This is a genomic window from Streptomyces natalensis ATCC 27448 (assembly GCF_000935125.1).
Lineage (GTDB): Bacteria > Actinomycetota > Actinomycetes > Streptomycetales > Streptomycetaceae > Streptomyces > Streptomyces natalensis.
The window spans coordinates 1-57,671 of sequence record NZ_JRKI01000056.1 but is presented as its reverse complement, the minus strand read 5'-3'; the positions used below and the strand labels follow the sequence as shown (position 1 = coordinate 57,671).

At 69.9% G+C, this 57,671-nt stretch carries 34 protein-coding genes and 1 pseudogene (1 of these 35 running past the window's edge); 13 read left to right on the top strand and 22 right to left on the bottom strand.

All coding sequences use genetic code 11. The features are described 5' to 3' along the window. The 3 genes in view from kdpA to kdpC are tightly spaced (at most 20 nt apart) and all read left to right on the top strand, a layout consistent with a single transcriptional unit that may run on beyond the window. Positions 1-1,114, top strand: the 3' portion of a protein-coding gene (gene kdpA, locus SNA_RS30095; protein WP_030062968.1) for a potassium-transporting ATPase subunit KdpA. 563 nt of this gene lie to the left of the window's left edge; 1,114 of the gene's 1,677 nt are visible here — the last part of the coding sequence; its start codon lies off the left edge, out of view; the stop codon is at positions 1,112-1,114. Continuing rightward, positions 1,111-3,255: a potassium-transporting ATPase subunit KdpB gene (gene kdpB / locus SNA_RS30090; protein ID WP_078970306.1), complete on the top strand. Its 2,145-nt coding sequence runs from the start codon at positions 1,111-1,113 to the stop codon at positions 3,253-3,255. The genes kdpA and kdpB overlap by 4 nt, the downstream gene beginning before the upstream one ends. A gap of 20 nt (positions 3,256-3,275) precedes the next feature. Then, entirely contained in the window at positions 3,276-3,938 is a 663-nt protein-coding gene (gene kdpC / locus SNA_RS30085) for a potassium-transporting ATPase subunit KdpC (RefSeq protein ID WP_030062966.1), read from the top strand. Positions 3,939-4,030: 92 nt separating this feature from the next. Here the strand turns inward: kdpC and SNA_RS30080 are convergent, their stop codons facing one another. Then, entirely contained in the window at positions 4,031-4,564 is a 534-nt protein-coding gene (locus tag SNA_RS30080; protein ID WP_030062965.1) for a GNAT family N-acetyltransferase, read from the bottom strand. A 240-nt stretch (positions 4,565-4,804) separates the two neighbouring features. Between SNA_RS30080 and SNA_RS30075 the strand changes: the two genes are divergently transcribed. The 4 genes from SNA_RS30075 to SNA_RS30060 all read left to right on the top strand — a co-directional run bounded on the left by SNA_RS30075 (position 4,805) and on the right by SNA_RS30060 (position 9,723). Further along, positions 4,805-7,357, top strand: coding sequence for a sensor histidine kinase (locus SNA_RS30075; protein WP_044367740.1), 2,553 nt, complete (start codon positions 4,805-4,807; stop codon positions 7,355-7,357). 118 nt (positions 7,358-7,475) lie between these two features. Beyond that, positions 7,476-8,159: a response regulator gene (locus tag SNA_RS30070; protein ID WP_030062964.1), complete on the top strand. Its 684-nt coding sequence runs from the start codon at positions 7,476-7,478 to the stop codon at positions 8,157-8,159. Between the two features lie 274 nt (positions 8,160-8,433). Continuing rightward, a complete protein-coding gene (locus tag SNA_RS30065; protein WP_078970305.1) occupies positions 8,434-8,832 on the top strand; it encodes an OB-fold nucleic acid binding domain-containing protein in 399 nt (132 codons plus the stop codon). Positions 8,833-8,835: 3 nt separating this feature from the next. Further along, positions 8,836-9,723 carry a DUF3159 domain-containing protein gene (locus SNA_RS30060; protein ID WP_030062962.1) on the top strand — a complete coding sequence of 296 codons (888 nt, stop codon included), beginning with the start codon at positions 8,836-8,838 and terminating at the stop codon, positions 9,721-9,723. A 78-nt stretch (positions 9,724-9,801) separates the two neighbouring features. Here SNA_RS30060 and SNA_RS30055 read toward each other — a convergent pair whose 3' ends face one another. Next, positions 9,802-10,473 (bottom strand): potassium channel family protein, encoded by a 672-nt coding sequence (locus SNA_RS30055; RefSeq protein WP_030062961.1) that lies wholly within the window; start codon positions 10,471-10,473, stop codon positions 9,802-9,804. Then, positions 10,470-11,138 (bottom strand): potassium channel family protein, encoded by a 669-nt coding sequence (locus SNA_RS30050; RefSeq protein WP_044367738.1) that lies wholly within the window; start codon positions 11,136-11,138, stop codon positions 10,470-10,472. The genes SNA_RS30055 and SNA_RS30050 overlap by 4 nt, the downstream gene beginning before the upstream one ends. Positions 11,139-11,491: 353 nt before the next feature. On the opposite strand from SNA_RS30050, the gene SNA_RS30045 reads away from it, so the two are divergent. From SNA_RS30045 to SNA_RS30035, 3 genes are all read left to right on the top strand, one after another. Further along, positions 11,492-13,495: an NAD-binding protein gene (locus SNA_RS30045; protein WP_037788376.1), complete on the top strand. Its 2,004-nt coding sequence runs from the start codon at positions 11,492-11,494 to the stop codon at positions 13,493-13,495. A gap of 190 nt (positions 13,496-13,685) precedes the next feature. Further along, positions 13,686-15,761 (top strand): APC family permease, encoded by a 2,076-nt coding sequence (locus tag SNA_RS30040; RefSeq protein ID WP_030062959.1) that lies wholly within the window; start codon positions 13,686-13,688, stop codon positions 15,759-15,761. 161 nt (positions 15,762-15,922) lie between these two features. Continuing rightward, positions 15,923-17,251 carry a class I SAM-dependent RNA methyltransferase gene (locus SNA_RS30035; protein ID WP_030062958.1) on the top strand — a complete coding sequence of 443 codons (1,329 nt, stop codon included), beginning with the start codon at positions 15,923-15,925 and terminating at the stop codon, positions 17,249-17,251. A gap of 461 nt (positions 17,252-17,712) precedes the next feature. Here the strand turns inward: SNA_RS30035 and SNA_RS30030 are convergent, their stop codons facing one another. The 6 genes and pseudogenes from SNA_RS30030 to SNA_RS30010 all read right to left on the bottom strand — a co-directional run bounded on the left by SNA_RS30030 (position 17,713) and on the right by SNA_RS30010 (position 36,935). Then, the gene (locus tag SNA_RS30030; RefSeq protein WP_030062957.1) at positions 17,713-20,046 is read right to left on the bottom strand and encodes a UvrD-helicase domain-containing protein; all 2,334 of its coding nucleotides are present in this window, start codon (positions 20,044-20,046) and stop codon (positions 17,713-17,715) included. Beyond that, positions 20,043-24,008, bottom strand: a complete 3,966-nt coding sequence (locus SNA_RS45390; protein ID WP_420823525.1) for a DUF1998 domain-containing protein — start codon at positions 24,006-24,008, stop codon at positions 20,043-20,045. Before SNA_RS45390 ends, SNA_RS30030 begins: the two co-directional genes overlap by 4 nt. Positions 24,009-25,946: 1,938 nt before the next feature. After that, positions 25,947-26,627 (bottom strand): annotated as a pseudogene (locus tag SNA_RS45385) (DEAD/DEAH box helicase); the annotation flags it as partial. A 125-nt stretch (positions 26,628-26,752) separates the two neighbouring features. Continuing rightward, entirely contained in the window at positions 26,753-32,242 is a 5,490-nt protein-coding gene (locus SNA_RS30020) for a hypothetical protein (RefSeq protein ID WP_044367735.1), read from the bottom strand. Continuing rightward, positions 32,239-35,415: a DEAD/DEAH box helicase gene (locus tag SNA_RS30015; protein ID WP_052809019.1), complete on the bottom strand. Its 3,177-nt coding sequence runs from the start codon at positions 35,413-35,415 to the stop codon at positions 32,239-32,241. The genes SNA_RS30020 and SNA_RS30015 overlap by 4 nt, the downstream gene beginning before the upstream one ends. A gap of 164 nt (positions 35,416-35,579) precedes the next feature. After that, positions 35,580-36,935 (bottom strand): serine/threonine-protein kinase, encoded by a 1,356-nt coding sequence (locus SNA_RS30010; RefSeq protein WP_241779908.1) that lies wholly within the window; start codon positions 36,933-36,935, stop codon positions 35,580-35,582. 629 nt (positions 36,936-37,564) lie between these two features. On the opposite strand from SNA_RS30010, the gene SNA_RS30005 reads away from it, so the two are divergent. Next, positions 37,565-37,774 carry a respiratory nitrate reductase subunit gamma gene (locus SNA_RS30005; protein ID WP_030062954.1) on the top strand — a complete coding sequence of 70 codons (210 nt, stop codon included), beginning with the start codon at positions 37,565-37,567 and terminating at the stop codon, positions 37,772-37,774. Here SNA_RS30005 and SNA_RS30000 read toward each other — a convergent pair. Beyond that, positions 37,752-38,369, bottom strand: a complete 618-nt coding sequence (locus SNA_RS30000; RefSeq protein ID WP_030062953.1) for a CBS domain-containing protein — start codon at positions 38,367-38,369, stop codon at positions 37,752-37,754. The genes SNA_RS30005 and SNA_RS30000 overlap by 23 nt on opposite strands. A gap of 164 nt (positions 38,370-38,533) precedes the next feature. Between SNA_RS30000 and SNA_RS29995 the strand changes: the two genes are divergently transcribed. After that, positions 38,534-39,103: a MarR family winged helix-turn-helix transcriptional regulator gene (locus tag SNA_RS29995; RefSeq protein WP_104532111.1), complete on the top strand. Its 570-nt coding sequence runs from the start codon at positions 38,534-38,536 to the stop codon at positions 39,101-39,103. A 3-nt stretch (positions 39,104-39,106) separates the two neighbouring features. Here SNA_RS29995 and SNA_RS29990 read toward each other — a convergent pair whose 3' ends face one another. The 3 genes from SNA_RS29990 to SNA_RS29980 form a co-directional block, all read right to left on the bottom strand. After that, entirely contained in the window at positions 39,107-41,035 is a 1,929-nt protein-coding gene (locus SNA_RS29990; RefSeq protein ID WP_044367732.1) for an LppU/SCO3897 family protein, read from the bottom strand. Continuing rightward, a complete protein-coding gene (locus tag SNA_RS29985; RefSeq protein WP_157880148.1) occupies positions 41,032-41,955 on the bottom strand; it encodes a protein phosphatase 2C domain-containing protein in 924 nt (307 codons plus the stop codon). The genes SNA_RS29990 and SNA_RS29985 overlap by 4 nt, the downstream gene beginning before the upstream one ends. Positions 41,956-42,023: 68 nt before the next feature. Then, complete coding sequence (locus SNA_RS29980; protein WP_030062950.1) at positions 42,024-42,704, bottom strand: vWA domain-containing protein; 681 nt, start codon at positions 42,702-42,704, stop codon at positions 42,024-42,026. A gap of 686 nt (positions 42,705-43,390) precedes the next feature. Here SNA_RS29980 and SNA_RS44490 point away from each other — a divergent pair. Further along, positions 43,391-45,361: a DNA/RNA non-specific endonuclease gene (locus tag SNA_RS44490; protein WP_241779907.1), complete on the top strand. Its 1,971-nt coding sequence runs from the start codon at positions 43,391-43,393 to the stop codon at positions 45,359-45,361. Between the two features lie 187 nt (positions 45,362-45,548). Here SNA_RS44490 and SNA_RS29970 read toward each other — a convergent pair whose 3' ends face one another. From SNA_RS29970 to SNA_RS29930, 9 genes are all read right to left on the bottom strand, one after another. Further along, entirely contained in the window at positions 45,549-45,755 is a 207-nt protein-coding gene (locus SNA_RS29970; RefSeq protein WP_030062948.1) for a ferredoxin, read from the bottom strand. Next, complete coding sequence (locus tag SNA_RS29965; protein WP_030062947.1) at positions 45,752-47,014, bottom strand: cytochrome P450; 1,263 nt, start codon at positions 47,012-47,014, stop codon at positions 45,752-45,754. The genes SNA_RS29970 and SNA_RS29965 overlap by 4 nt, the downstream gene beginning before the upstream one ends. A gap of 58 nt (positions 47,015-47,072) precedes the next feature. Next, the gene (locus SNA_RS29960; RefSeq protein WP_030062946.1) at positions 47,073-47,864 is read right to left on the bottom strand and encodes an ABC transporter permease; all 792 of its coding nucleotides are present in this window, start codon (positions 47,862-47,864) and stop codon (positions 47,073-47,075) included. Further along, positions 47,861-48,949 carry an ATP-binding cassette domain-containing protein gene (locus SNA_RS29955; protein ID WP_241779906.1) on the bottom strand — a complete coding sequence of 363 codons (1,089 nt, stop codon included), beginning with the start codon at positions 48,947-48,949 and terminating at the stop codon, positions 47,861-47,863. Before SNA_RS29955 ends, SNA_RS29960 begins: the two co-directional genes overlap by 4 nt. A gap of 152 nt (positions 48,950-49,101) precedes the next feature. After that, positions 49,102-49,638, bottom strand: coding sequence for a hypothetical protein (locus SNA_RS29950; RefSeq protein WP_030062944.1), 537 nt, complete (start codon positions 49,636-49,638; stop codon positions 49,102-49,104). A gap of 374 nt (positions 49,639-50,012) precedes the next feature. Continuing rightward, the gene (locus SNA_RS29945) at positions 50,013-51,683 is read right to left on the bottom strand and encodes a flavin monoamine oxidase family protein (protein ID WP_044367730.1); all 1,671 of its coding nucleotides are present in this window, start codon (positions 51,681-51,683) and stop codon (positions 50,013-50,015) included. Continuing rightward, positions 51,680-53,569 (bottom strand): alpha-keto acid decarboxylase family protein, encoded by a 1,890-nt coding sequence (locus tag SNA_RS29940; protein WP_030062940.1) that lies wholly within the window; start codon positions 53,567-53,569, stop codon positions 51,680-51,682. The genes SNA_RS29945 and SNA_RS29940 overlap by 4 nt, the downstream gene beginning before the upstream one ends. Next, positions 53,566-55,680: a flavin monoamine oxidase family protein gene (locus tag SNA_RS29935; protein WP_044367728.1), complete on the bottom strand. Its 2,115-nt coding sequence runs from the start codon at positions 55,678-55,680 to the stop codon at positions 53,566-53,568. The genes SNA_RS29940 and SNA_RS29935 overlap by 4 nt, the downstream gene beginning before the upstream one ends. A gap of 6 nt (positions 55,681-55,686) precedes the next feature. Next, positions 55,687-57,165 (bottom strand): Dyp-type peroxidase, encoded by a 1,479-nt coding sequence (locus SNA_RS29930; protein WP_198535161.1) that lies wholly within the window; start codon positions 57,163-57,165, stop codon positions 55,687-55,689. Between the last annotated feature and the right edge of the window lie 506 nt (positions 57,166-57,671).

The following is a 57,671-nucleotide window of genomic DNA, read 5'->3' as shown; positions in this document are numbered from 1 at the left end:
GGTCGCCTGCGGCGCGGTGCAGAACTTCTCCGGCATCCACGAGGTCGGCCAGTTCATGGGCGGCCACCAGCAGACCAACGGCGGTGCGATCGCCTCCCAGGAGGCCATCAAGGAACTGGGCACCAACGGAGGCGGCTACTTCAACGCCAACTCCTCCCACCCCTTCGAGAACCCCAACGCCTTCACCAACCTCTTCGAGATCTTCCTGATCCTCGTCATCCCGTTCGCGCTGACCCGCACCTTCGGCAAGCTCGTCGGGAACGTGAAGCAGGGCTACGCGATCCTCGCCACGATGGGCGTCATCTGGCTCGGCTTCGTCGCCCTGATGATGTGGACCGAGTTCGCCCACGGCGGCCCGGCGCTCCAGGCGGCCGGCGCGGCGATGGAGGGCAAGGAGACCCGCTTCGGCGTCGGCAGCTCCGCGATCTTCTCGGTGTCGACCACCCTGACCTCCACCGGCGCGGTGGACTCCTTCCACTCCTCCTTCACGGCCTTCGGCGGCGGCATCCAGCTGCTGGGCATGATGCTCGGTGAGCTCGCGCCCGGCGGTGTGGGCTCCGGCCTCTACGGCATGCTCGTCATGGCGATCATCGCGGTGTTCATCGCCGGCCTGATGGTGGGCCGTACGCCCGAGTACCTCGGCAAGAAGATCGGCACCCGTGAGATCAAGCTCGCGGCCTGCTACATCCTCATCACCCCGACGCTGGTGCTCGGCTTCGCCGCCGCCTCGATGGTGCTGCCGGACGCGCTGGGCTCGATGCTCAACACCAAGGCGCTGGGCGCCGGAGCGCACGGCTTCTCCGAGGTGCTCTACGCCTTCACCTCCGGCGGCAACAACAACGGCTCCGCCTTCGCCGGACTGAACGCCAACACGCCCTGGTACAACACCACGATCGGTCTGGCGATGCTGCTCGGCCGCTTCCTGCCGATGGTGTTCGTGCTCGCCCTGGCCGGCTCGCTCGCCGAGCAGCAGCCGGTCCCGGAGACCGCGGGCACCCTGCGTACCGAGAAGCCGCTCTTCGCGGGGCTGCTCGTCGGCACGATCCTGATCATCACCGGTCTGACCTACTTCCCGGCGCTGGCCCTCGGGCCGCTGGCGGAGGGTCTGTCATGACCGCCCCCGTGAAACCGGAAGGGCCCGGCTCCATGGCCTCCAGTTCGACAGCTACTCCGACTCGCGCTCCGCACCAGGACGTCCCCAGCGGGCACCAGCCCGGCGACGGCCGCGTGGGCGGCGGTCTCTTCGACCCCAAGCAGCTGATCAAGTCCTTCCCGGACGCGATACGCAAGCTCGACCCGCGGGTGATGGTCAAGTCCCCCGTGATGTTCGTGGTCGAGGTCGGCTCCGTGCTGACCACGGTCTTCGCCGTCACGAAGCCCTCGGACTGGTTCGGCTGGGCGATCGCGGCCTGGCTGTGGCTGACCGTCATCTTCGCCAACCTCGCCGAGGCGGTGGCCGAGGGCCGCGGCAAGGCGCAGGCCGACACCCTGCGCAAGGCCAAGACCGACACCGTGGCGCGCCGGCTGAACGGCGAGGCGGAGGAGCAGGTCCCCGGCACCGAACTGCGCATCGGCGACCTGGTCGTCTGCGAGGCCGGCGACATCATCCCCGGCGACGGTGACGTCGTCGAAGGCGTCGCCTCCGTCGACGAGTCGGCGATCACCGGTGAATCGGCGCCGGTCATCCGCGAGTCCGGCGGCGACCGCTGTGCCGTCACCGGTGGCACGAAGGTGCTCTCCGACCGCATCGTCATCAAGATCACGACGAAGCCCGGCGAGACCTTCATCGACCGGATGATCAACCTCGTCGAGGGCGCCGCACGGCAGAAGACCCCGAACGAGATCGCGCTGAACATCCTGCTCGCCTCGCTCACCATCGTCTTCCTGCTGGCGGTCGTCACCCTCCAGCCGTTCGCGATCTACGCGGGCGCCGAGCAGCCGATGATCGTGCTGCTCGCGCTGCTGGTCTGCCTGATCCCGACGACGATCGGTGCGCTGCTGTCGGCCATCGGCATCGCCGGTATGGACCGGCTGGTGCAGCGCAACGTTTTGGCCATGTCCGGACGCGCCGTCGAAGCCGCGGGCGACGTATCGACCCTGCTGCTCGACAAGACCGGCACCATCACCCTCGGCAACCGCCAGGCCGCCGAGTTCGTGCCCGTACGCGGCACCACCGAGGCCGAGGTCGCCGACGCCGCCCAGCTCTCCTCGCTGGCCGACGAGACGCCCGAGGGCCGCTCCATCGTCGTCCTCGCCAAGGAGAAGTACGGGCTGCGCGAGCGGCACCAGGGCGAGCTGGTGGACGCCGAGTGGGTGCCGTTCACCGCCCAGACCCGGATGTCGGGGGTGGACGTCGACGGCCGCAAGGTCCGCAAGGGCGCGTCCGGTTCGGTCATCGCCTGGGTGCAGGAGCGCGGCGGCGAGGTCGCCGAGGACGCCCAGCAGCTGACGGACGTCATCTCGCAGGCCGGCGGCACCCCGCTGCTGGTCGCGCTGGAGGACGAGCGCGGCCCGCGCGTCCTGGGCGTCATCCACCTCAAGGACGTCGTCAAGGAGGGCATGCGCGAACGGTTCGTCGAGCTGCGCAAGATGGGCATCAAGACCGTCATGATCACGGGTGACAACCCGCTGACGGCCAAGGCCATCGCCGACGAGGCGGGCGTGGACGACTTCCTCGCGGAGGCCACGCCCGAGGACAAGATGGCGCTCATCAAGCGCGAGCAGGCCGGCGGCAAGCTGGTCGCGATGACCGGTGACGGCACCAACGACGCGCCCGCGCTCGCGCAGGCGGACGTCGGCGTGGCGATGAACACCGGTACGTCGGCCGCCAAGGAGGCCGGCAACATGGTCGACCTCGACTCCAACCCGACCAAGCTCATCGAGATCGTCGAGATCGGCAAGCAGCTGCTGATCACCCGGGGCGCGCTGACCACCTTCTCGATCGCCAACGACGTCGCGAAGTACTTCGCGATCATCCCGGCGATGTTCGCAGTGGCCTACCCCGGCCTGGACTCCCTCAACATCATGCGGCTGTCCAGCCCCAACTCCGCGATCCTCTCGGCGATCATCTTCAATGCGCTGATCATCGTCGCCCTGGTGCCGCTCGCCCTCAGGGGCGTGCAGTACCGGCCGGTCAGCGCCGACAAGATGCTGCGCCGCAACCTCGCCGTCTACGGGCTCGGTGGCCTGATCGCGCCGTTCATCGGCATCAAGCTCATCGATCTGCTCATCTCCCTCATCCCCGGGCTGCATTGATCTAGGAGCTTGTGACCGTCATGAACAACTCGGTAAGCAACACCGCCCGGTTGCTCGGTGCGGGGCTGCGCGCCCTGCTCGTCCTGACCGTGCTGTGCGGGGTCCTCTACCCGCTGGCCGTCACGGGAGTGGCCCAGGCGGCCTTCCGCGACCAGGCCAACGGGTCCGAGGTGAGCTCCCACGGCAAGGTCGTCGGCTCCTCGCTGCTCGGCCAGCGCTACGACAAGGGCACGGACAAGGCCGGCAACCCCGTACCGGACCTGAGGTACTTCCAGCCGCGCCCCTCGGCGGGTCTGGGCAGCAACAAGACCAACGGGGTCAACACCCAGTACGACCTCCAGGTCTCCGGTGCGTCCAACCAGGGCGCCACCAACACCGACCTCATCAAGGCGGTCAAGGAGCGCAAGACGTGGGTCGCGAAGACCTACGGCGTGCCCGCGTCGAAGGTCCCGGCGGACGCCGTCACCTCCTCCGCCTCCGGGCTGGACCCCGACATCTCGCCGGAGTACGCGCGCCTCCAGGCCGACCGGGTCGCCAAGGAGAACGGGCTTCCCATGGCCACGGTGCGCAAGCTGGTCACGGACCACATCAGCGGCCGCGCCCTCGGTTTCATGGGCGAACCGCGGGTGAACGTCCTGGAGTTGAACACCGCGCTCAAGGACCTGGTGCACAGCCGCGGCTGAGCACCGGCGCAGCGACGGCGGCCCCCGGGGAGCTTCTCCCCGGGGGCCGCTGCGTGCCGTCGCCGGGCACCGAGTCGCCGGCGGGGGAGCGGCTACCAGACATCTCCCTCACGCCAGTCGCAGGTGAGGGCCGCATCCAGGTCGAGCGGGGTCGCCGCCGTCGGCAGGACATAGAGACCGCCGTCCTCTTCGGGGGTGCGGCGGATGCCGGTCGGGCTCAGGGTCCAGGAGCTGCCGCGCCACCGCTGCCAGCCGCGCCCCGTATAGAAGCCCGCGGCGGCGTCGCCGGCGGACAGGGCGCCGAGGTCGTAGGCGCCGCGTATCACGCGTTCGAGGGCGCCGAGCAGCGCTCCGCCGTGGCCGCGGCCGCGGTGGTCCGCGCGGACGGCGACGCCCTCCACATAGCCGCAGCGCAGTGCCCGGCCGCCGTGCACCAGGCGGCGCTGCACGACGGCGGCGTGCCCGATCAGTGCGCCGTCCGCGTGGAGGAGCGCATGGACGCCGCCGAGCGCGTGTTCCCAGTCCTCCTCGGTCATGTCGTCGAAGGCGTCGTCGAGCAGCGCACGGGCCGCCTCCAGGGTGGCGGCGTCCAGATCGGCCGTATGGGCGGTACGTAACTGGGTCATGCGGAAAATCTTCGCAGCCGGCCCACGGGCACACGAGGCCCTTTCGGCCGACCGGCCGCGGCATTCCGGACCACATCGGGCCCGCCCGGCCTGCGCCCGGGGCCCGCCCGGCCGCTGTATCAGAGTCGCGTCAAGACCGGACGCAATGCCGTCACCTGCGGCTTTTTTCCCGCTGTGGGTCTGTAGGGTCGCTACAGGCCCAGCCCGGTGGGGGCGGCCTTCACGTAAGACAATGGGACCATGGCACGCGGCAAGCTACGGATATATCTCGGCGCGGCACCGGGCGTCGGCAAGACGTACGCGATGCTGTCCGAGGCGCACCGGCGCATGGAGCGCGGTACGGATCTCGTGGTGGGCTTCGTCGAGCATCACGGCAGGCCCCGTACCGAGGTGATGCTGCACGGGCTGGAGCACATCGCGCGCCGCGAGCTGGCCTACCGCGGCACCTCGTTCACCGAGATGGACGTCGACGCGGTGCTGGCGCGGCGGCCGGCCGTGGCGCTGGTCGACGAGCTCGCCCACACCAACGTCCCCGGTTCGCGCAACGCCAAGCGCTGGCAGGACATCGAGGAACTGCTGGAGGCCGGGGTCGATGTGATCTCGACGGTCAACATCCAGCATCTGGAGTCACTCGGGGATGTCGTCGAGTCGATAACGGGAGTGCGCCAGCAGGAGACCGTTCCCGATGAAGTCGTCCGCCGGGCCGACCAGATCGAGCTCGTCGACATGTCGCCGCAGGCGCTGCGCCGCCGTATGGCACACGGCAACATCTACACCTCCGACAAGGTCGATGCCGCACTGTCCAACTACTTCCGGCCCGGCAACCTCACCGCGCTGCGCGAGCTGGCGCTGCTGTGGGTCGCCGACCGGGTGGACGAGTACCTCCAGGCGTACCGCGCCGAGCACTCGATCCGTTCGACCTGGCAGGCGCGCGAGCGCATCGTCGTCGGCCTGACCGGCGGCCCCGAGGGCCGTACGCTGATCCGCCGCGCGGCCCGGATGGCGGCCAAGGGGTCCGGCAGCGAGGTGCTCGCCGTCTACATCGCCCGCAGCGACGGGCTGACCTCCGCCTCGCCCAAGGAACTGGCCGTCCAGCGCACGCTGGTGGAGGATCTCGGCGGTACGTTCCACCACGTCATCGGCGACGACATCCCGTCGGCCCTGCTGGAGTTCGCCCGCGGGGTCAACGCCACCCAGATCGTGCTCGGCTCCAGCCGCCGCAAGACCTGGCAGTACGTCTTCGGCCCGGGCGTGGGCGCCACCGTCGCCCGCGACTCCGGACCCGATCTCGACGTCCACATCGTCACCCACGAAGAGGCCGCCAAGGGCCGTGGGCTGCCGGTGGCGCGCGGGGCGCGGCTGGGGCGGGCGCGGATCATCGCCGGCTGGCTCGTCGGAGTGGCCGGTCCGGTGCTGCTCTCACTGCTGCTGACCGGCATCGACACCGGCCCGGGGCTGGCCAACGACGTCCTGCTCTTCCTCTTCCTGACGGTCGTCGCGGCGCTGCTCGGCGGACAGCTGCCGGCGCTGGCCTCCGCCGCCGTCGGCTCGCTGCTGCTCAACTTCTACTTCACGCCCCCCACCCACACCCTCACGGTCAGCGACCCCAAGAACATCGTCGCCATCGCGATCTTCTTCGCGGTCGCGGTGTCGGTCGCCTCGGTGGTGGATCTCGCCGCCCGCCGCACCCACCAGGCCGCCCGGCTGCGCGCCGAGTCGGAGATCCTCTCCTTCCTCGCGGGCAGCGTGCTGCGCGGCGAGACGACGCTGAACGCGCTGCTGGAGCGGGTACGGGAGACCTTCGCCATGGACACGGTGGTGCTCCTGGAACGCGGCAGCGAGGTGGAGCCGTGGACCTGCGCCGGACGGGCGGGCAGCGGCGACAGCCGGCCGCCCGCGCGCCCCGAGGACGCCGATGTCGACATGCCGGTGGGCGACCACATGGCGCTGGCGCTGACCGGACGGGTGCTGCCGGCGGAGGACCGCCGGGTGCTGGCCGCGTTCGCCGCTCAGGCCGCCGTCGTCCTGGACCGGCAGCGCCTGGTGGGCGAGGCGGAGCGGGCCCGCGAGCTGGCGGAGGGCAACCGCATCCGTACGGCACTGCTGGCCGCGGTCAGCCACGACCTGCGGACCCCTCTGGCGAGCATCAAGGCGTCGGTCACCTCCCTGCGTTCCGACGACGTCGCCTGGTCCGAGGAGGACGAGAAGGAGCTGCTGGCCGGCATCGAGGCGGGCGCGGACCGGCTCGACCACCTGGTCGGCAACCTCCTGGACATGTCCCGGCTGCAGACCGGCACGGTCACCCCGCTGATCCGCGAGATCGACCTCGACGAGGTGGTCCCGATGGCGCTGGGCGGCGTGCCGGAGGGCAGCGTCACCCTCGACATCCCTGAGGAACTGCCGATCGTCGCTGTCGACCCGGGGCTGCTGGAGCGTTCGGTCGCCAACCTCGTCGAGAACGCCGTGAAGTACAGCCCGGAGGGGAAGACGGTGCTGGTCTCGGCCAGCGCGCTCGGCGGCCGGGTGGAGCTGCGGATCGTCGACCGCGGGCCGGGCGTCCCGGACAGCGCCAAGGACCGGATCTTCGCACCCTTCCAGCGCTACGGGGACTCCCCGCGCGGCGCCGGCGTGGGCCTGGGCCTGGCCGTGGCCCGGGGCTTCGCGGAGTCGATGGGCGGCACCCTGACCGCCGAGGACACCCCCGGCGGCGGCATGACCATGGTGCTCACCCTCCGGGCGGCGGCCGGCCATCCACCGGTCCGCGCCGACCTCCCGGCCCGGGCGGTCACATGAGCCCGGCGGCCCGGACCACCCGACACCAGACCATGACCACGACCGACCATGACGACGGCGGACCACGACGCCGAGAAACCGTGACGCCGAGAAACCGTGACGACGAGGGAGAACGCCAGTGAACCGGGTGCTTGTGGTCGATGACGAGCCGCAGATCGTCCGCGCCCTCGTGATCAACCTGAAGGCGCGCAAGTACGAGGTCGACGCCGCCCCCGACGGGGCCACCGCCCTCAAGCTCGCCGCCGCCCGCCACCCCGATGTCATCGTCCTCGACCTGGGCCTGCCCGATATGGACGGGGTCGAAGTGATCAAGGGGCTGCGCGGCTGGACACGGGTGCCGATCCTGGTGCTCTCGGCCCGGCAGACCTCCGACGAGAAGGTCGAGGCGCTGGACGCGGGGGCGGACGACTACGTCACCAAGCCGTTCGGCATGGACGAGCTGCTGGCCAGGCTCCGCGCCGCGGTGCGCAGGGCCGAGCCGACCGGTCCGGCCGAGGACGAGGTGATCATCGAGACGGACGGTTTCACCGTCGACCTGGCCGCCAAGAAGGTCAACCGCAGCGGCCGCGACATCCGGCTGACCCCCACCGAATGGCACCTCCTGGAGGTCCTGGTGCGCAACCAGGGCCGCCTGGTCAGCCAGAAACAGCTGCTCCAGGAGGTCTGGGGCCCCTCGTACGGCACCGAGACCAACTATCTGCGGGTCTACATGGCCCAGCTCCGCCGCAAGCTGGAGAGCGATCCGTCGCACCCCCGGCACTTCATCACGGAGCCGGGGATGGGGTATCGCTTCGAGCAGTGAGGGGCGGGTGTTGCGGCCGGGGGTCCGGGGGTTGCCCCCGGGGGACGCAGCATCACGGAGCCGGGGATGGGGTATCGCTTCGAGCAGTGAGGGGCGGGTGTTGCGGCCGGGGGTCCGGGGGTTGCCCCCGGGGGATGCAGCATCACGGAGCCGGGGATGGGGTATCGCTTCGAGCAGTGAGGGGCGGGCGGCGTCCCGGCGGCCCCGTACGGCCCGGTACGACCTTGCGTCGCGGCTCGTGATCCCCGGCCGGGGGCACCGGTACGCTGGGGTTATGAGTGCTGGGACCCGATCCGAGAAGCCGGCCGGTCGTTTCCGCCGGATGATCGAGCGGCTGTCGTCCTCCGAGGAGGAGCTGCAGAGCGCCGAGCTGCGAAAGGACGCGCAGGACACGGGCTGTACCCGTATCTGCGACTGCGCTGACCGCCAGATAGTCAAGGTCACCGGCACCCTGCGGCATGTCACGCTGCGGCCGCGCGCCGGTGTGCCCGCGCTGGAGGCGGAGCTGTTCGACGGCTCCGCCGCACTCGACGTGGTGTGGCTGGGCCGCCGCTCCATCGTCGGGATAGAGCCGGGCCGTAAGCTCATCGCCTCGGGCCGGGTCTCCATGAGTCACGGACGCCGGGTGCTCTTCAACCCGAAGTACGAACTCCGACCGCTCGGACAGGAGTAGCCGGTGCCGTCTCACGACCGACCGACCACCGACCCACGACCGACCACCGGCGCGGATGCCACCGCGCCCGCCACGGCGGACGCCGACGCCGGCCAGGCCGCCGACGGCAGAGCCGCGACCGAACAGGCGCTCTTCGAGGCCTTCGGCGGCATCCGCGGCACGGTGGAGACCATCCTCCCCGGCCTGCTGTTCGTCGCGATCTACACGGTCAGCAAGGACCTGCACGTCTCGGCGATCGCCGCCCTGGCCGTCTCCCTGGTGCTCACCGCCGTCCGCCTGGTGCGCAGGGACACCCTCAAGCACGCCTTCAGCGGCGTCTTCGGCGTGGCCTTCGGCGTGGTCTTCGCGATGATGACCGGCAATGCCAAGGACTTCTATCTGCCGAGCATGCTCTACACCCTCGGCCTGGCCCTGGCCTACATCGCCACCACGCTCGCCGGTGTCCCGCTGCTCGGCCTGATCCTGGGCCCGGTCTTCAAGGAGAACCTCTCCTGGCGCACCCGTAACCCCGGCCGCAAGCGGGCCTACGCCAAGTCCAGCTGGGCCTGGGGCCTGATCCTGCTGGCCAAATGCGCGATCCTCTTCCCCCTGTACTGGTGGGCGAACACCGCGCAGCTCGGCTGGGTGCTGGTCGCCCTCAAGCTGCCGCCGTTCCTGCTCGCGCTGTGGCTGACCTGGGTCTTCCTGACGAAGGCGCCGCCGCCGATCGATGTCTTCGCGGAGATGGAGGCCGAGGAGGAGCGGGAGAAGGCGCAGCGGGCGGCCGCGGAGCGCCGGAGCGCCGAGGGGGAGGTCCTGGACGCCGTCGCCGAGGATCTCGGTCACGGCCTCGCCGCCGAGGTCGCCGTGGAGGCCGCGCGGCGCCCGCAGGGGCCGCGCCACCGCCGCTGACCCACCCGGCAGCAACGCACCGGGGCCCGGGAACCGCGAAGGTTCCCGGGCCCCGCCGCGTTGCCGGGCGACCGTCCGCTAGGCGTCCGTCCGCCGCACCGACAGCAGATCCTCCAGCTGCTCCTCGCGCGACTGCGCGGCCACGAACAGCAGCTCGTCGCCCGCCTCCAGCGCGTCCTCCTTGTTCGGCGTGAGCACCCGCGTCCCGCGGATGATCGTCACCAGGGAGGTGTCCTCGGGCCACTCCACGTCGCCGACCCGGGTGCCGGCCAGCGCCGCCTCCGGGGGCAGAGTCAGCTCGACGAGGTTGGCGTCGCCGTGGCTGAAGCGCAGCAGCCGTACGAGGTCACCGACGCTGACGGCCTCCTCGACCAGCGCCGACATCAGGCGGGGTGTCGAGACCGCGACGTCCACGCCCCAGGACTCGTTGAACAGCCACTCGTTCTTCGGGTTGTTGACCCGGGCGACCACCCGGGGCACGCCGTACTCGGTCTTGGCGAGCAGCGAGACCACCAGATTGACCTTGTCGTCACCGGTGGCGGCGATGACGACGTTGCAGCGCTGGAGCGCCGCCTCGTCGAGCGAGGTGATCTCGCACGCATCGGCCAGCAGCCACTCAGCCAGCGGCACCCGCTCGACCGAGATGGCGGTCGGCGCCTTGTCGATCAGCAGGATCTCGTGGCCATTTTCCAAGAGCTCACCGGCGATGGATCGACCCACCGCACCCGCGCCCGCGATTGCGACCCTCATGCGTGCGCCTCCTCGGGACCGGCGGCGAACGCCGCCTCGACCTTCTCGACCTCGTCGGTGCGCATCATGACGTGCACCAGATCGCCTTCTTGCAGCACCGTCTGCGAGGTCGGGAGCATCGCCTCGCCCAGCCGGGTGAGGAAGGCGACGCGGACGCCGGTCTCGTCCTGGAGCTTGCTGATCTTGTGGCCGACCCAGGCCGGGGAGGCGGCCACCTCGGCGAGCTGGACGCCGCCGCTGGGGTCGCGCCACAGCGGCTCGGAGCCCGAGGGCAGCAGCCGGCGCAGCATCTGGTCGGCCGTCCAGCGGACGGTGGCGACGGTGGGGATGCCCAGGCGCTGGTAGACCTCGGCGCGGCGCGGGTCGTAGATCCGGGCCGCGACGTTCTCGACGCCGAACATCTCGCGGGCCACCCGGGCGGCGATGATGTTGGAGTTGTCGCCGCTGGAGACGGCGGCGAAGGCGCCCGCCTCCTCGATCCCGGCCTCCCGCAGCGTGTCCTGGTCGAAGCCGACGCCGGTGACGCGGCGGCCGCCGAAGGCCGAGCCCAGGCGGCGGAAGGCGGTCGGGTCCTGGTCCACCACCGCGATGGTGTGGCCCTGGCTCTCCAGGGTCTGTGCGAGCGCGGAGCCCACCCGGCCGCACCCCATGATGACGATGTGCATGCGATTACCCCGTGCCCTGACTCAGCGCGCTGATCTGCCCAAACACCCTGCTCAACTCTTCCTTCTCCGAGTGCCGGCAAAGCGCGGCTACGGCTCGCGGTCGCAAGGCCACTGCTCGCGACCGGGACCCCGTACGCATCAACGGGCGCGTTGGGCGCAGCGTGGTCCGGGTACAACCGTAGCCGTAATGCGCCGTCCGTTAAGGGGCGCGGTCGCCACCCGGCAGATGCGGGCCCAATCGGCCGGTGCACCCGCTTACCGCACCTGGCTGCGCCACGCGGCTCCCGTACGGCACGCTACGACGTGTGCCCAATCTGCCTCAGCAGCCCCAACAGGACTCCATCGCACCGCACATGGTGGTCTGCGGCGACGATGCGCTCGCGCACCGGCTCGCCGCGGAACTCAAGGACGTCTACCGCGAACGGGTGACGCTGGTCGTCCCCTCCGCCCGGGAGCCGCACCGGCCCCGGATCCCGCCGCCGGCTCGTGCGCTGGACCGGGCCACGGCCCTGCTGGGACGGATGTCGGCGGCGATGACGCGGACGACCCTGCTGCCGCCGGAGGCGGCTGCGGCGGCCGGGGCGGACGACGGCGACGACATGCCCGAGGAGCCGGTGCGGATCCTGGAGGCGGCGGAGGCCGACGATGCCGTGCTGACGGCGGCGGACATCGCCGGGGCGGGCGCGCTGGCGCTGGTCTACGACGACGACGAACTCAACATCCACGCCGCGCTGCGCGCCCGCCGGCTCAACCCCCGGCTGCGGCTGGTGATCCGGCTCTACAACCGCAAACTCGGCCAGCATCTGGAGGCGTTGCTCGACCAGGCGGCGACGGTCGCGTCCCCGGGCGGCGACGACGCCGCCCAGGCCGATGCCTCCACGACCGTGCTCTCCGACGCCGACACCGTGGCCCCGGCGCTGGCGGCCACCGCGGTCGCCGGGACCAGCAAGGTCATCGAGGCGGACGGGCTGCTGCTGCGGGCCGTGGAGCGCGCGCCGGTGCCACCGGGCCGGGCGGCCGGGCCCGGCCTGTGCACCCTGGCGGTGCTCACCGCCTCCGCCACCGACCCGGCCGCCACCGACCCGGCCACCGCCGGCTCCGCCGCCACCGTGCCGCCGGCCGGGGACGAGCGCCCGGTACTGCTGCCGGACGACGAGACGGCCGCGGCCGCCGAGGGGCGCGGCACCATCGTCCTGGAAACCGTCTCCTACACGGGGCGGACGGTGCGCCCCTCCCTCCTGCGCGGCCGCGGCGCCCCGCTGGCCTCCCTCTTCTCCCGGCGGCTGCGCTGGTCACTGGCCGGGGTGGTCCTCGCCGTCCTCGCCCTGGCCGTCGCCTCCAGCCTCAGCACCGGCGAACAGCCGCTGCACGCCGCCTATCTGACCCTCCTCGACCTCTTCGCCATCGACGACCCCGCGCTCGCCGAGCCGCTGCCCCGCAAGATCCTTCAGCTGCTGTCCGCGCTCACCGGGATGCTGCTGCTGCCGGTGCTGGTCGCCGCGGCCTTCGAGGGCCTGGGCACCTTCCGCAGCGCCTCCGCCCTGCGCCGTCCGCCGCGCGGGCTGTCCGGGCACGTGGTGCTGCTCGGCCTGGGCAAGGTGGGCACCCGGGTGCTGACGCTGCTGCACGAGCGGGGCATCCCCGTGGTGTGCATCGAGGCCGACCCGGAGGCGCGCGGTATCTCCGTTGCCCGTCGGCTGCGGGTGCCCACGGTCGTGGGGGACGTCACCCACGAGGGTGTGCTGGAGGCCGCCAAGGTGGACCGGGCGCACACCCTCCTCGCCCTGACCAGCGAGGACACCACCAATCTGGAGGCCGCCCTGTACGCCCGCTCGGTCAAGCCCCGGCTGCGGGTGACCCTGCGACTGTTCGACGACCACTTCGCCACCGCCGTCTACCGCACCCTGCGCGCCGCCCATCCCCGCGCCCTGACCCGTAGCCGCAGCGTCTCCTTCCTCGCGGCCCCCGCCTTCGCCGGCGCCATGATGGGTCGTCAGATCCTCGGGGCGATTCCCGTCGAGCGGCGGGTGCTGCTGGTCGCCCGGGTCGGCGTACGGGGCCATGCCGCCCTGGAGGGCCGCACCATCGGCGAGGTCCTGCGCCCCGGGCGGCTGCGCGTCCTGGCCGTCGACACCTCCGCACCCGACGAGACGACGGAGGCGGCCGCCGCGGCGCCGCCGGGCACCGACCGCGCGCCCGCGCTCCTGGTCCACGAACTGGGCGACGGCTACGTCCTGCGCCCCCAGGACCGGGTACTGCTCGCCGCCACCCGCCAGGGCCTGGGCGATCTCCTGGCCCGCCGCCCGCGCGCAGCGGCCGGTGCCGGGGACGGGGCCGACCGGACCCGGCAACCGTGAGACGTACCACACACCTCTGCCGCCCCATGCCGTATGCAGTCGAGGTGTGACGACCGCGTGTGGATCGTGTGGAGATACCGCGCCGACCGCAGACGCCGCGCAGGTCACACGAGCCGCGGCCACCCGCCGGTTGTCGCCCGGGGCGGTGACCACTGGGCAGGGATCTTGACGAACCCTTAACATCCTCTCCGTGTCCAAACTGACCGACGTGCCCAAACGGATCCTGATCGGGCGCGCACTGCGCAGCGACAAGCTCGGCGAGACCCTGCTCCCCAAGCGCATCGCACTCCCCGTCTTCGCCTCCGACCCGCTCTCCTCCGTGGCGTACGCGCCGGGCGAGGTGCTGCTCGTCCTGTCCATCGCAGGTGCGAGCGCGTACAGCTTCAGCCCGTGGATCGCCGTCGCGGTCGTGGTGCTGATGTTCACCGTGGTGGCGTCGTACCGGCAGAATGTGCACGCCTATCCGAGCGGCGGCGGCGACTACGAGGTGGCCACCACCAACCTCGGACCCAAGGCCGGCCTGACCGTCGCCAGCGCCCTGCTGGTCGACTATGTGCTGACCGTCGCGGTCTCCATCGCCTCCGGCATCGAGAACCTGGGCTCCGCGATCCCCTTCGTCGTCGAGCACAAGACCCTCTGCGCGGTCGCCGTCATCGTGCTGCTGACCCTGATGAACCTGCGCGGGGTCAAGGAATCGGGCAAGCTCTTCGCGATCCCGACCTATGTCTTCGTCGCCGGCGTCTTCATCATGATCGCCTGGGGTGCGTTCCGCGGTCTGGTCATGGGCGACACCATGAAGGCCCCCACCGCCGACTTCACGATCCACGCCGAACAGGGCGGCCTGGCCGGCTTCGCCCTGCTCTTCCTCCTCCTGCGCGCCTTCTCCTCCGGCTGCGCGGCGCTCACCGGCGTCGAGGCGATCTCCAACGGCGTGCCCGCCTTCCGCAAGCCGAAGTCGAAGAACGCCGCCACCACGCTGGCCCTGATGGGCGGCTTCGCGGTCACCATGTTCTGCGGCATCATCGCGCTGGCCATGACGACCCACGTCAAGATGGCGGAGACCCCGGCCAAGGACCTCCTGGACCACGGCAAGCCGCTCGGCCCGGGCTACACCCAGAACCCGGTCATCTCCCAGGTCGCCGAGGCGGTGTTCGGCAACGGCTCGTTCCTCTTCGTCGTCCTGGCCGCCGCCACCGCCCTGGTCCTCTTCCTCGCCGCGAACACCGCCTACAACGGCTTCCCGCTGCTCGGCTCGATCCTCGCCCAGGACCGCTATCTGCCGCGCCAGCTGCACACCCGAGGCGACCGCCTGGCGTTCTCCAACGGCATCGTCGTACTGGCCGGCGCCGCCGCCGTCCTGACCTACCTCTACGGCGCGGACTCCACCCGCCTGATCCAGCTCTACATCGTCGGCGTCTTCGTCTCCTTCACGCTCAGCCAGGTCGGCATGGTCCGCCACTGGAACCGCCATCTGCGGACCGAGCAGGACCCGGCCGCCCGCCGCCGCATGCAGCGCTCGCGCGCCATCAACGCCTTCGGTGCCAGCCTCACCGGCCTGGTGCTTGTCGTCGTCCTGCTGACCAAGTTCACCCACGGCGCCTGGGTGGCCGTTCTCGGCATGGGCGTCTTCTTCGTCACCATGAGCGCGATACGCCGCCACTACGACAGCGTCGCCGAGGAGATCGCGCCCGACGACAGCCCCGACGACGACGTGGTGGCCCCCTCCCGCGTGCACTCCATCGTCCTGGTCTCCAAGCTCCACAAGCCCACCCTGCGCGCCCTGAACTACGCCAAGCTGATGCGCTCGGACACCCTCGAAGCGGTCAGCGTCGACGTCGACCAGGCCGACACCAAGGCGCTGCGCGAGGAATGGGACCGCCGCGGCATCGAGGTCCCCCTCAAGGTCCTCGCCTCCCCCTACCGCGAGATCACCCGCCCGTTCATCGACCACGTCAAATCGCTGCGCCGGGAGAGCCCGCGCGATGTCGTCTCCGTCTTCATCCCCGAATACGTCGTCGGCCACTGGTACGAGCACCTCCTGCACAACCAGAGCGCCCTGCGCCTCAAGGGCCGCCTCCTGTTCACCGCCGGCGTGATGGTCACCTCCGTCCCCTGGCAGCTGGACTCCTCCGAGGCCGCCCGCCGGCGCGCCCGCAAGCGCGCCGACTGGAACGCCCCCGGTGCGGTACGGCGCGGACCGGTCACGGCGCAGCCGAAGAAGGAGCGCAAGAAGGAGAAGGAGAAGGCGGCGGCCGTCGAGGAGTAGGCACGGCTCGCACGGGGCGCGGGCACCGCCCTGCGGGACGTAGACTTGACGGCTGGCCTCCGCCCCGGAGGCCGGGCCGGCCGGTCCCGCGCGTCCGCCGCCGTGCCCGCAGCCTTCTCGCCGCCCGCCTCCTCGCCGCCACCTTTTGGAGCCCTCCCGCCATGCAGACAGAACCGAAGACGTCGCTGGTCGGCGAGGAGTACGAGGTCGAGGTCGGCCCGGTCGCCCACGGCGGCCACTGCATCGCCCGTACGTCCGAGGGCCAGGTCCTCTTCGTACGGCACACCCTCCCCGGGGAGCGCGTCGTCGCCCGCGTCACCCATGGCGAGGAGGGCGCCCGCTTCCTGCGCGCCGACGCGGTGGAGATCCTGTCCGCCTCCAAGGACCGGGTCGAGGCGCCCTGCCCCTTCTCCGGCCCCGGCAAATGCGGCGGCTGCGACTGGCAGCACGCCGCGCCCGGTGCCCAGCGCCGGCTCAAGGGCCAGGTCATCGCCGAACAGCTCCAGCGGCTGGCCGGTCTGACGCCCGAGGACGCCCACTGGGACGGCACGGTCGAACCCGCCCCCGGCGACAAGGTCGCCAAGGGCGAGGTCCCGGCCTGGCGCACCCGCGTCCAGTACGCCGTCGACGCCGACGGCCGGGTGGGCCTGCGCAAGCACCGCTCCCACGACGTCGAGCCCGTCACCCACTGCATGATCGCGGCCCCCGGCGTCAGCGAACTGGGCATCGAGCAGCGCGACTGGCCCACCATCGCCACCATCGAGGCGATCGCCGCCACCGGCTCGCACGACCGCCAGGTCATCCTCACGCCCAAGCCCGGCGGCCGCCTCCCGATCGTCGAGCTCGACAAGCCCGTCTCCGTCCTGCGCATCGGCGAGAAGGACGAACAGATCCACCGCGTCCACGGCCGCCCCTTCGTCCGCGAACGCGCCGCCGACCGCACCTGGCGGGTCGGCCACGGCGGCTTCTGGCAGGTCCACCCGAAGGCCGCCGACCTCCTCGTCGAGGCCGTCATGCAGGGCCTGATGCCGAAGAAGGGCGATATGGCCCTCGATCTCTACTGCGGCGTCGGCCTGTTCGCCGGTGCCCTCGCCGAACGCGTCGGCGACAAGGGCGCCGTCCTCGGCATCGAGTCCGGCAAGCGCGCGGTGGAAGACGCCCGCCACAACCTCGCCGACCTGGACCGCGTCCGCATCGAACACGGCAAGGTCGAGTCGGTCCTCCCTCGCACCGGCATCACCGACGTCGACCTCGTCGTCCTGGACCCACCCCGCGCCGGCGCCGGCCACAAAACCGTCACCCACCTCGCCTCCCTCACCCCCCGCCGCATCGCCTACGTCGCCTGCGACCCGGCTGCCCTCGCCCGCGACCTGAAGTACTTCCGCGAGGCGGGGTATGTGCCGCGGCGGATGCGGGCGTTTGATTTGTTTCCGGTGACGCATCATGTGGAGTGTGTGGTGATTCTGGAGCGGGCGGCCAAGGGCTCTTGACCTGCGGTTTTGTGGTGGGCCTGGTGCGCTCCACCTGTTTCCGTCCGTACAACAGCTGAAACGCGGGGCTGGTCGGCCGTACGCGCCTGACCTGCGGATTCGTCGGGGCTCGACGACGGTGGCGCAAGCCGTGGCCGCACTCTCGTCATGTTCTTGACGCTCGCCTACGTCGAGGCGCTCGGGCGGCGTGGCCCTCGCCATGTGGTCATACTGCGTGACGCTCATTGCCGTGAGCCTCTTGCGGCAGGCGGCAGGCGGCAGGCGGCAGGCGGCAGGCGGCAGGCGGCAGGCGTCGAAAGTCGTAGGCGCGGCGGGGGTGCACGGCGGCCGTACGGGCGGTGTCGGAGGTGGGATCGAGCGGCCTGCCCTCGCCCTGCTCCCACCGCTCCACCACGTCACGTGCCCGGTGGCATGAGATCCGGTGTGCTCTGCGACCCCCTTCTCCGGCGAATCGATCCGGCCTACAGGGGCAGGAATGGGCTGGGTCTGCCGTGCCAGGAAATTCGCAGCGCGTCGCGGGCTCGCGTCGCGGCGACAAAGAGCTGATTGCGGCTCTTCTTGAGTTCACGTTCGTAGCGCTTGGGGTCGGTCGTCGCGTACTTTTCGATGAGGCCGGTGCGGGGAAGGACGCCGTCGCTCGCGCCGACGACCGCAAGCTTCTGGTATTCGAGGCCCTTGAAACGGTGCATCGTGCCGATGTGGACCTCTCCGCCCCCCTGCGGGCCGTCCTTGGTGAGGGTCGCCGTGGTGATGCCGTGTTTCATCTCCAGGTCGGTGGCGACACGGCCGGCCATCTCGCCGTCCGCGACGCAGACGGCCATGGTCCCGCTCGGGTCGCGTACGGTGCCGTCCTCGGCGGGCTGGGCGATGTCCTCGCGCCACTGCTTGAGGGCCTCGGCGAGCTGAGTGATCTCGTCGGTCCAGTCGGCACAGGCGACGTACTCCGGCGCCGGGCCATGCAGCAGGGAGTGGTAGCCGTCGAGGGTGTCGGTGCCGTCGTCGAGGTCGTCATAGGTGGCCCCGTGGACGACCCTGGCGGCCTGGTCGAGGATTTCCTGCGTCGTGCGATAGCTGAGCGTCAGCTTCGAGGACCTCCCGCGGATGTTGACGCCGACAGTGGAGAGGGTGACCTGCCGGTCGTAGATCCGCTGGTGGGTGTCACTGGCGATGAAAAGGTCGTCCGGGCCGGACGCGACCATGGCGCGCAGCATCTTCCAGTGGGCGGGGCTGAGGTCCTGGGCCTCGTCGACGACGATATGGCGGTAGCGGTGGTGCAGGTAGCGCATCGCGGAGCTGTTGTCGTCGAGGTGGGCCAGGTCGCCGCCGCCGATCTCGGCCTTGTGTTCGGCCCGATGATGGATCTTGCGCGCGCGCTCCATCTCGTAGCGCGCCGCGCGTTCGGCGGCCTGCGCCCAGGTCTCACGGCCCATGCCCCCCAGGCGCAGGGTGAACTGGTCGAGCAGCTTCCAGACGGCGGCGCGTTCGGGGCGGTTGAGGGCACGGCCCATACCGGCACGGCGGGCCTTGAAGTAGCCCTGGCGGGTGGCGAGGGACTGTCCGAGGACGATCTGCTCCCATTCGTCGAAGAGGAACTCGGCCTCCCAGCGCTGCTCGTCGTGCTCGAAGAGGACCTCGCGCAACACGTCCAGTGCCCGGTCGTCGGTGATCAGGCCGCGCTGCGCGCCGGGCGCGGTGTTCTCGTTCAGGACGTTCTGGGCGAGCTGGTCGATGTGCTTGATGTCTATGCGGCCGAGCAGCGCCGGATCCATGAGCGACGTGAGCCGGGAGCGCAGATCGGCGGTGAGGTTCTTGGTGTACGTCGTCAGCAGGATCGGCTTGCCGTGACCGGGCGGTAGGGCGGCGGCGAGGCGGGCGACGCGGTGCAGGGCGACGATGGTCTTGCCGGTGCCGGGGCCGCCGCTGACCCGGGCGGGGCCGCTGTAGTTCCGTTCGACGGTCTTGCGCTGGGTGGGGTGGAGGTAGACCTTCCAGGCGCGGAAGTCGCCCTCGGCCAGGACGTTGCGGATGTCGTCGTCGACTGTGGTGACCGTGGTGCGTGTGAGGGCCGCCGCCATGTCGTTCTCGAAGCCCGGTTCGAGTTCGGCAGAGGCGGGCTGGGTGATCTCACGCTCGACCTCGTCGACGGACATGCCGGAGCCGAGGCCGGTGAGGACCTCGGCGGTCAGCCGCGGGGCGCCGACGATGAGCTGGTCGAGTTCCTCTTCGGTCGTGACCGTGAGGACGACGTCGATCAGGGCATCGGCGACACCGAGACGGCGCAGGTCCTCGGGGGCGCAGCCGGTGAGGAATGGTTCGGTGAGGGCGGCCGGTTGCTCCGTCACGACGGGCGCGGGCGTGGGCTCGGCCGGTACGGCCTGCTCGTCCGGGGCCGGTGCGTCGTGATCGTCCGTGGCCGGAGTGAGCTGGAGTCCCGCGCGCTGAAGGACACTCTGTCCGACGACGCCGAGGTCGACGAACTCGATCTCGCCGGTCACCCGGTTGACGGCGACGCTGAGCTGGTCGTAGACGTCCTTGCGGTGGCGGACGGCGACGATCAGCCACTGCTGGATGCCATCGGCACCGACACCCGCCCGGGCGAGGAGCGCCCGGTACGAACGGTCGATCTTGGCGCGGAAGATCCGGCCGTCGCCCTTGAGAGGCTTGAGGTCGAGGCTGGGGTGATACGGGTCGAGACGGAACTGGTGGCAGAAGTCGTAGAACTTCGTCTTGACCGACGAGTCCATCTTGTAGAGCTCGTTCTCGGCCTTCTGATAGAGGCTCAGGCGTGCAGTCATCGTGCGGCACTCTGTTCTTCGGAGTCGGGGCGGGCGGTCGCGTCGGGGAGCGTGGTCAGCAGAGCGTCGAGGCCGGTGAGCCAGTCGTCGGCCGAGCGGATGGTGAACCCGGCGTCGCGGTAGGCACTCCAGGTCTTGTCGCTCTCCTCGTTCGCCTGGTCGTACGGTTCGGCCATGACGGCGATCCGCTGTTCGCCGTGGTCCCAGGCGAAGTCGGCGAGCCAGCCGCGTTCGCCGAGCTCGTATCCGTAGGCGGGGGCCTTCTTGCCGCCGTCGGCCAGGATGTGGGCGAGGCGGGTGAGGGGGGCGTCGGGTTCGTCCTCGTCGAGGTATTCGAGGATCTCCCGGTCCCACAGCAGATCCCGGACCGCCGCTTCGAGAGGAGTGTCGTGAGATGCCTCCGCGGGCTCGGATTGCGTCGCGGGTACGCCGGTGCCGTACCGCACGACGAGGGATTCGAGTTCGCCGAGGCCGCCGAAGGCCTTGAGGATCGCGGTGTCGAAGCGGCCCGCGGTGGTGGTCGTCAGTTGGACACCGTCGCCGTCGTCGCCGGCGAGGAACTGAAGAATGTTGGACCACTGGAGCCAGGAGCGCCAGCGCGCCTTGTGTTCGGGTGTGCCGAGCTGGTCGGGTGCGGTGTCGTCGAGGCAGGCCAGGGCGGACCAGCGGCCGGTGGCCCCGTCGACGAGGAAGGCGACGGGCAGATGGGACTCGTCGCACGTCTGGAACAGGTTGAGCGTGCCAGTGCCCTGGACGGGCGCCGTGTCCATGCCGTCGGTGCGGCCCCAGGCGTCGAGGAGACGGTCGAGCGTCTGGCGGGTCTGCTCGGGGGCGCCGTTGCCGACGAGGATCTCCTTGCCGGTTCCGAGGAGCCCGCCGACCACCGCCGATGCCCGTCGTCCCCAGGCCGCGTCGTCCGGACTGCGCAGGTAGGCGAGGAGCATGGTCATGGGGTCGGTGAAGGCGGTGTCGGTGAGGTCGTCGCTACCGCGTTCGGCGTAGAGCCGCTTGGCGACGTCCTGGGCGCTGCGCGGATACGGCGGCCACACCGCTTCGGCTGCCTCCCGCCCCGCGGAGGACTCCGCCGTGTTCGTCTGCCGCTCGAAGGCGTCGAGGTCGTCCCAGGTGAGCTGGAAGACGACGCGGCCCTCGGCCCGGAGCCGGTTGCGCTTGTCGGAGTCACCGGCGAGCCGGTTGTGACGCCGGGTGGCGTGGAAGCGGTGTCCGTCGAGGTAGACGGTGATCTTCCGCTTGGGGCCGTCGATGCGCTCGAAGGTGAAGTCGGTACGGGTGAAACCCTCGTTGCGCTGAGCGGTCAGACGCCAGCCGTGCACGGTGCCGACCTCGTCGAGCCGCAGATAGGCGCTGTTGTCACCGCTCTCTTCCAGCACGGCGTCGGCGCGCTGTCCGGCCCACCCGCGCAGGGCCTTGAGGAAGCGTGCCTCCAGGTCGGACTCGACCTGTCCGTCAAGACCGATCTGGTCAGTGTTACCGACCGCCTTGGTGTCCCAGGCGTCGGTGTCGGTACCCAGGAGTTCGTCGAGGATCTCCAGGGCGGCCTGGCGGGAGACGCGCTCGATGTGCTGTTCGTCGGCGTACAGGTACAGACAGCGGTAGCAGGCATGTCGGCCCTCCCCGTTGCAAGGGCACTCCACGAGCAGCCGGCGTGCACCCTCCAGCACCTGCCGGAAGTTCAGGGGGTCGGTCAGGCGGTCGAGGTAGCCGGTGCCGTGCGGGAGGCGGTCGTACAGGACCAGGAAATGCCGTCTCTCCGCGGTGTCGCGGTCCGGCATGGTGGCGAGGGTGGTGGCGAGGTGCTGTGGGTCGCCGCCGAAGGCGCCGTCCACGCCCAGGCGCAGGGCCGCCTGGAAGGAGTGGACCTTCTCCTCGACGAGGACGGTCGCGGCGGGCAGCAGGACCCGCAGTGCTTCGGTCTCCAATTCGTGGGCGAGCAGGACCGGTTCCTGATCCACACCCTTCTTGCCGCGCCGTAGTGGGCACCAGGGGGTGTGGTGCTTGAGTTCGCGCTGGCGGTTGGCCGAGTTGTCGACGGCGTCCTGGTCGTCGTCGAAGACGGGCCGGCCGTCGGCGCTCGCGGCTCCGCACGCGGTGCACACGTGGAAAGGGGCGATGCGCACAGGCTTCCCTGCGAGCTGATCGTTGTCCTGGGCACCGATGCTCAGTGGCCCGGCGTTGACGCGGCGGATGACGGCGCGGCGGGTGTAGTCGACGCCGAAGATCTCCTTGGTGTGCCGCCAGGACTTGCCCACCGCGAAGTCCTTGGGGTCGATGTCGACCATGTCGATGACCGTGTAGAAGCGCCGGTCGCGGTCGTCGCTCTCGTCGCCGATCCTGGCATCCTCCCGCTTGTCACGGGCCGTGACGACACTGGGCTGGACGATCTGCCACAGACTGCCGGAGTCGGCGATCCCCGCATCCCCGCACCGAGGGCAGGGCGTGACGTCCGTCTCGGCGTTCTCGGTGCGGACGTAACCGCACGAGGGGCAGAAGCGCCATTGGCGCCAGTCCTGGTCCCGGCCGGTGACGATGTCGATGCCGGTGATCCGGTGCTTGTAGCCCTCGGCGTAGAAGGTGTTGCCGGGGGCGAGCTCGGACAAGGCGAAGCCGCGTGGCCGCCCGTAGGAGAACGACTTCGAGGTGTAACGGACCCGCCCCTCGGGCGTGGTGCCCTCCGGCCAGAAGACGGTGGCGTCGAGGGTGGTCGCGGCGTCGATGAGGGCGTAGTTGGGCAGCAGGCCGAGGTCGCACAGCACGGTCTGGGCGGGCTGGCGCCGGCGCGTGGCGCCCTGCTTCGAGACGGCGCGCAGTTCGGCCTCCAACTCTGCCTTCGTACGGGCCTGTTCGTCGTCGCCTTCCTTGAGTTCGTCGATCGCGGAGCGGATCGTACGGATACGGGTGCGCAGCTTCTGGTTCTCCCGCTCCCACTCTCGCTCGGCCTTCTCGATGGCGCTGCGGATGCCGCGGACCGCGTACTTCGTCAGCTCATCCCGGGCGGCGTCGCTCACGCCGGTGGGGAAGAGTGCGAGGAAGCCCGCGACGAGTTCCTCGCCGTGGGCGAGGGCGGCGTCGGTGAGGTCGGCGAGGTAGCCGGAGGGGCCGAAGAGCTCGTCGACCCTGCGCGACACGGCAGCCAGCGGCTTGCCGTCCTCGCGCAGCAGCCGGCCGCGCGCCGCGAGGTCGAGGAGGTGCGCGGTGTACTGGCGCCGCAGAATCTCGATGGCTGACAGATACGAGCCCGGCGGCACGATCCGCCCGTCGATCATGTCCCGTGGCCGGTCGAGGAAGTACAGGTCACGGCGGGAGCGGTCGGGGATGGTCAGCAGGAAGGCGTTGCCGGTACGGCGCCCGGCCCGCCCCGCCTGCTGCGCATAGTTGGCGGGCCGGCGTGGCAGGGCACCGAGGACGACGGCGGACAGCTCGCCGATGTCGATGCCCATCTCCAGCGTGGGCGTGCAGGACAGCACATTGGGGTCGTTGAACCCCTTGCCGCTGCGGAAGGCGTCCTCGACGCGTTCGCGCTTGCCGCGCGAGAGCAGACCGGTGTGCTCGGCGGTGATGATCTGGTAGGTGCCGGCTCGCCGGTACAGGCTGCGGTAGTAGTCGTCGCGGTAGTCGCGGTCCCGGTCGTGCCGGTCCACGGTCTCCAGCCATCGGTCACCCGCGATCAGCCGTCCGGTCGTGCAGCGGTACGCCTGGCAGGGCTGCCCGTGATACTGAGCCAGTAGTGAGGGGTGGACGGTCTGCTCCCAGAAGCACTTCGGGCAGCGCACATAGGACTCATTGACGTGGCCGTCAGTCAGCAACTGAAGCTGAACGGCGCCCGGTTGGAGACCGTAGAGCCGGGCGGCCGTGTCGCCCGGGGTGCGGGCCGAGAGCAGACCGGCGTCCGTGAGCCGGGGCAGCAGCCGCACCCAGAACTCGTCGGCCTGCTCGCGGGTCATGTCGAGGCAGCGTTGCGCCCAGGTCTGGTACCAGGACAGACGCCCGGCGGCGAAGTCGAACTCGCTGCCCTGCTTGGGACGCGCGAGCAGGAACGTCGGTGCGGAGACGCCCTTCGGGAAAGCCTTCATGCCGCGCGGGCGGCCACCCCAGATGAAGTAACGGCTGGTGCCCGCCTCGTCGAGGAATTTCTCCTGCCACCGGTGCCCGACCGCGCCCCGCGTACGCAGCCGCTCCAACAGCCCGCGCAAGAACGCCAGATAGCGTCCGTCGTCGTGTGCGGTGAGCGCCAGCCCGCGATCGGCGGACTCCTCGTGGGCGGCACGTGCGATTGCCACGGCCACCCGTATGTCGGGGATGTCCACCCAGGCGGCCGCGGTACGGGTCAGTTCGAGGGTACGGCCGTTGCGTGAGCGGTGGCCGAACTCCATGACCGCCTCGAACGCGAACCGTTCACCGATCAGGTCCCACGTCTTCCTGTCCCCGCCCCGCCCCGTGCCCGACAGCAGACGCGCCACGCCCGTGTCGTCGTGCAGGTCCGGCGGGACGACGGCGGCCAGCGTCTCACGGTCGGTGGTGGCCGCGACGACGTCGGCGACGAGGTCGTTGAGCGCACTGGGCCGCTGCTCGCTCAGGTGCTTGGTGAACAGCGCCCGCAGGGAGAAGGTGTACGAGCGGGAGGCGACGAACCCGGCCCGGTGGGCGGCATCCTGCACCGAGTCGTTGAACATCAGCGTCTTCGTCTCACGCTGCTCCTTGTCCATCTCCCCGCCGGTGAAGAGCTGGGTGATGGAGGCGGCGGCGAGCGCGGCGGCGCCCGTACCGACGAAGCGGATCGCGTTGTGCGTACCGCAGGCCGGGCACCAGTCGTCCTTGGCGGCCCGCTCCGCGGTGTCGCCGAGCTGGACGAGGACGAAGACCGAATCCGGCCCCGCCGGCTGAGGGTCGCCCTCGTTGTCGTAGTCGCTCTGAGGGTCTGGCAGGCGCAGGCGACGGGAGAGACCGTCGAGCATCATGAGCACGCCCGCGCCGCCGGTGGTCAGCGACTTCTGCGTGGCGCGGTCCATGGTGGTGCGGCCATTGCCCTCGCGGGCCTCGTTGTCGGTGGCCGCCACCAGGGTGCGCACCTTGGCCTTGTCGGCGGTCACGGTGGCCCGACGGATCTTGTGGGGCTCGAAGCTCAACTCCTCCAGGTCCGACTCGGGGGCGAGGACCGACCAGCCGGAGCGCCCGCACTCACGGCAGTACACCGCGGGAAGGAAGATCTTGGTGTCGCGTGAGGTGGTGGTGTTCGGTGTTGCGCGCGACTGGCACTGCGCCCCGGTCGTGTCCCACGCGAACTCCGCCTTCGGCCAAGGCAGTACGCCACGCAGCATGCGCGTCACGGACCGCGCCCACTGGTGCACCTCGATCTGGACGAGCGGGCGACTGATCCCGGCCGGCGCCTCGGGGGCACGTGCTACGGCCAGCAGGGCGACGAAGCGGGCGAGCGCCACCGCGGCGATCTGCGGCCGCGTCGTGATCGCCTCGTCCCAGCTCCTCGCCCCGCTGCGACGCATCACGTCGAGCACTTCGTCGTATGTGCGCACCGTGCCGTCGAAGGCGTTCAGGACCGCGTACGTGAGCCGGTTGCGCTTGAGCGCGGCACCGAGGGCGACCGGATCGGTGGTGCGGCTTCCGGTGACGGCCTCGGCGAGGTCCGCGAGCGCCGAGGGACCGGCGGCCGGGTCGGGTAAGGCGGTCAGTGTCTCGGGGGGAGTGGCCTGGCCGGGGAGGAACCTCGCGTCCGGGATCGACTCGTCATTGCCGAGGATGAACTCGTCGACCGTCAGGCGGTCTTCGCCGACGATCGCGTCCTCGGTGAACTCGGCGCCGAAGACGTTGGTGGCCACGGAAAGGAGTTGGCGAACCCCGTCCTCATCGGTACCGGAGGCGAGGGTCGCGGAGGTGGCGACGGGGGTGATCGTGCCAAGCGGCTTGCCGGGCCGGTTGGCGTCGACGGCGATGGCGAGGCGGCGCAGCAGCATGGCCACGTCGGTGCCCTGCGCGCCGTCGTAGGTGTGGAACTCGTCGACGACGACGTATCGGATGTCGCTGCCGTCCCACATCGGCGCGTCGGCAGCCCGCTGCAGAAGCAGGTCGAGCATCTTGTAGTTGGTGATCAGGATGTCCGGCGGGGACAGCTGCATGTCCTGGCGGCGGGTGTAGACCCGGTCGTAGTGCGTCGCCGCCTTCTCCCCGATGTACAGGCCTGCGCGTACGCCGCTCAGCTTGTCGTAATCGGTGAGCAGTTGGTTGATCCGGGCCGCCTGGTCGGTGGCCAGGGCGTTCATCGGGTAGAGGAAGACCGCCTTGACCCCGTTGTTCCCGGCCGCGCGCTCGCGGGCGCAGTGATCGAGTACGGGGTAGAGGAACGACTCGGTCTTGCCGGAGCCGGTGCCTGTGGTGACGAGGGTGGGCTCGGGTGAGTGCCCGCCCTTGGAGGTCAGCCGGGCGAAGGCGCGGGCTTGGTGCGCGTACGGCGTCCAGCCGTCCGTTCGTACCCAGTCCAGGTGTTGTTGCCAGCGGTCGTCGGCCGGGGTGAAGGGGGTGCGCAGGCGCAGGTACGGTCCGCGGAACATGCCCGTCGTCTCGTTCCCGAGGAAGGCGTGCAGGGCCTTTCGGGCCCCCTCGTCTGCCAGACCGTACGTCGTGGACAGGTACTGGAGCAGGCTCTCCTTGAGTCCCTGCGCTTCGAGGGTCGGCCTCACGGGGACGGGGCCTCCATCTTCTCCGGGTCCCAGAGACCCTTGCTCACGGCTTCATCGAGGCGCTTGTGGAAGTAGGCGTGGGCCTCGCGCATTTCGCGTTCTCGGTTGGCCTTGTAGAAGGGGGCGGTGTAGCCGTCGGGGACGGGGGCGGTCTCGGGGTCCTTCTGGTAGGCCTCGAACTGGATCCAGTGGTCCTTGGTCTGGTCGAAGCCGTACGTGTACCGGTCCCCGGCGATCTTCCGCTCCTCGGCGTCGAACCAGGTCACCCGGTCGAAGTCCTCCATGATCGGGAAACGGGCCCGGTACATGGCGATGAGGGTGTCCGCGTCGATGCCGAGCCATACGGCGACGAGCGCATCGATCTCGACGAGGGCGGCGCGGCGGGCGTACTCGGTGCGGAGGGGGGTGTCGCGTTGCCAGGTGGGGGTGATGTTGTGCAGTTTGGTCTTGAGGTGGGGCCATGTGATTGCCCAGGGTTCGTAGCCGGGCCACTTGGGGTCGTAGAGATGCGCCCAGAGGTCGGCGTAGGCGGTGGTGAGGGCGTTGAGGCGGAGGGTGCGGAGGAGTAGGGCGGGGGAGAGGGGGTGGTCGTTATGGGGGACAGGTAGAAGCTTGGCCGGGCTTTCATGCAGATGAGTCCAAGCAAGTGTTCGCAAGAAGTAGTCGATCGGAAGTCCCGCCCAAAATCCACCCACCAACGCTGAGTGCCGCATTGAGGCAACGGAGGCGCTACGGATTCCCCCTACATGCGTCGCCTTGCGAGGCAACAACACTACGTACAGGGCACGTTCGGTGTCGGGAGCGATCTGGTTCCGCCACGCCCATCGAAATTGCTCGCTGAAAGGCCTGCTGGCCTTGGCAAGCAGGAACTTCTCAACCTGCTCGTCCCCGACCTTCTCCGGTTCCACCTTGCGCGTTTCCGCGATCCTGAACCGGGCCTGCACCCGCTCCTCCCGCGACGCGATCAGCGCCTCGTACCTCTCCCAGTCGGGCCACTTGTCCTGCTCGTCGAGGAAAACATCGGGCGGAGCCACACACCGGTACTCCGACTCCGGCACCGCGTCGTTCGCGAGCGTCCTCGGGTCGAGGCCGCGGACCTCGCCGCCGCCCTGGCTGGGCTGCTTGAACATCGGATTGGCAACGCCGATCTGCGGTCCCTTGAGGATGACATCGCTCCACGTCTTCGCGTGGTAGTCGCTCTCGCCGTCGATACCGGTGTTGTAGTCGATGAGCCGCTGGTCCTTCTTCGGGCCGAAATTCGCCTTCTTGGCGCCGCTTTCGTGGTACCCGGGAGCGATATCCGGATCCAGCGCGCCGAGACGCAAGGTATAGGTCCCCAATGCGTCGATCGCCGGGTCCTCGGCCGTGCTGACCGGCGTGAGTAGACGCGTGTGCTCCAGAGGCCCTTCATCGCCTGCCAGCCGACGCCACCGCTTGAGGGTGTTGGCAGTCACGCGGACGACACGCTTCGGGTGAGGGCGCTCGTCCCAGTCACCGTCGTACTTGACGCCGGGATCCGCGCCCGCGTCCTCGGCAGAGGCCGACAACCGGAGCGAGTCGACGGTGAAGAGCCACGACAACGAGTCGAAGGATATCTCTCCTTCGGCCCCGTAGATGTGCACGCCGAAGTGGCTCGACCGTCCCACCGGCGGCGGGAAGAACCGGTTGCCCGCGTTCACGAAGTCACCGTGCACGCGCAGCCGCCGGTACGCCGCTGCCCGCAGCGCGGCCTCCTTGTCCCCCGCGAAGTGAGTGTCCGGGTGCACCATCCCGGCGGCCCCGCCGTTGCCTGCGTGGTCCCACACCTCACACATGAATGCCCGATACAGATCCGGCTGGCTACCTGAAATCAGCGGGTAGATGGGCGCCGCTGAGAGGTAGCTCGCCATTGTGACCGTATTCGTCACCTCGCCGAGCAGATACTCCTGTACTTCCTCGCGCGCGAGTTCGACATCCCGCCGCCGGTTCTTCTCCTCCGCCTTCGGCTTCTCGGTGAGCATGAACCACGGCTCGTACTCTGCGAGGACCGGGTTCTCCTTCCACTCCGGCCGCACCCACGGCGGATTACCCACCTGAAGGTCGAAGCCCCCCGCTGCACCGGCGAACACCCCCGCAAAGTCCAACTCCCAATGCAGGAACCCCTGTGCCTCGGCGATATCGCGAACCACCCGCATCCACGGATACCGAGTCTCCACCGCCTTACGAGCATCGTCCATGCCCATCTCGGCCTGGAGCAGATCTTCAAGAGCCTTCAGCTCTTCCAGAGAGTCGACCGTCGTGGCAAAGGTGTCCTCCGGGATCGACGCCGTACCCACCATGGATTCCAGAAAGGCGATCCAGTCGTCCATGTCCGCGAGCGGAATGACGTCCCGGCGACGCACCGGCCCGCCGGGCTTCTTGGGCGCGGAGGGCGTACGCGATTTCTTGACCTCCCGCTTCTCCACGAGCCCGCCGTCGTCCCTGGACTCGCCCAAGGACATCGGGTCACCGTCCAGCGCGAACAGCAGCCCGTTCTCCACGAATTGAGGCGCGGGCGTGGGCTCGGGCACAGGCGGCTGCTCGACCTCAACAGGCTGCCCGGCCACCGACGACAGCAACGCATCCAGGTCAACACCCACCTGTGCCGTCACCACCGGATCCGTGTCGTACTCCGCGTCCGACCCGTCCAGCAGTCCCACCTTCTCCAGCGGCCAGAACCACAGCGCACACCACGCGTCCATGACCTGCTTGAGCCGCCAGTAAGGGGAGCCCTCGGCCGCGAAGAGGTCTGTGAAGACCTGCTCCTTGCTCAGTGGCAGGCTCTGGTCCGCGTTCTGCTTGTCATGGCGGAGGAAGGCGAACTCCTCCGCGTCCTCCTCACGATCGGCGCCCCACACATGGATGGTGCGGGCGATCTCGCGCTCGCTCAGCTCCATGCGCTTGGCGACGAGCTTCCACAAGAACTCCACCCGGCAAGCCGCAGCCTGCAACCGGGCGAGCTGGCTGCTCTTGCCGCCCGTCGTCTTGGGCTTGGTCTGCACACCCTTCTTCCACGCCCTCAGCTGCTCGACCTGCGCCTCGGCGAGCTGCTCGACCAACTTCTTCGCATCCCCGCTCGCCCCCGCGACCGCACCCCAACCGGGCGTGGGCAGCAGGAACTGGTGCACGGCCCCGTCCGGCAGCGACTGCTCCGTATCGCCCTCCGGCGCCCGGAACGGCAGCTTGGTCGGCGTCTGCGCGCCGAGGGTCCGCTCCTTCATGATCCGCTCGGCCTCGTACACCCACCGTCTGGCCCCGATGAGGGAGTTGCCGCGCCGCAGATGCAGGCCGAACCACGGCGCGCGCATCCCGGGGTACATGGTGTTGAGCCACAGCGACACCTCCGCCAGCTCCACACCCATCGGGTTCAGGTCGATCCCGTACGCGTTGTGGAGGGCGATGTACGCCTTCACCTTCTGTTCCGCTTGGAGCATCTTCGACGTGTCCAGGTGGATGCCCAGTTCAACCTGGCGGCGCTTCAGGTACTCCTTTGCGACCTGGTTGATCGCCTCGTTGAGGAACGCGCCGGAGCCCAGGGCCGGTTCGCAGATCGTGTAGCGCAGGAGCTCGCTCGCGCGAGTCCGAACCGTGTTGCCGTCCGCGTCCTTCTCCTGGTCGAGGCGGTGCTTGAGCGCCAGTTCGACGGTGACCTTGGTGAGGGACTCAGGGGTGTAGTACGAGGCGGAGGTCTCGCGGTCGCGGCCGGCCAGGCGGTAGACGAACCTGCCCTTGCCGTACTTTTTGGGGCCGCGCAGACCGTACTGTTCGGCGTCCTGAGCGGAGTACACGACGTGCGTGTTGTCCTGGTAGTTCTTCAGCCGCTCAGCGGGGATGAGCCAGGACCCCTTCTCGGGGTCGCCGTACTGCTTGTCGCCCTTCTTCGCACCGGGCTTGGCGACCTCGGCCAGTTCGTCCTTGGCGATTCTGCCGGTGTAGGACATCAGCCCCTCGTACACGGCGCCGAGCTGGTTGATGCCCAGGTTTCGATAGGAGATGAAGCCGCCCTGTCTGCCCTTCTGACCGGCCTCCTTCATGGTCAGCAGACGCAGCACCTGGTGCAACGCCTCGTTGCGCAGTCGCAGGTCCAGCCACCGAGGCGGCTCGTCCCCGTCCTCGTCCCACCGGGGGTCGAGGACACGGCGGCCGATGAGGGTGATCGCCTTCGGGTCGAACAACTCGCTGCGCAGCGGCTCGAAGCGCAGGCCGCGCAATTCGCTGCGTTCCTCGGCGGGCTTGTCGTCGTCCGCCTCGGTGCCGTGCGGGCGGTGGCCGTAGTTGATCTTGTTGAAGAGGACGTCGAGGGAGGTGTACAGGTGAAAGCCGCCTCGGCTGTCCTCATCGACCAGCTTTCGCTCGCGTGCCACCAGTTCGCGGAGCCGGGCGATCGAGTACCCGGCCTCGTACGTGGAGTCGTCGGCGGGCAGGATGCCCAGCTCGGGGCGGGCCTCGGCGTAGAGGAGGAAGAGGATCCGGTAGAGGTAGCGCAGCGACTCGCGGGTGAGCTGCTTGGCGAACGGGCCCTTTTTCAGGTCCTCGATCTCCCGTGGCTCGACCCCCGCCTTGCGTAACCGGGCGAGCACCTCGTTCGCGATGATCTCGACGGAGCGCTGGAGCCCCTTGCGCAAATCGGAGTTGACGCCGACGGCGTTGTCACGGGAAGCCTTCAGGAGGTCGTCGATGCGGCGGCCCTTGCCGTCGAGCCGGGGCGCGAGCATGTCGTGGGAGAAAAGGGCAGCGAGGAGGGCGAGTTCGCCGGCCTTCGCGGTGTCGTTGCGGGTGAGGGCCGCGTCCAGACTGGCGGCGAGATAGCGGCCTTCGGCCCAGGCGCCTCGGTCGGCGAGGACGAGCACTCCGCCGCAGAGCAGCAGGACGAAGCGGGGTGCGTCGCCGCCGGGCTCGTGCAGTTCGCTCTGGAAGAGCCAGTCGGCCAGCTTCTCGCCGACTTCGAGGAGGCCGTCGGCGGTCTTGAGGGGGTGCAGGAGCCGTCCGGCCCCGTCGGGGACGAGGGCGTCGTCGAGGCGGGCGGTCCAGCCGCAGTCGAGAGCGACGATGCCGTCACCGTGCCAGGCGACCTGGAGTTCGTACTCCCTGCCCGCGTTGTGCACGGTGAGCGGCTCGGGCCGGTCACCGCCGTAGCCGAGGGCCTTGAGGACGGTGGCGTGCCAGGTGGTGAGGTGCTCGGCCCACTCACCCGTCGGGTCGTCGTAGGTGCTGCCGAGTTCTTCCTGCTGGGTGCGGGAGGCCAGGAAGGGGCGCACGGTGGACAGGTACTCACCGCGGAGCCGGGGGAGTAGTTCGCGCGGGGTGGGCTGCGGGTCGTGCGGGTCGGTCTCACGGCCGGTCCACAGGGTGAACAGACCCTCGTCGCCTGCCTTGCTCTTCTTGAGGGTGTTCTCCAGCTCCTCGCTGAAGTAGTGGGCGGAGAGGTACTCGCCGCGGTTGGCGAAGGAGTCGTAGGTGTAGCTCATCGTGCGGACTCCTCGGCGTGCGCGGCGGACACGGTGGTGGTGTGCAGGGGTTCGAGGACGCAGAGGACCCGCAGCATCGGGTCGCCGTCGGTCCGCAGGCGGCGTACGAGGTCGCGGCGGCGGGCGGCGGTGTCGTACACCTGCTTGCGGCGTTGCTGCTGATTGCCCACGGCGATCAGGGCGCCCTGCTCCCAGACCTGTACCCGGTCCTCGTACGGGGCCAGGTAGGAGTCGACTTGCTTGTCGTAGTCGGCACGGCGCTCGCGCAGGTGGGTCTCGGCCGCGTCGACGGCCGCGGGGACGAGTGCCTGGAGGAGGCCGGGGTCGACGGGCCGGCCGCGGCCGGGCATGCCGGGGCCTACACCGCAGGCGGCGAGGAACGCCGAGTCCATGCGCCATACGCGAGGAGCGGCCTCGGCGAGTCCGGTGACGGCCATCCACTCCACGACCGTCGGCTTCCCCGCCGCGTTGGAGTAGATGCCTTGGAGGAGGTAGACGGGGCTGGTCAGGGCCTCGGGCAGGGCGGCATCGATCCGATTGGCCTTGTCGGCGTCGGGCTGGTGGGCGAGGACGAACGCCTCGTCGTACCGGAGCTTGGCGAGGACCTTGTCCGTCACCCAGTCGAGTACGGGGTGGATGTCGGAGACGTAGGAGACATTGGGCCACTGGGAAGTGGGCTGGTCGCCCTTGCCCTGCTTGGCGTTGCGGGCGGCGTCCAGGCGGTCGGCGGCGTAGCGCTTGTCGAAGGTGATGCGCAGTGTGCCGTCGTACTTGGGGGTGGTAAGGATCTTCTCCTGCTCCAGGTACGACTTCGGCAGCTCCCGGAAGCGGTACTGCAGGTCGTCGGGCGGAGTGAACTCGATGCGCCCGTGGGCCGTTTCGGGCTTCCAGTCGAGAGCCTCGCGCTCGGCCTGCGGGTAGATGAGGTCCATTGCGGCGTGGAAGTACGCCTTGGTGTCGGCGAATACGTGGGGCACGTCCGCCTCGGGCACCGGGGCCGTGCCGAGGGTGGCCGGAGCGGCCGTCGGGTCGGCGAGCCGGGCATTCGCGCCGGCGAGGAGGTCGGCGAGGACTCCGCCGGACTCCTGCTGGGACTGCTTGATGGAGCGTTCGACGGTGCCGCCCTTGATGAGGTCGCGGGTGAGGCGGTCCTCTTCCTTCTTGTCGTCGTAGAGGCCGGTGACGGCCTCGGCGCTGCCCTCACCGGTCTCGATCTCGTGCGCCTGGGCCTCGCGGCGCAGCAGGCGGGCGCCGACCAGCCGGTCGTCGAGCGTGAGCGTCCTGCCGCTCTCCTCGTCGCGCCGCCAGGGCACCTCGGCGGTGAGGGTGAGCGCACGGAACTCGGGGCTCACCGCCTGCCCGTAGCGGTCGATGCGCCCATTGCGCTGCTCGATGCGGATGAGGGACCAGGGGAGGTCGTAGTGAACGAGATCGTGGCACTGGTGGTGCAGGTTGACGCCCTCGGAGGCGATGTCGCCGGTGAAGAGCAGCCGCACGGGCTCGTCGGCCCGACCGAAGCGGTCGATGATCTCCCGCTGCTGCTGGTCGTTGGTGGTGTCGCCGTGCATGACCTCGACGACACCGCCGTACGCCTGCCAGGGGCGCGTCTTGTCGGCCTTGGCCGCCGGGTTCTTCTTGAAGCCGAGCAGGCCCGGGACCTGCTGGGCCAGCCAGTCCAAGGTGTGGACCCGCTCGGAGAAGATCACGACGCGGCGCTCGCAGCCCGGGCCGACCTGGAGGTCGTCCTTCAATGTGCGGACGAGCGCGTCGAGCTTGGCGGAGTCCTGATCGGTGAAATCCGCGACCAGTGCCTCCAGTTCCGCGAGTGCGGCACCTTCAGCCGCCAGCGCGGCGCGGCGCTCGGGAGAGTCCGCCTTCTTGCCGTCCTTGCCTTTCACCATGGCGCTCCTGGGGTTGTCCAGGTAGACGCGGCGGGCGGTGAGGGATTTGCGCAGGGCGACGTGGGAGGAGAGGAACGCCTTCAGGAAGTTGTAGCCGACCAGCGGATCGGCACACACCGACGAACGGTTCGGCTCCCCGGGGGTCCACTCGCTCGCGAGCTTCTCCAGGACGGCGACCTCCTTGCGCGTCGCCGGAGCCGGCACCGGCAGGGACTCGCCCCGTTCGGCCCAGGGCTTGTCCTTGAGGCCGTCGCGCACCTCGCGGTCGGACTTGGTGCGCCGGACGTAGAGGTGGTCGAGGGCGGCCACCTTGTAGTTCTTGGGGTCGGCGATCGCCGCCGGATCGAGCATCCCGATCAGCTCGGCGAAGGACTCCGCGTCGCCGTTGTGCGGAGTGGCGGAGGCCAGGATCAGTGCGTCGGTCTGCTCGGCGAGGCGGCGGGCGAGGCGGTTGTTGCGGGTGCCCTTGTTCACGAGGTTGTGCGACTCGTCGATGACCACCGCGTCCCAGGTGATCTTCTCCAGGTGGTGGGCGTACGTCGCCGACTTGAGGGTGTCGACGGAGACGATGACCCGCTTGAAGTGGGCGAACGGGTTCCGGCCCGCCGGGATCTCCTGCTGGATGCGCTGGATACCGGTGGAGTCCAGGCGCACCAGCGGCAGGGCGAAGCGGGTCCACAGCTCGCGCTGGAACTGCTCCAACACATGGGCGGGCGTGACCACGAGAATGCGCTCGCCGCGCCCGCGCCGGATCAGTTCCGAGAGCGTGACGCCGATCTCCAGCGTCTTACCCAGACCGACGACGTCGGCTATAAGCAGGCGAGGCTGCGGGTTGCGCATGGACAGCGCCAGCTCGGCGGGGCGCAGCTGATGCTCCTGCCGGTCCATGAGGAAGGAGTCGGCGAGCGCGATGCCGTGCTCGGTCTGCGGCAGCGCGGTCTTGCGGATGACCGCCTCCAGGTAGAGGCGGGCCTTGGCGTGTTTGGAGGTGCCGTCAGGCACGAGCCGGGTCTTGCGCGGATCGAGTACGTCGATCTGGTCGAGGCCGGAGTAGAACACTGCGTCCGTGCCACGGACGAACGGGGAAACCCCGCTGACCTCGACCATCAGTCCGTCGCGGGACTCCCCGACGGACTTCACGAGCCACTGCTCGTCGCGGATGCGCACCTGGGCGCCGGGGGCTAACACCGGCTTCGCGCCGGTCGGGTACGGCGGATGTGCCGGATCGGCGTCGCCCGGCTCAGGGACCTCTGGCTGCATCGCCGTGGTCACGTGGTGCTCCTCTGTGAACGGTCTACTCGTGCTGTCCGGTGTGCTTGTGGGGGAGCCCGCGAGGTCGTCCGGTGAGCCGGGTGCGCTGTGTCCAGGGCCATACCGACGTCCCGAGTTCCGTACTGTGTCGGCTCGTTGGCGGGAGGACGGAGGAGGGCAGCGGCTCAGCGCTTCGACCAGGCGAGTGCCGGTCGTCTCGCGTAGCGCTCGCGCAGCTCGTCGGCAACCCTGCGGGAAGCGGGGGGACGGCCTCGCTGCGGTACGGGCTCCGCCGGTCTTCCGCTCCCGGGTTCGGAACCCCGCGCGGTCAAGGGCTCGGGCGATAGCGAGATCTCGATGTTGATCTCGCCCGCAGTGTCCGTACCGGGCTGACCGGCGGCGGTGGGGACAGGGATGTTCCGCTCCCCGGACACCAACTCTTCGCGCAGCAGCCTCTCCAGCGAGTCGAGCCGGTCAAGCATCGGTGCGTCCGGCTGCGGAAGCACCATCGTGGGATGATCCTTCGCCGTCGTCTCCTGGATCAGCGCGCGTCGCGCGCGGGCTGGACTCGTACCCAGCAGACGCATGAGATCGGCGCACTGCCGGGTCACCTCCTCCAAAGAGGGGCGGTCATCCGCTTTGTGCGCCAACATCGACGTCACGACGGGGGCAAGTTCCTTGGGCAGCCCGGACAGATCGGGGTCGGCCTCGGGATTGACCACCTGCGCGGCCACCGCCTCCCACCGGGCGCCGTCGTACGGGTAGTGCTCGGTCGCTGCGTAGAGAAGAACCGTGCCCAGGCCGTACACATCGGCGGCCTGCGTCATGTCCACCTCGCCCAAGGCTTGCTCGGGTGGCATGCAGCGCACCGTACCGATGACAGTGCCGGCCTGGGAGAGCGAGCCCTTGGAGGCTCCGAGGAAGGCGCCGAGCCCAAAGTCGATGATCACTGGGCCGAAGTCGCCCAGGATGACGTTCTGCGCCTTCAGGTCGCGGTGGACCAGGCCCACAGCGTGCACGGCAGCAAGGCCCTCGGCTAATAATGCGCCCAGGCTCGCCACGAGTGGCGCCGCGAGAGGTCCTTGGTCCTTCACGAGGTCGGAGAGAGCGCGGCCCGGGACGTAATCCATGGCCAGCCACGGCTCCTCGGCAAACGGGTCCGCGTCGATGAAACGGGCTACACGGCCCGTGCCGGAGATCGTGCGCGCGATCGTCGCTTCGCGTTCGAAGCGGGCGCGGGTGTGTGGATCCGTGCGGTCGGGCCGGATCACCTTCACTGCGACCGGTTCACCCGCGACGGAGTAGGCGAGGTACACCTCCCCCATACCGCCCGCGCCGAGCCGCCGCTCGACGAGGTACGGACCGATACGCGGCGGCAAAGTTCTGCCGTTCACCGCACCCCCTGACTCCCGTAACGACAGCGTGACCTCGCTCGGTGCGTGCATCCACGCCGCCGCACAAGAACGGCGTGGGTGACGTGGACACCGACGAATCACTGCTACAAGCGTACTGATCGCCATCCCGCCGTAGGAAGCGATCACACAGACTGGATCGGCCTTCCGGCCCCTACGTCCGGGACAGGCCGCTGCGGAGGGGTTCCCTGATCTCCGGGGACGGCATTCCAACCGGTTCAGATGCCGCTGCATGGCCCTCAGATCGCGGCGGAAGGCGATGTCTTGGTCGTCAACCGGGTTGGGACTTGTTCTGCATCAGAGCATTTCGGATCTCTGCACACAGTGAATCCTTGAAGGGCAGCGTGATTGCGGGAGCGCCTCGGAGAGATGGCCTGCGCGTGACCCCGGATTTCGAGGGGCCATCGCTCGTGACAGTGACGACGGACGACTGAGGCGACGGACGAGGAAATGGCGCGGGGCTGGGCGCGGTAGTCGTCGGCATCTTGCACCCGGCTCCAGCAAGGTCCGTGCGCGCGCTTCTGACTATCCATCACGCAACCTCGCTGTATGTCACTTCGTGAGCGTGGGTAGATTTGCCGCTCCGGACACGAGGGCCGCAGACAGGGGGGACTGGCACGTGGGCTGGCGCGAGGAGATCGCCACGGCGCTCGGGGAATGGATCAACGTGGAAGGCGGTGCCGTCATGCAGCCCCGCTGGCAGCGCATCGGTCGGGCGGCACGCGCTGGGGACGCCGGTCAGTACGCTGTCGACCTCCGTGGCTCCGATATCGGGCCCGATCAGCTCGACAGCCTGCGGCACGCTGTTCGCGCTGTGGCCCTTCAACCGCCTCGTGCATGCCTTCACCGCACCGGTCGGGTACCTCGTCCGCCCGTACGTCGTCTACCGCTCGCGCACACCGGCCGCGCGGTACCGCCATCCGGCGGTCGGCGCGGCGCGGGAGATCAGCGGCCGGCGGCGTCGCTGAGCGTCTCGGCGGGCGCCGCCAGGGCCGGTTCGGGCTGTCGGGGGGTGCGCCGGAACGGGGTGAGGAGCCGTTCGGCGTGCTGCTCTTCCTGCAGGTCGATCCGGCGGGCTTCGAGTAGCTGACGCAGGCTCAGAATCCCTTCGGCGCAGTGCGGTTCCGTGCGGGGGGTGACGACGACGCGGGTGATGCGGTGGGCGGCCATGCGGTTGGCGATGGTGCGGAGCGTTTCGTCCGGATGGGCGGTGATCGCGGGACGGGCGAGGGCGCTCAGCGGCCGGTGGTCGTCGGGGGCGCCGTGCAGCAGTTCCGCGCGGGTGACGACCCCGGCCAGGCGGCCCTCGCCGTCCAGGACCGGGTAGAGCCGCTGGGCGAGCACGCCGTCGGGATCGCGCGCCTGATGGGCCTCGTGCAGCAGCGCGCCGGCTTCGGCGGCGGTCCGGTCCGTACGGAACGTGGTGGCGACCGGGGTTTCCAGCTGCCGTACGAGGTGGACTTCGAGGGGGTCCACGGAGTACTCGCGGGTGAGGTGGAGGCCGCGGCGGGCGAGCCTGCGGCCCCGCGACGGGCAGGTGTCGGCGGGCCGTCGTGTGGTCACAGAGCGGCAAGGGGCGGGCATCATTGCCCGGTGGGAACGGGAGCAGGAGAAACCGGCGACTGCTCGGCCGGCGGCGCCAGTCGTGGTGCGGACGAGGATCGGGACTCCAGCCCCAAAGTAACATTGCAGAGTGCAATGATAAATATGACGGTGATAACACAATGATGAACGCACGTCACGGACCGTACGGGGAAGCGGCAGCCGTCCCCGAGGCCGGGCCGGACCAGCACCCCGACGGTCTTGCCCAGGACACCGAGGAGGTCACCGAGGCGCTGATGGCGGCCTCGCGCCTCCTGGTCGCACTGTCGGCCCGTGCGCTCGCCGAGGTCAGCAGCGCGCTGACGCTGCCGCAGCTGCGCGCCCTGGTCGTCCTCGACGGATGCGGGCCGGTCAAGCTGGCCGAGCTGGCCGCCACGCTCGGGGTCAACCCGTCGACGGCGCTGCGCATGGTGGAGCGGCTGGAAACCGGCGGCCTCGTCGACCGCAAGGTCAACCCGGACAACCGCCGGGAGGTCGTCCTGCGTCTCACGGAACCCGGTGGCGAGGTGGTGCGGACCGTGCTCGACCACCGGCACCGGGAGATCGCCGCGCTGGTGGGCAGGCTGCCGGTCAACGTCCGTTCCGGCCTGGTCGCCGGGCTGCGGGCACTGGTGGAGGTTGCGGACGACCCCGCGGTGGGCCCGTCCCCCACCGCAGCGCCCCGGGACGTGCTGACGGGCGGGCCCGGAATCTGAACGCTATCTGGGTCTCCAGCACACGGTGTACCCGAGCCGCGGATAGTCCGGGTTCTCCCAGGTCGTCCAGCCGTCCTGGTTGCAGAACCCGGCGTCGTTGTAGGTGCTCGTGCGCCCGGTGACGTAGACGTTCGAGGAGGCGCAGGAGCCGACGTTGGTGAACCGGGCCTTGGGGCCGTCGCCGGATTTCAGCAGGCATTCGCGCTGGGTGGCGTAGCCCGCGTCGTCGGGGTAGTTCATCGACAGGCACAGCATCATGTCCAGGCCGGAATAGCCGCCGGCGGGGATGTGCAGCCACTGGTTGTAGTGCGTCAGCGAATTGCACTTCGCGCTGTCGGAGGTCCCGCGGTAGGCGGCCAGCACCTTGAAGTTCCCCGTCTGGCACGACACCTCGCTCCAGGAGCTGCTGGGGCTGGTTCCGTAGACGCAGTCCCCGCTGCGCGCGTGGTAGGCCGTGCCGCCGGGGCTGAGGTAGCTCAGGCACAGCACACGGTCGTGCTCCGCCGAGGACACGCTCCGGTCGCTGTCGGTCACGCCGTCGCAGCTGTTCAGGTCGGTGGTGGCGGAGTTGATCTGCACCACCTTGAACGCGCCGGAGGTGCAGCTGGTCGGCGTCAGGTCGGAGTGGTTGCCGGTGCCCCTGTCGTCGAAGCAGGAGCCGACTTCGGCGTCCCCGACGGGATCGGGCGTCGGGGACGCCGATTCGGAGGGGCTGTCGGACGGGGTCGGGTCGAGGGAAGTGGAGCCCGAGCCGCCCGAGGAGTCGTCGTACGGGGACGTCCCGCCGCCGTCGTCCTGCGAGACGCTGGGCTGCGTGGAACTCTCCGATGCCTGACCGGACCCACCGCCGGAGTGCCCGCCCACCACCCCGACGATGATCACCAAGATCACGGCGGCGGCGGCAACGAGCGCCTTGGCGGCGGACCAGTTGGGGCCGCCTCCCGGCGGACCGGGCGGCGTCCCCGGCGGGCCCGGGGCACCGGCACGCCGACGGGGCGGCGCCGACGCGCCCTTGCCCCCGTTCGCGGCGGGGGCCGCGGCGGGCGCCGTCGAGGCCGTCGTGGCCGCCGCCGCAAGCTGCTCGGCCCACTGGGCCGGTAACGGCCGGCGCGCCGGATCCGGATCGAGACCGGCGCGGGCCAGGTCGCTCAGCTCCGGGCTGACCGAGGCCAGCGCGGCGGGATCGCGGGAGGTCTGGTCCCGGGCGAAGAGCCGGATGGCGAGCAGCGCGAGTTTGTAGACGTCACTGGCGCGGGTCGCCTTCTCCTCTCCGTCGGGAATCTGCCAGTCGGGCGTCTCGGCCTGGGGCAGGACGCCGGTACCGCGCAGCCGCATGGCGTCGCAGTCGATGAGGAAGCACTCCGGCGGCGTGCCGGTGGTGAACAGCAGGTTCTTCGGGGAGAGGTCGCCGACCGTGATGCCGATCCGGTGGAGCCGGGTCAGCGTCGCGGCCAGGTCGGTCAGCAGCAGCAGACGGTCGCGTTCGCTGACGGACAGCCCGATCCCGGCGACATAGGCATCGTCGTTGAGCAGGTACTCCAGATTCGCCGGCCGCCGGGCCCCCGGTGTGGTGCCGCCCAGGCTCTGCAAGGTGAACCGGAAACGGTCGGGCACCGTACGCATCAGGAACCCACTGGCGCTGCCCTGCCGTTCGACCAGCGCGGCGGGCCAGGCCGTCTTCTCGCACAGCCACCGCCCCTCGGCGGCGCTCAGCTCGCCCGGCAGCGCGACGCTCGCGGCCAGAGCGGCGGCGTCGAGATGCGGCAGTACGGCGGCGTTGTACTCCTTGTAGGCCACCTCCCAGCCGCCGCCGTCGGTCTCGTTGATTTTCTTGTTGGTCACCTCGTGGACCGTGCCCTGCCCGCCCTGACCGAGCCGACGGCCCAGGGCGAGCGCACCGTGGTCCACGGTGGGGACGCGCTCCGACGTCATCGCGCACGCACTGCCGTACGGGGCCAGACCGCCAGCAGCGTCCGGTCGTCGTCGAAGGTCTCCCGGGAGAAGTCCAGGAGATGCGCGAACCACAGCGGCGGGGGAGGCGCGGCGAGCTGCCCGGCGAAGAGCGAGCCGACCTGACCGTCGCCGTCGCCGAGCGGGTCGGCGAAGCCGTCGGTGCCGATCAGCAGCGCCTGATGCTCCGTCAGGCGCATGCTGATCTGCTCCAGGGGATCGGGTACATGAGGCAACGGCGCCACCTCGTTGGACACCACCACGGCATCCGATCCGGTCTTCGTCGCGAACAGCGGGGCGTAGCGCGCACGCCCGGCATCGAGCGTCCAGGCGCCGGAGTCCCCGATGCGGAAGAGCTCGACCAGGCAGCCGTCCCGGTCGGGGCGTACGGTGCCCGCGATCAGCGTCGTCGCGTGCAGGGCCGCCACCTCGGCGGGCTCGGGCTCCTTCCCGTTCAGCCGCCACCGGGTGATCTCCCGCAGCCGCTGCGCCGCGTGGTGGGCGACGTCCTGGAGGTCCACCCGTTCCGGGCGCTGGGAGAGCAGATGGAGGAGGCGTTCCACGGCGGCCCGGCACGCCTCGACGGCGCCGAGTTCGGAACTCGTGGCGCTGGAGACGCCGTCCGCGACGGCGAACACGATCGCGCCGGTCGGCTCGTGCGCGGCGGCGCGGGCCGCATCCTGGCGCGGCTGCCGGTAGTAACGGTGCTTGGCTCCGCGGACGGAGGCGAAACGCAGGGTCAGATCGGGCGTCGACCAGCCGTCGCACTCGGTGTCGGGGTAGTCGTAGGCGTACTGACTTGGTGGCCGGGCCTCGAACTCCGGGCCGGGCGTGCCCACCGGGATACGGAGCCAGGGCGGGGACTCGGGCGGAGGCGGCGGGGTCGGCACGGGCGCATTCATCGGTCGGTGCATCGGTGACTGCATCGGCGGGGGCGGCCCCGCAGGGCCGCCCCGGCGGGGTGTCGTCACTAGCCGACCTCGTCAATCGCCATGGTGAACTGGTCGGGCTTGTTCACCACGAGCTGCGGACTGCCCGAGTTCAGCGCGTGCCCGGAGGCGACCAGGCTGGCGGTGAGCGAGTGGAAGAACTCGGAGATCGCCTGGCCGATGTCGGTTTCGGCCTTGGCGACGAAGGCGAACTCGGGACGGGTCGCCACCTTCACCATGGTGGCGGCCTGGGCGTCGCCGATTCCGCAGGCGATGATGTTCGGTGCGGTCGGTGTCTGGGACTTGTCGGTCAGACGGGCGTGCGGCCGCTGCCAGGAGCCCCGGTCCGTGGGCTGTCCGTCGCTGAGGAAGAACACCACCGGCCGGTGCACCTTGTAGCCCTGGTCCCGCAGCCACTGGACGTCCGCCGGAATCCGGCTCAGCAGATCGTCGAACACCGCCCCGTAGGCGGTCAGTCCCCGGATCGTCAGCTGCGGCAGAGTGGTCTCCGTACGCATGTCCGCGACGGCCAGCCGGACCTGCACATCGTCGGAGAAGCCCAGCACGGCCAGGCGCAGTTTCGCCGCGATCATCGGTTCGGCACGCAGCCCCTCGCACAACGACGCCAAGCCATGTGACAACTCCTGTTGATAGGGCCCCATCGACCCCGACTCGTCGGCCACCACATAGGCCGGCAGCAGTACGCCCTTGGTCTCCGCCATCCGGATCCGTCTCCCCGTTCCTGGTCCTGTTCCGGTGCCGCTTCTGGTTCTGTTTCCGGTCCTGCTTGTGGTTCTGCTCCCGGTTCTGATTCCGATGGTGTTTCCGGTTCTGTTTCCGGTCCCGCGCGTCCTGTCGGATTGGGGGCCCGCAGTGTCAACTCCCTAGGAGCGACTCGACAGTTGAAGTATGTTCCGTGGGCGGGGGTTGACGGAAGTGATACGGGGGTCGAGCTTCGGTGGGGGATCACTACTGGCGGACGGGATCCGGCGAGCCGAAGCTGCCGACGTGGCAGCAGACCCCTCGGGCGGTGCCTCCGCCACAGGGGGAGCCTGCGCCGACTGATGTACGGCCACCGTCCGTGCAGCCGCCGTCCGGCCGGTCCGCCGTGGGGGGAGACGACGCGGGGGGTGAGGCGACGTCGGCCGGTGCGGGCGGGGCGACGTCGGCCGGTCCGGGTGGGGTGCCTTCCGCTGTCGGGGGCGGATCGACGTGGACTGGTCCGCGGCGGCAGCCCGCGCCGCCCGGGGGCCCACCCGTTCCCGGACCGGCGCAGGGGCCGGGGCCGGGACCGGGACCGGGGCCCGGACCCCAACAGCAACAGAAACCCCAAAAGCAACCCCAACAGCACCAGCCGACGCCGCACCGTCCGGCGCCCCGGGCCGCCGCGGCCATCGCCGTGGTGTTCATGCGGCGCACAGGACTGTGGGTGGTGTTCGTGGCCGTCGGCGTGGTCGTCGCCCTCGCCGCCGGACTGCTCAGGGGGCACACCTCCGGGGCACCACAATCCCAACCACCACCACAATCCCAACCGCCACCACAAGCGGATCGCCGTGCACCCTTCGCCGCCGCGCTGGTGAGCCTCGCACTGCAACCCGGGGTGCGGTACCGCACGTCCACCGACGGCTCCACCTGGTCCGAGTCGCGTGTCACCGCCACCGGCGAGGCGCTCGGCGAGGCGCCCTACGACGGCAGCCGCGTCACGACGCTGACCGTGGGCGGCACCACATACGTCAAGATGCCCGGCACGCCGCCCGCCGGGCTGGGCGGTTCGGACGGCCGGACGGGCCTCGCGGGCAAGTGGGTCGCCGGTGCCACCAAGACCGGCGAGGCGGGCACCGCGGGGACTCCCCAGGCCGGGCAGCGCCCCGCAACGCTCGCGAATCTGCTCCTCGAAGCGCTCAACAGCAAGGAAACGACGCTCCCGGCCCCCCACGCTCCGCCCGTGACCGTCGGCGGGGTGCCCGCGCTCAAGGCGACCACGCCGACGGGCGACCTGCTCATTTCGACGGCGCGCCCCCACCGGCTGCTGGAATTCGTCCCGCGTGCCTCACCGGAGAGCGACAGGCCGACCCGTACGCACCTCACCGCACAGCAGGTCGGCCTGCGCAAGCAGACCGCCGCGGACGGCCTCCCGACAGCCGCGGACGGTCTCCCGGCAGCCGTGGACGGTCTCCCGACCGCCGCGGACGGCCTCACCGCCCTCAAGGCATGGGTGAGCACACGGACAGTGGGCGCTTTCACCCTGTCCGAGCTGTCCCGGCCCGAGAGCACAGCCCTGCGGAAAGAGATCCGGGACGACACCAAGCAACTGGCCGGCGCCCTCGACGCCGGCATCACGGCGCATTTCGAGGAGAAGCCCGAACTGAGCTGTTCCGCCGCCGGATGTCAGGTGGGGACCCACATCACCGGCGTCGTCCCCAGCCGCGAGGCCCGGAAGCGGATCACGAGCGGACGGGTCACGGTCCAGCTGACGGCGACGGTGACGATCGAGGGACAGCAGGCCGGTACCTGTACCGCCACCGAGGAACTGCCGCTGGAGAGCGCCGGCGACATCGCGTGCGCCGATGCGGACGCCGGGTCGGTCTTCGTGGAACAGGAGGCGCTCAAGAAGCAGGAGGCGGATGCCGAGTCCCAGGCACAGGGCGGGACACAGGTCCGCTACGACATCCACGCCGTCGCCGACACCTACGTCCGTGTGCTGGCGCAGGTGGACGTGGCGGCGCTGGAACAGGCACAGCAGGACGAGGAGCAGCTGACCGACGAGGCGCCGGCCCCGGCCGACGTGGCCGGCAGGACGGCGCCGACCCGGAACGACGACGAGGATGCGGCGCGGGACTGCACCCGCCCGATCCCGGCACACGCCGACAGGAACGGCGACGGCTGGATCCTCAACACCGTTGGTGCCAAAGGCCGGAGCCAGACCGGCCGGGCCTGTCTGAAGAACCCGCCCAACAACAGCAGCGACGAGCGCAAGGCCGATCCCATCGGCTGGGGTGAGGCACAGGCCCAGGTCCGCAGCCTCGGCCTGAACCCCGAGCACGACCTGGCGAGATGCCACATCATCGCGGCTCGGTTCGGCGGCTCGAACACACTGGGCGCGAACCTCAGCCCCTGCGGACAGCGCGTGACGAACAACGGCGCACTCGGCATGTCGGCGTTCGAGCGCGAAGTGGCCACGGCCCTGTCGCAACAACCCGGCTGTAGCATCCGCTACCTGGTCGAGCCGTTCTTCGGATCCGCCGACAGCAGTATCCCCAAGGGATTCGTCATGATCGCCATCCGCTACTCCCCGACCGGAATCGCGAATCACGTCATCTCGCGATCGGTCCTGAACGTGGTGGAAGCGGGCGGCGGACTCACCAACATCGGCAACTGAAAGCCCGTCCGCGCCCGTCCACGCTCGCCCGCCCGCGCTCGCCTGCCCACCGCGCCGGGGCGCCGACGCCCCGCTCGGACGAGAACGCGCCGTACGACCGCCCAACCGACAAGCGGTGGGCGGTCGTACGGCGATGACAACGCGGCGGGTATCCACCCTCTCCCGGTTCTGAGATCTGTGGGTTTCCTCAGGTCTCTCGCGCTTCGATGACGGTGATTGCCGCGGCGGGGCATATCGCTGCCGCCTCGCGGGCGGCCGCATGGTGCCGGTGTGGCGGCTGGGGGTCACGTAACAGGACCCGACCGTCTTCGTCGTCCTGATCGAACACCTCGGGAGCGGTCAGTGCGCACATGCCGGCGCCACAGCAGCGCTCACGGTCGACGCTGAGTTTCACCGGCCCGACTCCTGGTCCCAGGTGACCGGGAGCCGGTGCACGCCGTAGATGTTCGAGCGGGTGCGCAGTGGTACGTCTTCCGGCGCGACGGCCAGGCGCAGGGTCGGGAAGCGGGTGAGGAGGGCGGGGAAGGCGACGCGCATCTCCACGCGGGCCAGTTGCTGACCCAGGCACTGGTGCGCGCCGTGGCCGAAGCTCAGATGGCCGGTGGCCTTCCGGTGCACATCGAGCGCATCGGGCTCGGGGAACCGTTTCGGGTCGCGGTTGGCGGCCTGGATCGAGACGGTGACCGTTTCGCCGGCCTTGATCAGCTGACCCTCCAGCTCGACGTCCTCCAGCGCGGCCCGGATTCCCGTGTCGGCGATGGTGAGATAGCGCATCAGCTCCTCGACGGTCTGGTCGGCCAGGCCGGAATCGCTGCGCAGGGCGGCGAGTTGGTCCGGATTGCTGAGCAGCGCGAAGGTGCCGAGCGCCAGCATGTTGGCGGTGGTGTCGAGGCCGGCGCCCAACAGGAAGGCCCCGACGCCGGCGAGCTCTTCGTCGGTGAGACCGCCGTCCTGTGCGAGGTCGCTGAGCAGGTCGTCGGTGGGCCGGGCGCGCTTGGCCAGGACGAGTCCGTGAATGATCTCCTGGATCGCGGTGTAGGCGGCCATCTGGTCTTCGAGGGTGGTGCTCTGGTCGGTCACCGCGGCGGTATGGCGCTGGAAGATGTCGCGGTCGGCGGCGGGCACACCGAGCAGTTCGCAGATCATCAGCGCGGGGACGGGCTGGGCGAACGCCGTCACCAGGTCCACCGGGCCGCCGCGGCGCTCCATGGCGTCGAGGTGTTCGGCGGTGATCTCCTCGACGCGTGCGGTCAGTTCGCGCATCCGGCGGACGGTGAACTTGCCCATGAGCAGCCGTCGGTATCGCGTGTGTTCCGGTGCGTCGAGTCCGCTCATATCGCCGGGCGGCGCCGGCGGCAGTTCGCCGGGACCGCCGGGGAGGGGGAGGTGCATCAGCTCGTAGCGTGAGCTGAAGCGGGAGTCGGCCAGTATCGAGCGGACCACGGAGTGGCCGGTGGCCAGCCATCCGAGGTGGCCGTCGGGGTACTGCATCCGGCGCAGCGGCTGCTCCTCGCGCAGCTGTGCCAGCTCGGCGGGTGGATCGAAGGGGCAGCCCGTGGGGCGGGTCGTCGGCAGCGTCACCGGTTCGGAGAGCGGCGCCGCGGCCGGGAGGGTCGGCTCGGTTGGGGGTGGGGTCGAGGGTTGTTGCTGCATGGTGTCCTCCGGTGTGGGGCGAGGTGCATCGATGTAGGGCGAAGAGTGAGGTGGTGACTTAACGCTTGATGCCGCGGTTGAAGGCCGCGCGCGCCCACAGGTAGCCGACCAGGGTGAGGCCGAGGCACCAGGCGATGGCGATCGGCCCGCTGTTGCCTATGCCGGTGCCCATCAGCAGGCCGCGGAGCGTCTCGATGACGGGGGTGAAGGGCTGGTACTCGGCGAACCAGCGCAGTCCGGTCGGCATCGACTCCGGCGGGACGATGGCGCTGCCGAGGAAGGGCAGGAACGTCAGCGGCATGGGCATGTTGCTGGCGGTCTCGACGTTCTTGGCCACCAGGCCCATCGCGGCCGCCAGCCAGGTGAGGGCGACGACGAGCAGGGTGAGGAGGCCGGCGGTCGCGATCCAGTCCACGGGGGTGGCGCTGGGGCGGAAGCCCATCAGGAGGGCGACGCCGACGACGAGCGTGATGCTGACCAGTGTCTGGATCACGCTGCCGGCGACATGTCCGGTCAGGAACGCGGCCCGGGAGATCGACATGGTGCGGAACCGGTTGACGATGCCCTCGGTCATGTCGGAGCACACACTGATGGCCGTCGACAGTGCCCCGGAGGTCGCGGCCATCAGGATGATGCCGGGCGCGACATAGTCGATGTACGCGCCGCCGCCGGTGGGCGTGCCGCCGATGCCGGTGCCCAGCGCGCCGCCGAAGACATAGGTGAAGAGCAGCAGCATCACGAGGGGCATGGCGACGACCGTGACCGTCATGGACGGGTAGCGCAGCGCGTGCTTGAGATTGCGCCGCAGCATCGTCAGCGAGTCTCGGGCGGCATAGGTCATGGCGCTCATCGGGCGTTGTCCTTCCGGGAGTTGTCCTTCTGGGTGTCGTTCTTCTGGGAGTTGTCTCTCCAGGAGTTGAGCGACTCGCCGGATCGCTGCGGCTGTCCGGTGAGGGTGAGGAAGACATCGTCGAGATCGGGGGTGTGCACCGTGAGCGCCTCCGCCTCGATCGATGCGCGTTCCAGGCCGTCGAGGACGGCCCGCAGGCCGGGAACGCCACCGTCGCCGGGGATCTGCAGGGTGAGTGCTTCGGTGTCGTACGCGGGGGAACCGAAGAACGCGGCGGCCGATTCGAGTGCGTCCGCATCGGCGAACCGGAGACGGATATGACTGCCGGGGATCAGGCGCTTCAGCTCCTCCGGGGTGCCCTCGGCGACCAGCTTTCCGTGATCCAACACCGCGATGCGGTCCGCGAGTTGGTCGGCCTCCTCCAGGTACTGAGTGGTCAGGAAGAGGGTGACGCCGTCGGCCACCAGAGCGCGGATGATCTCCCACATGGTGCGGCGGCTGCGCGGGTCGAGTCCGGTCGTCGGTTCGTCGAGGAAGATGATGCGCGGCGTGCCGACCAGGGTCATCGCGAGGTCGAGTTTGCGCCGCATACCGCCCGAGAAGGTGGAGACGGGCTTCTCGGCCGCCTCGGTGAGCTCGAACCGGCGCAGCAGATCGGCGGCGCGCCGCCGGCCTTCGCGGCGTGGCAGGTGGAGCAGGTCCGCCATGAGGAGCAGGTTCTCCCTGGCGGTGAGCAGATTGTCCACTGCGGCGAACTGGCCGGTGACGCCGATCGCGGCCCGTACGGCTTCGGCCTCGCGGACCAGATCGTGGCCGGCGAGCCGGGCCTGACCGGCGTCGGCGGGAATGAGCGTGGAGAGGATCTGCACGGTGGTGGTCTTGCCGGCGCCGTTGGGGCCGAGCAGCGCGAAAATCGTGCCCTCGGGGATGTGGAGGTCGATGCCGTCGAGCACCACCTTGTCGCCGTAGGACTTGGACAGTCCGGTGACGTCGATCGCCGATGAGCCGGTGGGTGGGGGTGCAGGCGCGGGTGTGGGCGTTGCCGAAGCTACGGTCGTCGCCGTTGCAGAGGTGGTCATGGTCATGCCAGGTACATCCTTGTTCTGTTGTCGGTGGTGTAGTCGTGGGCGGTCGGAGCCGGAGCCGGAGCCGGGGGTGGTGGGGGACCTGGGGTGGAAGCTGCCGGTCCGCGGTCAGGGCAGGGGGAGCCGGAGCGGACAGACGGGGCGTTGCCGGGCTAGCGGGCCCAACCCATGAACCCCTGCTGGCCGTTGTGGCTACGGGCGGCCGGGCGGGACCGTGCGTCGGGCTGCTCCAGCGCGGTGGCGACGGCCCGTATCAGCCAGGCGTTGACCGAGAGGCCCTCTTGCCCGGCGGCGCCCTCGATCCGGGACTTGAGGTGGGCGGGGAGGCGGAAGTTGATGCGCGCCGTACCGCCCTCCTCGCCGTCCGGTACCCCCGGCGACACGGGTGGCGGGGACTCGTGCGCCACCACAGGCGGGCCCTCGGCCTCCTTGTACGCTTCCCGGCTCGGCGGCGCCGTCACCACGAACTCCGGGTCGAGCCCCCGCAGTCGCACATCGACCGACCCCGGCGCCAGCTCGCGGGTGATCTCTTCCATGGCGGCCGACAGCGCGTTCAGCAGCGTGAGACGGACCGCCGATTCGAGTGGCGTGGTGAGTCGTTCGGCCAGGTCGCGGGCTTCTTCTCCGCCCGCGTCCGCGGCGACCGCGAGCTCGTGACGGAGGTTGTCGACGTAGGGGGTGAGGTCCATGACTCGATGATGGCATCGCGATGGCGCCATTGCAAGCCTCGATGGCGTCTAAATGGCACCACGTGGCGACGTGGTGCCCAGAAAGGCGCTCCGGCCCCTCGGCCGCACTGTGTTCAAGCTGCCCGGCCCCCGGTGCTCCGTCCGCTCGCCGCCTCCGCGCGTCACGTTCTGGCGCGGTCCATCCCCAAGCGTGGCGCCAAGGTGGCGCCATAATGTGCCGAGGCGCACCCGTCCCCTTCTCCACCCTGCCCCCTGCCCCCGAACCGTGGATTTCGTGCGGAGGTGCGGTCGGGGGCGGGGTCGCGGACAGGCCGCAGGGCGGGCGCAGTGGGGCGGTGTGCCGCACCACAAGCCCCGCCCCCCGGCCCCCACCGTCAGTGCAGACCCTGCGTCAGCGCCACCGAGTCCGGCACCGCCACCTCCTCCGGTGCCGCCAGCGGCATCACGCCCAGGATCTGATGCATGACGTAGTGCGCCGACATCATGGCGCCCTCCTGCCAGCCGGGCAGCGGGGAAATCTGGTCGCCGGTGACGAAGAACGCGTCCACCCCCTCCGGCTTGAGCAGCTGCTTGTAGGCCGTCTTGTGCTGTTCCTTGCCGGGATCCCAGGCCGCCCAGCCGCCCAGCTGGTACGGCACCTTGTGCCAGGCGATGGAGACGCCCTTGTCGTCGGGGACGAGTTCCTTGTCCGCGAACTCCGGGTGCAGTTCGATGGCGCCCTTGCGGGCCAGGTCAAGGCGTTTCTGGGGCGGGAGGTCGCCGAGGTGCTCGGCCGCCTTCTGGAAGTTGTAGGCGCCCGTCAGCGTCCCCTTGTCGGAGAAGTAGTCGTTGGACGGGTACCACAGCTGGGTGATGTTGTGGCCGGTCCAGCTGATACCGCCGTAGATTCCGTCGTCATCGCCGCACGGCCTGTCGACATCGCCTTCCCAGAAACGGCGGTTCGCCTGCCAGCCCACCTTGCAGGTCTCCTCGAACTCCACGACGTCCAGCGCATCCTGGAAGCCGTCCGAGAAGTTGTCCAGGGTCAGATCGCGTAGCACGGGGACCGGGATGTTGCTGACGCAGTAGCGTGCGTGGTCGGAGAACTCGTCTCCGCCCTTCTGGTAGGTGACGGTGACACCCGGATCGGCGGCGACGTCCGAGATCCCGACGGACCGCACCTCGGCGCCGAGCACGAAGCGCGCACCGGCCCGTTTGGCCTCGCGGGCCAGCGCCTTCACGATGTGGTCCATGCCGCCGACCGGCTGGAACATCGTGGCCTGCCACAGATAGTCGACCGGCTGGTAGAAACGCGCTTTCCAGAAACCCGAGTTCACCAGGTCTTCGAAGGACAGCGGTGGGGCCGGTACGGGCCAGTCCTCGATCTCCGGCCGGTCCAGATAGCCGGAGCGGGTCGACCCGCGGTATTTGCCGTTGGTGTCGAGCGCGCCGAACACCCGCAGCAGGTCGCGCAGTTCACCGGTGAAGGCATCCCGGCTGACCAGCGTCTCGGTGAGCAGCGCGGCGAGATGGCCGCGGGTGTCGTTCGCCACCCGCCGGTTGGGCCAGGCGACTTCCGCCGCCGGGGGCCGGACCCGGTTGGCCGTGGTCTCCATGACGTACGGCTCCAGCTCCACACCGAAGTCCCGGCAGTAGCGCAGCACCCGCCGGTGGTGGTACGGGATCCGGCCGGGCCCGAGGTTGAGATAGAGCCCGTCGTCGAAGGCGCAGGTGTGGGTGCGGGTGACGCCGCCCTTGCCGTCGAGTTCGTAGAGCTCATCGCCGTTGCGTGCGGTGCGGTTGCGTCCGCCGACGCGGTTCTGCGCCTCCAGGACGGTGACCTGATAGCCGCGGCTGCTCAGCTCGTAGGCCGCCGTCAGCCCCGCGACGCCGGCGCCCAGGATCAGCACCTTCGCGCCCTTGGCCGGGGCCGCGCCGCCGTCGACGGTGCCGGTCCAGCCGGTGGCCTGCGGTCCGGACAGGCCGCTCATGGCGTGCCGGAGCATCTTCGCGGACTCGCCCACGGGGGCGTCCGGCGAGCCCGGCTGTGTGCCTTTCGGGGTCATCGTGTGGTCCCTTCCGCAGAGGTGCCGGCGGCCGGCGGACAGTTTTCGCGGATCTTGTACGCGAGCGCCTCGGGGTAGTCGCGCCGGTCGAGCCGGACCCGTACGACGACGGGGCCCTGGTTGACCGGGTCCATGGGTTCGGCGATCTTCTTCAGCAGCGCTTCGAGGTCGTCGTGCTTGCGGACGGCGAAACCGTGCATCGGGTGCTTGGCGGAGCCGAAGACGTCCGCGAGCCTCTCGTACTGCCAGGGGTGCAGTTCGTTGTAGAAGTCCCCGCCGTCGGAATCCGGGACGTCGTCCTTGTAGTAGCAGGGGTGCACCAGCATCTGCTCGATGCCGTAGAACCCCTCGTTGTCCAGCACGAACACCACCGGGCGCAGCCCGAGCCGGGCGTGCGTGGACAGCTCCTGGCAGGTCTCCTGGAACGAACCGTCGCCGACGAAGACCAGCGGGCGCTTCTCCGCCTGCTGCCGGCCGAGCGCCACCCCGGTGGCCGCGCCGACCGAATAGCCGATGGACAGCCAGCTGTTCTGCGCCACATACGAGGCGCGCTCCGGCATCTGGAGATTCATCGAGCCGATCAGCGCGAACGCGGCATCGCTGACCACCGTGAACGGAGTGGTGCGCGCACCGGCGTCCTCGACGGTCTGCGACGCGAGGAAGGCGCTGATGTGCCGGAAGAAGCTGTCGTACGTCACCGACTCCGGGTACGGGCCACCGCTCAGGGAGTCCAGATAGGCCGCGGTACTCGCGGGGACGTCGAGACCGGTCTTGCGCGCCTCGGCGAAGTAGTCGGCCGTGAACTGGCCGATGCCGAACTCCTCGACGAAGCGTTTCTCCAGCGCGGGGATGAACTGGGCGAGCTGGACGTCCGGGAAGTACGAGGCGCCGATATGCACCCCTTCGTGTGCGGCGACCGCCCAGTCCTTGCCGATCGACCGCATGCCACCGAGGTTCTTCGACGTCGCCCAGGAGCCCAGCCCGATGCGGCAGCCGGCGCTGTGGAACATCTCGGCCACGGCCGGGCTGCTGGCCTTGCCGTTGTAGACGCCGGAGAAGCCCGGGGTGTCCTCGGAGATGACGGACTTGGCGCCGATGGTGGTGCAGTACGGAATGCCGGTCGACCGCACCAGCCGCTCGAATTCCGCGGCCAGATTGAAGCGGTCGATCTCCTCGCCGGCCCACAGGATCGGGTTGTAGTTGTGGTCCTTCACCAGCTGCACACAGGCCGTGACGGCCGCGTCCAGCATCTGCTTGTTCTTCGCCGTCCGCGGCCGCTCCTGCCGGGTCAGTCGACCGCGCGGCGCGGGGCAGCGGGCCTCCCAGAGGTCCTCCCGCACCTCCAGATAGACCGGCCGGCGGTGCGACAGACAGGCGGTGATCGCGCCGTCGATCTGACCGGGCGCCAGGCCCGGGTGGGAAAGCACCTGAGCGTCCACGGTCACCTGGCGGTAGACGTCGAGATTGCTCTCCGGACGCTGCGACATGTGCGAGGTCAGCAGGCCGATCGCCTGCTGGTTGAGCCACTGCTCGTAGGTCGGCGCCGCATTGATCGCGATCAGCGGCACATACTCGGTGTACGCGCCGCCGACGGCGTTGAGCAGGTTGAACGCGCCCACGCCGTAGGTGACCGCGGCAGCGCCGATGCCCTGCTCGCCGAGCGGGATCTCCGCGTCGGCGACCTTCACCCGGGCGTAGCCGTCGGCGGCCTGTCCGGCGCCGCCCTCGGTCGGAGTGCCCACCCAGCGCACCTTGGTCTTCTCGTGCAGCGTCGACAGGAACGGGCCGAGGTGGTCGCCCGGGACGCCGAACAGATGGGTGATGCCCAGCTGCTCCAGGCGGATGGCCAGATACTCGGCCACGGTGCAGGTCTGTGCGGTGGTCATGAGGTCAGTACGTCCTCTCGCTGGGTGTCCGACGGTGCGGCGGAAGCCCGGCGCCCGCGGGGTGCCTCGGCCGCCGCTGCGGTGCCCTCGCCCGCCGCCGGGGCCCCGTTGACGGCGATCGCGGTCCGTACGGCCGTCTCCACCGCGCCCTCGATCCAGGCGTGCTTGAGCGAGACGTGCTCGCCGGCGAAGTGGACCGGCCCCTCGGCACGGACCGCGTCCAGGTGGAAGCTGGTCATCTGGTGCGGGGTGTAGACCGCCGCCTCGCCCATGGCGTACGGGTCGCGCAGCCAGCTCTGGGTCTGGCCCGCGCCGGTGTAGAAGACCTCGATCCGGCGGCCGTGCACCGACTGGAGGTTGCGCAGCGCATACCCGTACCGCTCGTGGTCCTCCATGGAGTCCCAGCGCGCGGCGTCGTCCGACCAGGAGTAGCCCGCCAGCACGACGCCTCCGGGACTGCCCGGGACGGGGTGCGAGGGGTAGTACATGAAACGGTTGGGGTTGTCGGTGGTGGACCCTCCGCCGTAGGCATGGGTCGCCGGCCGTACGCCGCCGCCCGGCCAGGAGTTGCGGTAGTAGTCCACCTGCTTCTTGCTGATCCGCGACTCGTCCACGCTCGGGTGGGCGCCGAGCAGCCCGGTGGGCAGGTCCCGCGCGCCCTTCGGAACGGCCGCGGCCTCGGCCGGATCCTCACCCGCCTGCTGGTAGTAGGCGTACAGGTCGGGCGCGATGGCGTTCAGCTCCCGCTTCCAATCGGCCTCGGTGAACTCCCACCAGCGACGCGAGAACTCCAGCAGCACCTTGGTCGCCTGGTCGTAGTGGGTCTCGATGACCGCACGGCGCTTCTTGTACGAGAAGGGCGGGGTGACGGCGGTGAACCGCAGGCTGGAGAACGGGATGGTGACGATGGCCAGATCGGCGGTCCAGGTCTGGAGTTCGCCGTACGGGTCGCCCTCGGGCACGGTCTGGACGGCGACGGCGCGGCCGGCCGGTCCGGCGAGCGTGCCGTGCGAACCGTCGCGGCCCGGGTCGTAGTACTCCAGCCGGACCATCCGCTGGCCCATCACGAGTTGGTCGCCCAGGTCCTTGGCGAGCGCCTCGGGCAGCTTGTGGCTGCCGCCCTCGATCTCCCAGTACGTGGCGGCCGGGTCGATGTCGCTGCGCCCCAGGAAGCTGTGGAAGAACGCCAGATGCAGCCGCGAGGTCATGTTCTCGATCGTGCCGATCGCTTCGATGGCCTCATCGCTGAATCCGGCGTATTCGCGCAGGAAACGCCCCATCGAATAGCCGTCGAAGTCCCGGATGACCCCGGCCCAGCCGTCCAGCCATTCCTTGAAGGGCTTTTTGACCCGGGTCCCGTCGTCCTTGAGCTCGGAGTAGTAGTCGCGCACCGGCTCCAGGGCCTGGTTGACCATCTCGGCGACGGTCATCCGGGATTCACAACCGGTCAGGTGAAAGCCCTCGTTGATGACGGAGGGGTCCTGCACGTACTGGGCGCGCCGGGTCTGGTGGCGGTTGGTGCGGATCCAGGTGTGATTGCGTTTGGCCGGCTCCCGGAAATTGGGGCTGGGGTCGCCGTTCGTCCAGACCTTGCCGTCCTTGAAGGACCGGTAGACGACCGGCGGAACGGGCGCGTTCTGATTTCCGGTCTTCGGATCGATGTCGACGTTGAAGAACAGCCGCCGTTTCAGCCCGAGTTTGTCGATCAGCGCCAGCGTCAGCGGATGGAAGCTCGGCAGCCGCATCGCCCCGGCTTCCGCGTACTGCGCGGGGTCGGTGAAGGGCGAGGGCTTGCCCTTTTCGGTGTGGAAGGTCTTGATACGGCCGCCGACCCGGTTGGCATTGGCCTCCAGAATCGTCACATCGTGTCCGGCACGGGTCAGCAGCGAACCGGCGACCAGACCGGCGATGCCCGCGCCCACGATCAGGATGCTCTTGCGCTCGGCGGGCTTCTCCAGGCCCTTGTCGATGAGGACGTCGAGGTAGCGCAGCTTGAGGTCCTCATTGGCCGGTTCGGGACCGACCAGCAGCAATTCCCGGGCGAGTTGCTGGTATGCCCGCGCATTGGCGCGATCGACGGCGTTGCTTTCCCGAGAGGTGGTGTGGTCCACGCGCGTTCAGCCCTTCCCGTGCAGCGAGGAGTGCGCGGCCAGCCGCCGCAGAGTGGTGACGGAGGGAGTGAAGGCGTAAACAGCACCGGTGGTGTGGACGAACCGGTCCATCGACACGGTGCCTTTCTCACCACCGGCCAGCACCATGTGCGCGTCCGGATCCCCCTCCTTGGTGATCCCGGTCAGCTTGTCGATGCCATTGGGGGCGCCCGCCTTACCGGGAACGAATTTCGGGCTGTTCGACCAGTCCCGCTGCACGAACTCGAACTGCCGCTCCAGCGAGGTGCCGTAGCACACAAACATCAGACCGCGGTCGGTGTCCGGCATCTGCTCCGTGTACGCGGGCCCGTACGGAATGCCGCGCCGCATGATGCGGTGCTTCTGGGTCTTCTCGAAAGAACGCGGATGCGTCCGGCGGATATGCGCGGCGCACGGGGTGTGCTTGCCTTCCGGGTCGTTCTTGTAGGTGAAGTCGTTGGCGCTGGAGCCGACGCCCGTCAGTGGGTTGTCGCCCGGGTCGAGGGGCGTACCGTCCTTCTTGCGCCCGACCAGACAGGCGCCCAGCCGAACCGGATCGATGCCGCTGCCGTTCCCCGTGAACTTCTTCGCCTCGCGCTTCACCGCGGCATCCCAGCCCTTGACGTCCTGCCGCAGCCGGCGCACCACCTGGAGTGACCCGTTGCGGAGCCATTCCGGCCGCGCGATCTTCTCGCCGCTCTCGTCCGGATAGCCGAAGACGAACTCGCCGGCCTCGACCAGCCGGGCCCCGGGCCGGTTCTCCCGGAATTCGGGATGCTCGCGGTCCGGGCGGTGGAAATCCTTCACTCCCGGCTGGGAAATACCGTCCTTGTAGCCGAAGTGCTCGTGCCCGCGCAGTTCTCCGGTCAAGGTACGGCCGTCGTCCTGATGGACGAGCGTGACCCCGTGCGCCGCATCCGCCGCCTCGATGTTGGCGAGCTTCTCTTTGAGCGCGGTCTCGGTGTCCGAGGCCACGATCAGGAGCGCGTGTACGGCCTTGTCACCGGCGCCGAATTTCCAGTTTCCGGGTGCACTCTCATCGACGTCGCCGAGCCCCGCCGCCCGCGCGGCCGCGCCCTCCACAAACGCGGGGGACTGCTGCTTCAGGTCCTCCGTGATTTTCTTGGGATCGCGGGCGACCTGGAGCAGGCCGTCATAGGTGAGGGACACTCCGACCCAGGTGGCGGTGAGGGCGGGATCCTGGCCATAGGCCCGGCGGGAGAGCGAGAACTCCTCGTTGAAGTCCTCGACCGTCGCGGTCACCGAGATGGTATTGAGCATGACGGACAGCCAGCCTCGGCCGCCGACACCCTTGTCGTCGGGGAAACGCACATAACGAAACGCCATGTAGTCCTTGTTGAACGCGGCCAGGATGTTGCCCTGAATTTCCCTGGACCGGCGCAGCGGGGGCACGGGCATCTGCTCGATGTCCGGTACGGCTGTGGGACGCGCGGAGATGGTGGTCACTGATCTTTTCTCCTTCTCGGGAAGCAGTACGCGCGCAGGCGAATTCCGCTCGGGCGCACGGGCGCACGGGGGCTGAGGGGGAGGGGGGCGAGGGGGAGGCTGAGGGTGAGGGGGAGGGGCTGGTGGGGGCGGGCGTGGGGGGAATTTGGACGTGGGGGATGGACGTGCGGGGATCGGTGTGTGTGGCGCGCAGGGATGGGAGGGGGGAAGGGCGTGGGGATGGGCTCGCGGGCGTGAGCTTTCGGGCGTGGGCTCGTGAGGGCGTGGGCTCGCGAGGGCGTGGGCTTTCGGGGGGAAGCACGCAGCGGCAACACCGACGGCACACCAAGGGCCGCCGGTGTTGGGCTTGCGGTGCCAGCCCAACACCGTCCTTGGCCACCCGCATATGCAACGACGCCAACCGGAGCACCGGGGCTACTCGAACCGGTGAGGCCGACGTGGTGGGGGTGAAAAGCATGGAGTGAGGGGTGCCGGAGAGGCAGGTGGGGCGGGGCGGGGGGGGGGGG

What these genes read in the sequence shown, in the direction of transcription:
- SNA_RS29940 (WP_030062940.1), bottom strand. Translation starts at nt 53,569, where the DNA reads ATGACCACCGCACAGACCTGCACCGTGGCCGAGTATCTGGCCATCCGC.
- SNA_RS30035 (WP_030062958.1), top strand. Translation starts at nt 15,923, where the DNA reads ATGCAGACAGAACCGAAGACGTCGCTGGTCGGCGAGGAGTACGAGGTC.
- SNA_RS29960 (WP_030062946.1), bottom strand. Translation starts at nt 47,864, where the DNA reads ATGAGCGCCATGACCTATGCCGCCCGAGACTCGCTGACGATGCTGCGG.
- SNA_RS30065 (WP_078970305.1), top strand. Translation starts at nt 8,434, where the DNA reads ATGAGTGCTGGGACCCGATCCGAGAAGCCGGCCGGTCGTTTCCGCCGG.
- SNA_RS44490 (WP_241779907.1), top strand. Translation starts at nt 43,391, where the DNA reads ATGCGGCGCACAGGACTGTGGGTGGTGTTCGTGGCCGTCGGCGTGGTC.
- SNA_RS30045 (WP_037788376.1), top strand. Translation starts at nt 11,492, where the DNA reads ATGGTGGTCTGCGGCGACGATGCGCTCGCGCACCGGCTCGCCGCGGAA.
- SNA_RS29945 (WP_044367730.1), bottom strand. Translation starts at nt 51,683, where the DNA reads ATGACCCCGAAAGGCACACAGCCGGGCTCGCCGGACGCCCCCGTGGGC.
- SNA_RS30020 (WP_044367735.1), bottom strand. Translation starts at nt 32,242, where the DNA reads ATGAGCTACACCTACGACTCCTTCGCCAACCGCGGCGAGTACCTCTCC.
- SNA_RS30075 (WP_044367740.1), top strand. Translation starts at nt 4,805, where the DNA reads ATGGCACGCGGCAAGCTACGGATATATCTCGGCGCGGCACCGGGCGTC.
- SNA_RS29965 (WP_030062947.1), bottom strand. Translation starts at nt 47,014, where the DNA reads ATGCAGCAACAACCCTCGACCCCACCCCCAACCGAGCCGACCCTCCCG.
- SNA_RS29995 (WP_104532111.1), top strand. Translation starts at nt 38,534, where the DNA reads ATGAACGCACGTCACGGACCGTACGGGGAAGCGGCAGCCGTCCCCGAG.
- SNA_RS29955 (WP_241779906.1), bottom strand. Translation starts at nt 48,949, where the DNA reads ATGACCATGACCACCTCTGCAACGGCGACGACCGTAGCTTCGGCAACG.
- SNA_RS29985 (WP_157880148.1), bottom strand. Translation starts at nt 41,955, where the DNA reads ATGAATGCGCCCGTGCCGACCCCGCCGCCTCCGCCCGAGTCCCCGCCC.
- SNA_RS29950 (WP_030062944.1), bottom strand. Translation starts at nt 49,638, where the DNA reads ATGGACCTCACCCCCTACGTCGACAACCTCCGTCACGAGCTCGCGGTC.
- kdpC (WP_030062966.1), top strand. Translation starts at nt 3,276, where the DNA reads ATGAACAACTCGGTAAGCAACACCGCCCGGTTGCTCGGTGCGGGGCTG.
- kdpB (WP_078970306.1), top strand. Translation starts at nt 1,111, where the DNA reads ATGACCGCCCCCGTGAAACCGGAAGGGCCCGGCTCCATGGCCTCCAGT.
- SNA_RS30055 (WP_030062961.1), bottom strand. Translation starts at nt 10,473, where the DNA reads ATGAGGGTCGCAATCGCGGGCGCGGGTGCGGTGGGTCGATCCATCGCC.
- SNA_RS29990 (WP_044367732.1), bottom strand. Translation starts at nt 41,035, where the DNA reads ATGACGTCGGAGCGCGTCCCCACCGTGGACCACGGTGCGCTCGCCCTG.
- SNA_RS29980 (WP_030062950.1), bottom strand. Translation starts at nt 42,704, where the DNA reads ATGGCGGAGACCAAGGGCGTACTGCTGCCGGCCTATGTGGTGGCCGAC.
- SNA_RS30080 (WP_030062965.1), bottom strand. Translation starts at nt 4,564, where the DNA reads ATGACCCAGTTACGTACCGCCCATACGGCCGATCTGGACGCCGCCACC.
- SNA_RS30050 (WP_044367738.1), bottom strand. Translation starts at nt 11,138, where the DNA reads ATGCACATCGTCATCATGGGGTGCGGCCGGGTGGGCTCCGCGCTCGCA.
- SNA_RS30030 (WP_030062957.1), bottom strand. Translation starts at nt 20,046, where the DNA reads ATGACTGCACGCCTGAGCCTCTATCAGAAGGCCGAGAACGAGCTCTAC.
- SNA_RS45390 (WP_420823525.1), bottom strand. Translation starts at nt 24,008, where the DNA reads ATGACCCGCGAGCAGGCCGACGAGTTCTGGGTGCGGCTGCTGCCCCGG.